The sequence below is a fragment of the Paraburkholderia sp. Cy-641 genome (assembly GCF_011752945.1).
In the GTDB taxonomy this organism is placed as follows: Bacteria; Pseudomonadota; Gammaproteobacteria; order Burkholderiales; family Burkholderiaceae; genus Paraburkholderia.
In genome coordinates this window covers 1-48219 of sequence record NZ_VWWM01000060.1, presented here as the reverse complement: position 1 = coordinate 48219, position 48219 = coordinate 1, and the positions used below count along the sequence as shown (strand labels likewise).

The 48219-nt window shown below is 60.5% G+C and carries 36 protein-coding genes and 1 pseudogene; 9 read left to right on the top strand and 28 right to left on the bottom strand.

Annotation, left to right across the window (positions count from 1 at the left end; translation table 11 throughout):
• Positions 1-1158: 1158 nt before the first annotated feature.
• The 6 genes from F3J20_RS26005 to F3J20_RS25980 form a co-directional block, all read right to left on the bottom strand.
• Positions 1159-1467 carry a hypothetical protein gene (locus F3J20_RS26005; RefSeq protein ID WP_167285050.1) on the bottom strand — a complete coding sequence of 103 codons (309 nt, stop codon included), beginning with the start codon at positions 1465-1467 and terminating at the stop codon, positions 1159-1161.
• A gap of 361 nt (positions 1468-1828) precedes the next feature.
• Positions 1829-2977, bottom strand: a complete 1149-nt coding sequence (locus tag F3J20_RS26000; RefSeq protein ID WP_167285049.1) for a DUF2399 domain-containing protein — start codon at positions 2975-2977, stop codon at positions 1829-1831.
• A gap of 29 nt (positions 2978-3006) precedes the next feature.
• A complete protein-coding gene (locus tag F3J20_RS25995) occupies positions 3007-6465 on the bottom strand; it encodes an SbcC/MukB-like Walker B domain-containing protein (protein ID WP_167285047.1) in 3459 nt (1152 codons plus the stop codon).
• Entirely contained in the window at positions 6462-7157 is a 696-nt protein-coding gene (locus F3J20_RS25990) for a DUF4194 domain-containing protein (protein ID WP_167285045.1), read from the bottom strand. The genes F3J20_RS25995 and F3J20_RS25990 overlap by 4 nt, the downstream gene beginning before the upstream one ends.
• Complete coding sequence (locus F3J20_RS25985) at positions 7157-8614, bottom strand: Wadjet anti-phage system protein JetA family protein (protein WP_167285044.1); 1458 nt, start codon at positions 8612-8614, stop codon at positions 7157-7159. Before F3J20_RS25985 ends, F3J20_RS25990 begins: the two co-directional genes overlap by 1 nt.
• A complete protein-coding gene (locus tag F3J20_RS25980; RefSeq protein ID WP_167285042.1) occupies positions 8611-9462 on the bottom strand; it encodes a WYL domain-containing protein in 852 nt (283 codons plus the stop codon). Before F3J20_RS25980 ends, F3J20_RS25985 begins: the two co-directional genes overlap by 4 nt.
• Positions 9463-9915: 453 nt before the next feature.
• Here F3J20_RS25980 and F3J20_RS25975 point away from each other — a divergent pair, with 453 nt between their 5' ends.
• Positions 9916-13959 carry a hypothetical protein gene (locus tag F3J20_RS25975; protein ID WP_167285041.1) on the top strand — a complete coding sequence of 1348 codons (4044 nt, stop codon included), beginning with the start codon at positions 9916-9918 and terminating at the stop codon, positions 13957-13959.
• A 60-nt stretch (positions 13960-14019) separates the two neighbouring features.
• On the opposite strand, the gene F3J20_RS25970 is transcribed toward F3J20_RS25975, so the two are convergent.
• The gene (locus F3J20_RS25970; protein WP_167285039.1) at positions 14020-14952 is read right to left on the bottom strand and encodes an S-4TM family putative pore-forming effector; all 933 of its coding nucleotides are present in this window, start codon (positions 14950-14952) and stop codon (positions 14020-14022) included.
• A gap of 207 nt (positions 14953-15159) precedes the next feature.
• On the opposite strand from F3J20_RS25970, the gene F3J20_RS25965 reads away from it, so the two are divergent.
• The gene (locus F3J20_RS25965; protein ID WP_345889924.1) at positions 15160-16401 is read left to right on the top strand and encodes a nucleotidyltransferase; all 1242 of its coding nucleotides are present in this window, start codon (positions 15160-15162) and stop codon (positions 16399-16401) included.
• A gap of 732 nt (positions 16402-17133) precedes the next feature.
• Here the strand turns inward: F3J20_RS25965 and F3J20_RS25955 are convergent.
• From F3J20_RS25955 to F3J20_RS25930, 6 genes are all read right to left on the bottom strand, one after another.
• On the bottom strand, positions 17134-17625 hold the full coding sequence (locus tag F3J20_RS25955) for a hypothetical protein (RefSeq protein ID WP_167285034.1): 492 nt from the start codon (positions 17623-17625) through the stop codon (positions 17134-17136).
• Positions 17626-17842: 217 nt separating this feature from the next.
• Positions 17843-18619, bottom strand: coding sequence for an IS21-like element helper ATPase IstB (istB, locus tag F3J20_RS25950; RefSeq protein ID WP_167050525.1), 777 nt, complete (start codon positions 18617-18619; stop codon positions 17843-17845).
• Positions 18609-20135 (bottom strand): IS21 family transposase, encoded by a 1527-nt coding sequence (gene istA / locus F3J20_RS25945; protein ID WP_167050523.1) that lies wholly within the window; start codon positions 20133-20135, stop codon positions 18609-18611. The genes istB and istA overlap by 11 nt, the downstream gene beginning before the upstream one ends.
• 381 nt (positions 20136-20516) lie before the next feature.
• On the bottom strand, positions 20517-21050 hold the full coding sequence (locus F3J20_RS25940) for an Lrp/AsnC family transcriptional regulator (RefSeq protein ID WP_275691485.1): 534 nt from the start codon (positions 21048-21050) through the stop codon (positions 20517-20519).
• Between the two features lie 306 nt (positions 21051-21356).
• Entirely contained in the window at positions 21357-23135 is a 1779-nt protein-coding gene (gene ilvB, locus F3J20_RS25935; RefSeq protein WP_167285054.1) for a biosynthetic-type acetolactate synthase large subunit, read from the bottom strand.
• 389 nt (positions 23136-23524) lie between these two features.
• A complete protein-coding gene (locus F3J20_RS25930) occupies positions 23525-25072 on the bottom strand; it encodes an acetolactate synthase large subunit (protein WP_167037052.1) in 1548 nt (515 codons plus the stop codon).
• 137 nt (positions 25073-25209) lie between these two features.
• Between F3J20_RS25930 and F3J20_RS25925 the strand changes: the two genes are divergently transcribed.
• The gene (locus F3J20_RS25925) at positions 25210-26178 is read left to right on the top strand and encodes a LysR family transcriptional regulator (protein WP_167037055.1); all 969 of its coding nucleotides are present in this window, start codon (positions 25210-25212) and stop codon (positions 26176-26178) included.
• 175 nt (positions 26179-26353) lie between these two features.
• Here the strand turns inward: F3J20_RS25925 and F3J20_RS25920 are convergent, their stop codons facing one another.
• Complete coding sequence (locus F3J20_RS25920; RefSeq protein ID WP_167037058.1) at positions 26354-27565, bottom strand: NAD(P)/FAD-dependent oxidoreductase; 1212 nt, start codon at positions 27563-27565, stop codon at positions 26354-26356.
• Between the two features lie 545 nt (positions 27566-28110).
• Here F3J20_RS25920 and F3J20_RS25915 point away from each other — a divergent pair.
• Positions 28111-29379 (top strand): hypothetical protein, encoded by a 1269-nt coding sequence (locus tag F3J20_RS25915; RefSeq protein WP_167037061.1) that lies wholly within the window; start codon positions 28111-28113, stop codon positions 29377-29379.
• 333 nt (positions 29380-29712) lie between these two features.
• Here the strand turns inward: F3J20_RS25915 and F3J20_RS25910 are convergent, their stop codons facing one another.
• The 5 genes from F3J20_RS25910 to F3J20_RS25890 all read right to left on the bottom strand — a co-directional run bounded on the left by F3J20_RS25910 (position 29713) and on the right by F3J20_RS25890 (position 35584).
• Entirely contained in the window at positions 29713-30630 is a 918-nt protein-coding gene (locus F3J20_RS25910) for an alpha/beta hydrolase (protein WP_240162909.1), read from the bottom strand.
• 648 nt (positions 30631-31278) lie between these two features.
• Positions 31279-31731: a hypothetical protein gene (locus tag F3J20_RS25905; protein ID WP_167285033.1), complete on the bottom strand. Its 453-nt coding sequence runs from the start codon at positions 31729-31731 to the stop codon at positions 31279-31281.
• Complete coding sequence (locus F3J20_RS25900; protein WP_167037067.1) at positions 31731-33131, bottom strand: phosphatase PAP2 family protein; 1401 nt, start codon at positions 33129-33131, stop codon at positions 31731-31733. The genes F3J20_RS25905 and F3J20_RS25900 overlap by 1 nt, the downstream gene beginning before the upstream one ends.
• Before the next feature lie 7 nt (positions 33132-33138).
• Positions 33139-34908 (bottom strand): bifunctional alpha/beta hydrolase/class I SAM-dependent methyltransferase, encoded by a 1770-nt coding sequence (locus F3J20_RS25895; RefSeq protein WP_167037070.1) that lies wholly within the window; start codon positions 34906-34908, stop codon positions 33139-33141.
• A gap of 58 nt (positions 34909-34966) precedes the next feature.
• Positions 34967-35584 (bottom strand): CDP-alcohol phosphatidyltransferase family protein, encoded by a 618-nt coding sequence (locus tag F3J20_RS25890; protein WP_167037073.1) that lies wholly within the window; start codon positions 35582-35584, stop codon positions 34967-34969.
• 352 nt (positions 35585-35936) lie between these two features.
• On the opposite strand from F3J20_RS25890, the gene F3J20_RS25885 reads away from it, so the two are divergent.
• Both F3J20_RS25885 and F3J20_RS25880 read left to right on the top strand, forming a co-directional pair.
• On the top strand, positions 35937-36566 hold the full coding sequence (locus F3J20_RS25885; protein WP_167285031.1) for a lysophospholipid acyltransferase family protein: 630 nt from the start codon (positions 35937-35939) through the stop codon (positions 36564-36566).
• A 32-nt stretch (positions 36567-36598) separates the two neighbouring features.
• Positions 36599-37528 carry a phosphatidate cytidylyltransferase gene (locus F3J20_RS25880; RefSeq protein ID WP_167037079.1) on the top strand — a complete coding sequence of 310 codons (930 nt, stop codon included), beginning with the start codon at positions 36599-36601 and terminating at the stop codon, positions 37526-37528.
• A 156-nt stretch (positions 37529-37684) separates the two neighbouring features.
• On the opposite strand, the gene F3J20_RS25875 is transcribed toward F3J20_RS25880, so the two are convergent.
• Positions 37685-38383 carry an NUDIX domain-containing protein gene (locus F3J20_RS25875; RefSeq protein ID WP_167037081.1) on the bottom strand — a complete coding sequence of 233 codons (699 nt, stop codon included), beginning with the start codon at positions 38381-38383 and terminating at the stop codon, positions 37685-37687.
• A gap of 122 nt (positions 38384-38505) precedes the next feature.
• On the opposite strand from F3J20_RS25875, the gene F3J20_RS25870 reads away from it, so the two are divergent.
• Together F3J20_RS25870 and F3J20_RS25865 are read left to right on the top strand one after the other, a co-directional pair.
• Positions 38506-39378, top strand: coding sequence for a ribose-phosphate pyrophosphokinase-like domain-containing protein (locus F3J20_RS25870; RefSeq protein ID WP_167037084.1), 873 nt, complete (start codon positions 38506-38508; stop codon positions 39376-39378).
• Between the two features lie 34 nt (positions 39379-39412).
• Positions 39413-41086 (top strand): nicotinate phosphoribosyltransferase, encoded by a 1674-nt coding sequence (locus F3J20_RS25865; protein ID WP_167285030.1) that lies wholly within the window; start codon positions 39413-39415, stop codon positions 41084-41086.
• Positions 41087-41262: 176 nt separating this feature from the next.
• On the opposite strand, the gene F3J20_RS25860 is transcribed toward F3J20_RS25865, so the two are convergent.
• The 8 genes from F3J20_RS25860 to F3J20_RS25825 form a co-directional block, all read right to left on the bottom strand.
• Positions 41263-41628, bottom strand: a complete 366-nt coding sequence (locus F3J20_RS25860) for a type II toxin-antitoxin system VapC family toxin (protein WP_167285028.1) — start codon at positions 41626-41628, stop codon at positions 41263-41265.
• Positions 41622-41840, bottom strand: coding sequence for a ribbon-helix-helix protein, CopG family (locus F3J20_RS25855; RefSeq protein ID WP_167285026.1), 219 nt, complete (start codon positions 41838-41840; stop codon positions 41622-41624). The genes F3J20_RS25860 and F3J20_RS25855 overlap by 7 nt, the downstream gene beginning before the upstream one ends.
• A gap of 149 nt (positions 41841-41989) precedes the next feature.
• On the bottom strand, positions 41990-42829 hold the full coding sequence (locus F3J20_RS25850; RefSeq protein ID WP_167037096.1) for a heavy metal-binding domain-containing protein: 840 nt from the start codon (positions 42827-42829) through the stop codon (positions 41990-41992).
• Between the two features lie 58 nt (positions 42830-42887).
• Positions 42888-43784 (bottom strand): heavy metal-binding domain-containing protein, encoded by an 897-nt coding sequence (locus tag F3J20_RS25845; RefSeq protein WP_167037099.1) that lies wholly within the window; start codon positions 43782-43784, stop codon positions 42888-42890.
• 35 nt (positions 43785-43819) lie between these two features.
• Positions 43820-44347, bottom strand: coding sequence for a hypothetical protein (locus tag F3J20_RS25840; RefSeq protein ID WP_167037102.1), 528 nt, complete (start codon positions 44345-44347; stop codon positions 43820-43822).
• A gap of 36 nt (positions 44348-44383) precedes the next feature.
• Positions 44384-45658, bottom strand: coding sequence for a toxic anion resistance protein (locus F3J20_RS25835; RefSeq protein ID WP_167285025.1), 1275 nt, complete (start codon positions 45656-45658; stop codon positions 44384-44386).
• Between the two features lie 320 nt (positions 45659-45978).
• Complete coding sequence (locus tag F3J20_RS25830; protein WP_167285023.1) at positions 45979-46581, bottom strand: EthD family reductase; 603 nt, start codon at positions 46579-46581, stop codon at positions 45979-45981.
• A gap of 27 nt (positions 46582-46608) precedes the next feature.
• Positions 46609-47313: an SDR family oxidoreductase gene (locus F3J20_RS25825; protein WP_240162908.1), complete on the bottom strand. Its 705-nt coding sequence runs from the start codon at positions 47311-47313 to the stop codon at positions 46609-46611.
• Positions 47314-47999: 686 nt separating this feature from the next.
• Between F3J20_RS25825 and F3J20_RS25820 the strand changes: the two are divergent.
• Positions 48000-48219: pseudogene (locus F3J20_RS25820) on the top strand (MFS transporter); the annotation flags it as partial.

Below are 48219 nucleotides of genomic sequence, written 5' to 3'. Positions count from 1 at the left end.
GGGCGGCTGCGCCGCCCCAACCCACAAACATAAAAAGAAACAGGACCAAAACCAATGTGAAACCGGACATTTCTATCTAGCCAGAAACCGGACATTTCAATCTGGCCTCGACAAAATTTGTGAGTCCAAAATTCAGATGTCGTGTTAGAGGATCAACGCAAAGTTGATATGAAATTCGCCCGAAATCCACCTAATGCCCTCCGAAATTGCCGCATCGGCGCCTCGCAGCCAATAAATCATGCTTTAGGTGGAGAAAACGCGCCGAGGCGATTTCATATCAAGTTATCGACGGGACAGAAGTGTGGGTGGTAATTCAGGCTGTTTGTACAGAAATCAGGGTGGAAATGACAAAAAGAGGCAGTTTCGTCTCTTTCCATATGGATTTCTGTCTATCAATGAACCTGCCGACATTTCCCCCGGCATTTCTGTACGTCAGTGCAGTGCGCCGGAGCATAAATGTGCGGTTTGCCGTCGAAAGAGCGCGGGGAACTAAATTTGGCACTTTTTGGGTGCTAAACGCCGCGAAACCCTGCGCCGCAACTTTGTGCCGAGTTTAGAGTGCTTCGGAGTTAAAGTGTGAATGCGGGTAGGTTTTCCTTCGAAATTCACAAACTTGCCCCGTCGAATCGCACATTCACAAGTTTGCTACGCGGCCGTTCTGACCCATTCGTCATTCACCGATTTGCTGCCGAGCACGGTGCTTCGGAACAAAAACGCGAATATGGGCGAGTTTTGTCAGAGATCCTACCGCGGAGTAAAGTCCGTCTTGCGGGATTTTGAGACACCGAGAACGCGTACAGGCAATCGCCACGTTAGGATGGATGCGGTACGACGACACTGGCGAGTACCGCTGTAGCTGATGCGTCCGTTGGGGAAATTCTCCCAAGCGGGCTGGCCGAAGTGTGGCGATCCGGCTGCACTTGGAATGTCACACTCAGAAAGCCCCCTTAGATAGGCGCTCTTTCGCCGTTTCTTAGGCTAATTGAATACTTTAATCTCCGTCGAGCAGGACCCCACTTAACAACAAAGCAGTGCGAGAGACTGACATGACGTTTATTGACGTGCAAACGATGAATCATTATGCGGCTGCGATTGGACCCATTTTTGGTGTCGCAAAAATTCTCCCGACAATATTAAAATTTGTGAAAAAACGAGAATTCAATAAATATCGCAATATGAAGGTAAAATTTTTTTGAACTTCAAAACCGAACGCTGCAATATCTTGAAAATTCGTCCTCGCTGGTGGCCGATACATTGAGGGATATAATTTTCGCTGCGATCTTGGTATTTTGGGGGCGCAGTAGCAATGGTCGGCGCCTTGACAATCGGGCCGCACGCTTCGCCGCTTGAGAAAGCAGCCAACATTGTCGTTTTTCTTGAATCTGTTGCCTTATTTTCTGGCTGCGTCTGGATGCTATCGAGATTGATCGAAAGATTAAACAGAGTTAGCAAACCAGCGAAATACAAGATATTTGATGAAATCGAGCTTATGAAGATCCGTTTGGATCAAGCCAGGTCAGAAGTGATCAAACGTAAAACATAAATTCACGCCACTTTCTGGATGCAAAAGCGGCGTCAAAGAGCTGACGCCGCCAGCGGCTCGCTGTGCGCGGACCCACCGTCGAGCATCGCACCTTGGAGACATGTCAGAATACACGCCGTCGCCGCTGCGCCGTGACGGCGAGGAAGTACGCTTGCTTTCAGTGTGCGAATCACACACGATTCGGCGAAACATGCCAACGGCCGTCGAGAGGATAAACCCTGCACCACCTACAGATTCAGGCACCTTTCAGGATTGGAAAGTACTTGCCCGCCAAGCTGGATGCCCTCAATCCAGAACCTCTTGCTCCGCGGTAAATTCCGACTCGGCAAGCACAACTGCCAACTCGGCCCAGCCAGCTTTGGCTGCAAACGCCCGCATGCGTCCGGCCTGGCCGCCGGCGACTGGGCGCCGCCGGTCCTCCGGGATGTCTGCCGGACTCATTCTATAAGGCTGCAACACATGCCCAGCGCGTCGGGCAGCTTCAGCGACGTTCGCCGCGATCCGGAATCCCCCCTCATCTACGTCGCCCCAGTGCAGTACCGGCGTACCAGATGGTAAATCAGCGAGCAGTCGCTCGTACATCGCGCGCCAGGCGGGCGACGGCATGCCCGCAGTGTAGATGAGCAGCACATTATCGTCAGCCCGGCGCTTCGCCTCGCTGTAAAACGTCGTCTGATTTTCAATGGTCAGCACGAACGCCGGTGCACCATCAATACCCAAGACAGTCGGAGCAGGAAAGGCGCCGTACGGTGTGTCGAGCAACGCACTCACCCGCTGACGCCGCACCACGACCGCCCCCGCAAGACGAACGGGCTGGTCCTCTCGCCGCAACCCTACCTCCGCCCAGACATCCGACGGGACGCGCGGCTCTGCTTCGATATCGCCCGACAGCAGCACATCGAGCGGAGCTGTTAGCTGCTCGATCCGTTTGCTGTCGAGAAACAGTTTTGCGCTCACCTCACGTATGGGAAGATCTTCTTCGCGCACGCGCGTGTCGTGTGTCATATGAACGATCACCGCAGCGGCATCAGCCCAATCCATCGCCCTCTCCGGCCCGATTCCGCGAACCTTGTACAAGCTTTCCCATCGTGAAAAAACCGACTCGAGGACGGGAAAAGTCTCGAACCAACCCGCAAGAGATGCGCGCGCCTGGGCCGCGATCGAATGTCGGGTCGGCTGGCCAAGGAAGATCGCTAAAGCATCAACATCCAGCAAGGTGATTCGAACGATGGGACGGTCGCTGCCCAGGCCTTTTTCATATTCAAGCGCAACCGCTCCGGCATCTGCCGCCGCACGCACAGCTGCCTCGAAGGATTCGCGCTCGAGCAAATGACGGCTTTCGGAGTAAGGTTTGAGCGCACTGCCAGTCAGGGAGGCTGCTCGGGTACGCCGGCCTGCCGACACCATCTCGCCAGTGGCGAGCAGCTTCGTCAACAGCATAGTCGCTAGGGCGTCCATATTCGTTATTCCGCTGCAGTTGGTGACGCAGCCACCGAACGCTCGGCTCGAATCCTCGCGATCTCGGCTTCCAGCAATTCAGGGTGAAACTCGAGTTGGTCCGAGCGCATCAGCTCGCGCGCCTCCTCGTCTACATCGTGACCCGTCAGCATCACGACGTTGTTTTCCGGATCGCGCACGATGTCATAGTATCGATGCAGGAATGCGGTCAGAATGCCGAGATTCTCCCCCGGGCTGGCGAGGAACACCTGCAGGCCGAGGTCTTCAAAATAACGCATGGTCGCCGTAATGTTCGTCTGGTCCATCCGATGAAACGCTTCGTCGAGCAGAATAAGCCGGATGCCATTGCGGTAAACGCGACTCAGACGGTACGCAGAGGCGAGCGCGGCCCCAGCGATCACGTAGAGCGGTGCTCGATGCTCGCCGCCCGAGCCCGGACCGATTCGCTTGCTCAAGTGCCCAATCGTCTTCGTCTTTCGTGTTTCGGGATCTTCCCGCTGAATCTCGATATCGAACATGAAGAATTCGCGATAGTCATCAAGCGCCGTGCGCGCACTGCCAGCTCCAGGTGTGGACTTTTCCTCGAGCAGTGTCTTGAACTGCTCTGGAATCTCGCCAGCGCTGCCCAATAAGGTGTCATCTGGACCATACGCCGCGATATCCTTGATGAATTTGAGCAGTTTCTCGTTTTCTGAACGAGGGACGCGGACGAACTGATAGCGCTCGCCATTGGAAAACACCGGGCAGGTCTTCAGGACGCTGTTGAGGCGGTCGATCGTGTCTTCCAGCCATGCCAGATTGTTCGCCAGTGCCACGGCGACGTCGGTCCGGAAGGTTTCCTGTGATGCGCGATACGCTTCTTCCATCTCCGCCTGATGTTCAACCAATTGGGTGCCACGCAAATGGTCGACGCGAGTCTTCACCCACTCGCGAGCGAGCTGCCAGTCTCCCCCAGTACGCTCATCAAGCTGCTCCCGATAGTCGGTGAGAAACGTTCCAAGCAACGCCATGCCACGATTTATCTCGGTTTGCTGGCGAGTTTCGAGGTTCCTCGCTCGACTCCTGCAATCGTCGATCATCCGGGCGTAGTCGCCCGGCGGAAATTTATCCAGTAAGCGGTCCCATTGTTCGTCAGCGTACACGCTGTCGAACAATGGGCTCTGGCGAGCTTGATTGAGCTTGATCCTGAGCTCGTCGGCGGCAGCCTCCGCCCTCTTTGCCGCTAGCTCGAGGTGCTCAACGTTCAGCCCTGCAGCGCCCTCCTTACGCAACAATTCCGTCTGGGCATTGCGCAACTTCCCTTCCTCAGTTTCCCATAGCCTGACACGCTCGCAGAGCGCCAGATAATCTTCGTCCGACAGCTTGCGCAACTGTGCGGCATACTCGTCTGCCCGGGTCTGGGACTCGATGGCACTGGCGTAACCATCCCGGATGTCCTTGATGGCGCGGGACTCGGGTGGAATCTCTCGCAGCATACGCTCGAACGCATCGAGCGATGACCGCTCGCCGGTCTTGCGGGCAAGATCAGTACGGCACTCGCGCAAAGCTAGTTCGATTCCTGCCTTTTGCTCTTCGCCACGAACGCCCAGCCGACGCTCCTGAAGTGGGGCAAGCCGTTCCATCGTTCCCTTGCCTGTGAGCATGCCATCGGTTGTGAGCGTCCGTCCGCCACGCATTGCTTCGTCGCTCGTACTCACGCACTGAATGTCCCGGAACAGATTGCGGACGAACGCTACCGCGACCGGCAGATCACCTTCGATTAACTCAGCGACGGTGCCTGCTCCCACGGACTTTGGCGCCGAGAAACGGCTCGACATGACAATCTTCGCACCGTATACCGCGCCGCGTCCTGACATTCGGCGATACAGTTCGAACGCTTTTTTCTCATGCCGCTCTTCGACAATGAGCGCCTCCAGATTGGACAGGCCAAGATACGATTCCACCACCCGTTCCCAATCTGGATCGGTGACCCGAATGACATCACAAACGGGGGTGGAGTCAATGCCATGTTCGCGGAGTTCCGAGCGTAGTCGACGAACCTTGTCGGAGAGTTGGACATGCCCTTCTTTCGCACGCTCAAGGTCTGCTTCCAGCCCTGACTTCAGGCTATTGAGTTCGTCGATCTCGGCGGACAAGTGGCGCCCGCTCTGAATCAGCGCATCCCATGCGGCATGTGCAACCTGCAGCGCCGACTTCAAACGTGCGGCAATCGACTCAATGTCCATGCCCAGTGCAATCTGGCCGCTCATACCGACGAGTGCATCACATTCGCGCTGGAGCGCGGGGGCGAGCGATCCGAGATGCGCGGACCGCGATGCGTTCCGAAAGACCTTCGCGATTTCAGCGAGCAAACCCGAAAGGTAACCGAGGCGCTCTCGAGAGGCTGCCTCGTTCGTCTGGACGGCACTTTGCAGCACGCCATGGTGCTGATGCGCGGTGTGTCCGTCTCGCTGCTCGACCGCCGCCAATCGTGCCCTCACCGCCTCCTCAACCGCGCGCTGCTGCTCGGCGAGTTCTTCCTGGAGGATTTCGAGCGCATCCTGCGCTTCGCGCGCCTTCGTTCTGGCCTGGTTGGCGACATCCTGGGCCTGTTCGGTCTCCACATCCTGCCGAAGGACCTGCCATGTCTGAGCCTGCCGTTCTTGTTCCGCTGCCTTGTCGAGATGCCCGAGAACCTGCGCACCCGCGTCAATTTGCGCCGAAACCTTCTCCACCAGGATTTTCAGTTTTAGGAAAGTATCGGTGATCTCACGAAATCGCTTGATATTGGTCGGACGCGCCTCCAGGACTTCGTCCCGAACGATTTGGTCGACAGGTTTATCAAAACGCATACGCAGCGCAAACCGGAAGGCGCGCTGAAATGCCTCGTGGTCAGGGATACCACCGTCGCCGCGCAAACGTGTAAGCACAGCGCGAACATAGCTCTTCGAGGTGGAATATAGAACCTCGTCGTCGCTGGCGGCCTTCGCTCGTCGAATCAGATCCGCCCGGAACGTCTTCCAGTCTCTTGGGCGCCGCTCGCCTCCTTCCAGCGACAAATGGTCACCCAAGCTCAGTTCGATCCCCGGCACGAGATAAAGGCCCCGAACCTCGTGCTCTTCCGTGTCGCTCGACGCGTAGATACACACGCCCATCGATACCGACGTGCGCGCCTCGTCGTCCCGCCATACGAGCGTGATGTATGTCGTCGCATGATCACGCACCCGCTGCTCAGCCGTTTCTCCGTATTGCCCGAGGCAATAGCTCCGAATAGACCGCGTCGTCTTGTTGCTCTCGTCGGCTTGCGCGTTCAATGCGGCGAGGCGCTGGTTCGCTCCCAACATGGCGATCTGCACCGCGTCCACCAGCGAGCTTTTACCGCTGCCGTTCGGTCCGAAGATACCTGAGATGTCGGCTATTTCAATGGTCTTCGCATCGAACATGAAAAATTGCACGACATGAACAGCATGTAATGAAATAGTCATTCTTCGATTCCCTCTTCGTCGGCGTCACCATCGGCAATATCATCTTCGTGGCCCACTACGGAGGCGTCTGCCCATTGAGCCGTGTCGCCTGATGGTTTAGACCATGCTGCAAGCCGCGCCAGCGCGGTCTCCCCGAGCAACTGAACGATGGCGGGCCGAATCGCCAACGCGCCTGGATGGCCGACGGTACCCATCGTGCCTCCGTCATGTTCCGGGTCGGCCAGATGCCGTGCAATGCCCCATCGCTGCAACATCTTGACTGCCGCATCGAACTCGCCTTTCGCGGGAAGCTCGCGTTGCGTCATAAGGGTGTACCGCTGAGCAAGCTCGACGATATCGCAGACGACTTCACCGTCATCCGTCAGGTCACCACGCCGGGCCGCGTCATCATAGATGGCCCGCAGAACCAGCGCGAGTAGCGTCTGGTTGGTTGTGGCGACCGTGCTCCGGCCGTTGCGCGGTACCGCGCACGCATATCGGAGTTGCCGGTTGACTTCGACGTCGACGCCCACGATATCCAGCGCACGCCGAAAGTCGCGCTCGTAGTGCTCCACCAGGTTGTAGTCGGACCGTGCGCGCATGTCCGAGTGATACAAAACCTGCTCTGCCACAAGGCGGTACGCGGCGCTCTCGAAATCGGATACCCCGTACATCCCGCGCGAGCCAGCCGCAATGTCATCCCAGAACGCCATCAGACTTTTCTCCTAGTTCGAATGACAGAGAACGGTTGGCCACTGATATATTCGTGTGCTCGCTCTTCGGCATCGCTGAACGCCACTCGGAAACCGCGTGCCATGGAGGTCGCCGTAGCATAGAGGTGTCGAGAGTTCGAACTCATCGACAGGGCCAACGCCGAGAGCGTCTGCCAGGCACGCAGGGCCTCGATGCTCTCGATGGGAATCTCCTCGCTTTCCAGGTGGTCCGAGCCATCAAGCCATGTGAGCACCCATGCCGCCAATTTGGGGGAAGTCACCGTGCGCGCGTTTCGGGCGCGCACTAGTAGCTCGGCGCGAGCGAGATCCGCGTAGCTGGGTGAGCGCGTGCGTAAAGCGTCCGCCGGAGCACGAACAATAGGACGACGAGGTTCGGCAAGCGCCGTCGGTGAAATGAGATACCCAGGCGCCAGGGCGGTTCGGTGACTATTGGCGGAACTCTGCGTGATCTGCTGGATTGTGGTCTGGATGACCTCGTCCAACGGGCGCAGCGAGCGAATGCGATAGTCGAGATAGACGAGAGCCCGCTTGTTAGCGCGCCGGATTTCATCGTCCAAGCGGTCCAGATACTCGTCGATGCGCGATAGCTCATGAAGACGATCCACGTCACGTTCGAACATCCGCGTGGCGCGCAGCACATTGCCCTCGGCACGGCGGGTCTGGTACCACGCAATCAATGCGTCGCGACATGTCTCGTTGACACACATCGCATCGACCTGGGCGAGTATCTGACTGCGCCGGGCGAGCGGGTGATCCTGCGTACGCAGTTGCCGGTAGTCGCCGATGAAAACCTCCTCGATGTACTCGCTGAAAAACATCCGGACATATTCGCGGGTTGGCACATCGGTGCCCAGACGATCCATCAAGTCGCGAATGCTGGTGCCAGTGTTGCGAACATGCTCGAGTAGGTTGCGAGTGGTTTCCGCGGCCTCCATCAGCGAAGACCCTTCCCCGCTTTCGATGGCCTGCTTTAGATGCATTTCCACCGTGCGAATCTTGCCCGCTACGAACACCGGCCCTGCTTCCGCAAAAGCGACCAGTTGAGAAAGGAAGTGATTGACGGCGGGCGCCATCAGCAGGCGCTTTTCGAATGCCTGTCGGCCTACCTTGAGCCATCCCGCGTCGACCAGGACCTGCAGCACCATGTTTGCGCGGATATTCAGATCTGTGACCGGCGCCGTGCCCTCGTCGTCGCGCCAATCGTCCATTTCCGCGAGTGCTTCCTCGATGTCCGCCGTGATCTCCCGGGCGGGGAACCCGTCCATTGGCGGAAGCGGAGCATCGGGCCCGAACCGCTTCCTGTGCAACAGGCATAGCAGCGTCCAATACCGTTGCCGATTGGTAGCCGCAAGCGGGGCAAAGAGACGGTCCGGCAGTCGCTGAAAGAGCTGCGACGCTGCGGCACCGGCCAGAATGTCGAGATTGGCAGTGCTCATGGAAATAGCCAAGGTCGCACCTGGTCGAGGTTATCGACCGCAAGTTGATACTCGGGCGCGCTATCCCGGCGCACGTCGACCGCAACTCTGAGATCCTGCAGGTAGTACGACACCAGACACCCCCTGCAATGGTCCACGCGACTCGATGCGCCACCGAAATACTCGTTTCGGATCAGCAATGCCTGCGCCTCGGACAGGGCAGGATGTCCAATCAAACGGACCGGTACCACCGTGCTCCAGGCGTTGTCTGCGTCGCTGCCATGCGTCGCGCCTCGTTCTAACATCTGAGCCCGTGCAATCCGTCCGAGCGCAAAATCCCGAAATGTCTGCGTGTTTTCACACCACGCCCGAACATGCCATCTGCGGCCTGCGCGAATCAATCCATGTGGCGCAATCACCCGCTCGTGAGGCTGCGGATTGCGCATGGAGCAATACGTAATTTCGACGACGCGACGCCCTTCGATCGCGGAACGCAGCGTCGCAAATACCTTCGGTTCAGGTGCGGATAGCTCCGGATAGGTTGCCCAGGCAATGCCGTCGTCACGTCTGCCTGGATCGTCAAGCGTTAGCCCAGTCAACGCCAAGTAGCGGGTAAGCAACGCCGCACGCACGCCCGACGATGCCATGTCCCGCTCCGTGTCCCGATACGCCGCGAACGTGGCGCGATAACGGCGCGCTCTCGTATCCCAGTCGACCCATTGCGGAAATGTGTCGCGAAACTCCCGCACCCACTGACTCGCGCGCGTCTCCCCGAGATTAAAGAGGTGCTTCAGGCGGGAGCGGCTGAGTTCGCCCTCCCACAGCAGAAGCAATCGCAACGCATCAATCCTTTCGAACGGCGATTCCATGAACGGTGCACCAAGCTCATCATACAAAAAATTGTATCATACATTTTCCTGCATGATGCTTGCCGATACAAGGACGCAGAAGCAACTGCCCTAATGGCGCGCATGACTGCCTACCCAGTCGATGATCTGCTGCTCATCAGGCCAAATCATCGTGGCGGTGACACCACTATCGTCCCTGGTGCCGAACAGGCAGAAACGGGTGCCCGCCAGTACCAAATCGCGAACGGAGCCTCGTCGCGTAGGCGCTCAAGCACAAATCACCCAGTCGGGAGAACGGTCCGTTTTCCTATGGCGCGCTATCAGCCAAAGAGGTAATCTCCCTCGACTAATTTCAGACAAAGCCTACGAGGCCGGTTCATCCGGGGGCTCCGCGGCGCCCGGACAAGTCAATTCGCCGAACCTGGAGCTGTATCGATCCCCGCCCGAACCGATCACGATGTTGACTGCGCGACCATGAACGACCGCAAGATTCTCCAGCTTTCTCCTAAGGTGAAGCCCGATGACCCGAGGGCCGAGGCGGACTTCTCATCCCTTAGCGAGGTTCCCAACATCGTGCTGCTTGGCGACCCGGGCGCTGGCAAAACCCATCTTTTCAGGTCGGCAGCGCAGGCCACCGGTGGTCACTACATGACAGTCCGGAGCTTTCTGAACGCGCGGTCTGACTGGAGTGCGGATACCGTTTTTATAGATGCGCTTGATGAGCGGCGCGCGGGCCGCGGTGACGACGAAGTGGTCGACGCGATTGTCCGGCGGCTGTTCGCCTGCGCGCCTGCCAGGGTTCGCATCTCGTGCCGCGCCCAGGACTGGCTCGCAGACTCCGACCTTGAGGCGTTCAGGCAATATTTTGACGACCATGGCGGGGTGATTGTTGTCAGCCTGTTCCCCCTTTCGGCACAGGAACAGCGGGCCGTACTCGCTGAGCACGGTATGGACATGTGGGGGATTGAGGGGTTCCTCGCCGAGGTCGACGAACACGGACTGGCCGAGTTCAAACGCAACCCGCAGGACCTCAAGATGCTGGCGACCGCCGTCACGAACGGTGTATGGCCAGCCACGCGTGCGGATCTGTTCGAGCAGTCGACCCGGCTATGGCTCGCCGAGCACAATTCCGAGCACGCGCGCCGTGATCAGTTTCCGGTTGAAACGATCCGGCAGACAGCGGGCGCGCTTTGCGCACTCCGCCTCATCAGCGATGTCGAGGGTTTCGCCCTCGATCCCGCAAGCCGCGATGCAAGTCATCCGGACGCGACTGAAATTCCGTTCCTCGATGTGCAGATCATCAACGCGACCCTGCGACGCCGCGTCTTCACGGCGATCCCGGGGCTTGGCGCGGTCGACTACGCGCACCGCACCACCGCCGAATTTCTCGCGGCTGAATGGCTTGCTGCCCGGCTGAATGATGGCTTGTCGTTCCGGCGGCTGGGTGCGCTGCTGGGACACGACGGCCGCCCCGTCTCACAGTTCCGTGGCCTGCATGCCTGGCTGACCGTTCGCGCTCCCCGGTTCGCCGAACAGCTTGTTGCCTCAGACCCTTACGGCGCCCTGTCATACGGCGATCCGGCCTCCCTCTCGCCCTCACTCCGACTCCGTCTGCTGGGAGCACTGGCGGCGCTGGCTGCAGACGATCCGTGGTTTCTGTCAGGAGACGGCCGGCCGCCAAGTGAGCGCCTGAGTGGTATGACCGGTGCGGAGATGACCGACGAATTTCGTTCGATTCTTCGTGCTCCAGACAACCCGGTACGTCCGCTCGTGCTGGAGGCACTGGCTGCCGGCACCCCGGATGTCACCCTGACGGACGATATCGCTGCTGTCATGATTGACAACCGGGCCATGCCGTTCGAGCGAGAAAATGCGCTAGCGGCGCTTCTGAAATGCGGTCAGGAAGGCGAAGCCGCAGTTCTCGGCGCATACACGCGCGATCTGAGCTGGGGCGCATCTGACCTGCAACTACGTGCTGAAGTTATCGCGCTCGCCTATGGCCGGCTCTTTCACGCAATTGATGTGGTTGCGCTGCTGGAAGCGATTGAACGCACCGACGAGTCTCTGCGCGGGCGGCTTTATCTCTGGCATCTTGCGGACGCCGTTCCGCTGCAGGATATACCTGCGATTCTCGGCATGCGGACACCTGCCGAACTGGACGCAACAGACGCATTGCGACAGAACGAGTCACCCGTGTCGCACGCTCTGAGCCTCATGCTCATCAGGCTGCTCAAAAGTGGGCATCCGGTTCCGCCTGACAGCCTCTGGAACTGGCTAGATGGATTGCGCGACCACCGGGCCTCACTCACGGCATATTCGGGCCTGGCGAAAGCCCTGTCGGCGAGGAAGCCAGACGTCCTGAACGCTGTAGCGGACGGGCTGCGCACGCTCCCAGCCGATACCAATGTCTTTCTACTCCTGCAACGGCTCCAGAGGATGACGGCCGGCACAGTCGAGCATATCGATTTTCTCGACACGGCCGTGCGCGTCCTTCGCACTGGCGCTCCCGAAGACACCGGCCTGCCGGTCGCATACGAGCTCGCGCTGTGGATGTTGTACACGCGAACGCAGGAGCGGCCCGGATTCCTCGAATACCTCTTTGACTACGGCGAGCAGAAGAACCTGCAGGCAAGAAGAGATTCAATGCTCGTTTCTGAAATTCTCGACTGGAGACGGAACGACGCCCGACGCAGCCGTGAGCGGCGCCAGCAGGCTGATATTGAGCGGGCGAATCTCATCGCGCAGTTTGGGCGGCACGAAGCGGCCATCCGGTCCGGTTTGGCGTCGGGTTGGATCGCTTGGGTTGCCAACGTTTATCTCGGCAGATATCACGACATCGACCACAACCTCTCACCTCACGGCCGACTCGCTACTTTCATCGGCGACACATTCGCTGATTCGGCCATCGCCGGACTTCTCGCTGCACTTGAACGCACGAACATTCCTGATGTCGCAGCCATCGGTAACGCTTCGCTGAGCGCGAGTATACCGACTTGGTGGCTGGCTCTCGTCGCGGGACTCGACGCTCACTGGGGCCTGGAAGCCAGCTTCGAAGGACTGCCGGAGCCACTTCTTGCTGCCGCGCTGGCAGTGGATCTCGTCTCCCCAACAAGTGAGCGGGACGGCAATACATCGCGCCGCAAAACGTTCGAATGGAAAGCCGCACTCATTTCGACGAAACGGGCGCTTGCGCACGACACCTATCTCGAGGTTGCGAGGCTGGGCATGGCCGCCCGGCACGAACACGTAGAAGGGCTTGGCGAACTGCTTTCCATGGACGCATTCGCGTGGTGCCGGACCTCCGTGACCATGGAGGTGCTCTCCAACTATCCAGATCTGCCTGCTCACTTCCTCGAGCGGCTGATGGAAGTCGTGCTCACCGACGCGACGACGCACGCCGGATTCACCGCACTCGCCAGGGCGCGTCTGTCAGAGGGGGCATTGCCGCCACGTGCCTTTCCTCACTGGCAGGTCACGGCGTTCCTGCTGCAACCGGCCCTGCTGGAATCGGAATTTATCGCGCGAGCATCAACAGATGTCGGTCTCGTCTGGACGCTGCGGGACTATCTGTCCGGCCATGTCACCCAGCCGCGCCGTGAAAACCGCATGCTTCCCCTCCCCGTTCTGACTCGCCTTCTCGTCATGGCCGCCGGTCACTTTCCCAATGCTGCCCATCCGGAGGGCGGCAGTCACGGCGATCGCAATCTGTGGGACGGAGCGGAATTCGTCAGGCGGCTCATTAATCAAATCGCGCTGGACATCACCGCGGACGCCACGGCTGCTCTCGGCCGCCTTTCGACCGACGCCTCGCTCGGCACATATCGCGATCATCTGTTACACGCCGCAGCCGAGCAACGGGCACGCAGGCGCGATGCCGAGTACCAGCAGCCGAACTGGGCGGAGACGGTAAGCGCCCTCTCCAATGGTGCGCCTGCCAGCGCCGCAGATTTTCATGCGCTGCTTGTGGATACGATGCAGGACGTTGGTGACCGGATCGCAAACGCCAACAACAATATCTACAAGCGCTTCTGGAACGAGAACGGCTATGGCAAGATCACCGAACCGAAACCTGAGGAAAGTGGCCGCGATGTCCTGATTGATCTGCTGCGCGAACGGCTCAACCCGAAAGGGATCACGGTTGAGCCCGAGGGGCACATGGTCCACGGCAAACGGGCCGACATCGTGGCGATATGGCGCAACCTCAGGATTCCCGTGGAGCTCAAACGGAACTATCACGCCGATGTCTGGACCGCCCCGGTGTCGCAGCTCGACCGGCTGTACACCCGCGACCCGGGGTCAGCCGGGTACGGAATGTACGCGGTGTTCTGGTACGGCAACCTGAAGCACAGGCCCGCACCCGCGCATCCCAAGGGGGCTACCCGCGCTGAATCAGCATCCGCGATGCTGGATCAGATCACCGAACTGGTCCCGCAGGAGCGGCGTTGGCAGATTGCCGTGGCAGTCATCGACGTAAGCAGCCAATTGTATGCGGCAGAACCGTCACAGGTGCGGCCGTAGGCGCGAGCTTCGGTCCAGCGCGACATGTCCCGGCGCGTCCTGGTCCACACGAGGCGGCCACTACGAAGCGTCTGGGAGATGTTGCGTTTTGCGCTGCGATGCGCTTGCCCTGAACTCATCAACCGAATGCTCGACACCGCCTGCCATCTGTTGCTCGAGCCCACTTCTCAGCCGGCTATACAGCCAATTGAAGACGAGCGGACTGGACACCCGATGGCTGAAAATCGCGTCCTGCAGCTCTCGTGAGCTCATCGTCAGCACATTGTCACCCTCGCCCGCCAGCACGCTTTCCCAAAGTTTCTCAACGTGCGCCTTCAGACGCTCCACAAGGGCGCTGGCATCCAGCTGGCGGTTGCGTTCGCGCACGCCCCAGAGTACCAAGGGCATCACGGGCACGGCACCCGACAGGACGAACGAGGACATGGACGGGTTCTGGACTACCGCGATGGCGAAAGCCGCAACCACGACCACAACCATCGCAATGGTGACAATCGTGCAATATCGCCGCCGCAGCCTCAGATCGTATCGAAGATTCGAGCGCTGACATGCAAGACGGGCTGCTGGCACTGGCAGTCGCGAAACGCTGGGCGCGTACCAGTCGCGCATCGCGCCGCCGTCGCCCGGTGGGCACGTTTGCCGATATGCAGCGATGTCTTCCGCGTCGATGGGCGAGCCGGAGAGGAATCTGTTCCACGGCAACTCGAGGACGGAACAGTCAAAGTGTTCCTGCAGCCGTGCGCCCTCCTTCATCTGCCGCTTGATCCACCGGTCGACAAATGCGGCATCCGTGCAGCCGACGATCAGCGACGCGAGCGCCACATACGGTTTCAGGCTCTGTGCCCAGATTGCGACGATCACACCCAGCACCGGCATGAAAAGCGACACGATGACGAGGATGCCCTGCACTACCTTGACGCGATCGTAGACGCGCCGGCGCTCCCACGCCACCGCGAGCATCTGCTTTTCATTCTGCCGCCTGGCTATCTCATTCACCGCGCTCGCTTCCTCTCGTGTAGCGGCGTTCCCGGGCGACGCCGCGTTTCACATGGTAACAAATTCCAGCATGCAAATTGTGCCGATACCACTATACTTGGTAAAATTACGGCAGCACATCCCTAAATGTAGTTGCACTTAGTCAAAATTTATTGAAGTTTACAGTCGATTTTGTCCCCATAGAGGTCAGCAATGCTTCGAGACCAAGTGAGTATCCGGCGCCGGCACAACCTGTCGTCTGATGCGTCCACACGCTTCTTCGCATTGGTCGACGCGATGGCAGAACATCAGACGCCGACCACGACGCAGCTCGACGCATTGACGTCATCATATGAGAGCACCGCAGAGTTTCTCTCGGCGCGCGAAGAATTCGCGGAGACGCTGATCCAGATTCATCCACACGGGTCCCGGCAACTTGGAACGTTGACCAAGCCGATTGACGACTCGCGCAACGGGTTTGATGTCGACCTGATCGCCCGCTTCAGTGAAGCTGCCTGGTCCAGATATTCCGACTACGAGGGCCCTGCACGCCTGCTGAACCAGATTCAGACCGCGCTGGCAGACTACGCCCGGGCACATCAACTGGAATTGCAGCGCCACGACCGATGCGTTACGCTGCATTACGCTGGCGGTATGTGCGCAGACATTGCACCTGTCATAGACAGTCCCCGCGTCTCCATCCGCTATGGCGAGACCCATGGCCTGATTCCCGACAGGGGCTTGAAGAGCTTTGAGTCGACCAATCCGCGCGGCTACACGCGCTTTTTCAACGAGGCGGCTGCCATTTCTCCCAGATTCCCCTTGATGGAGAAAATGACCGCCGCGATGGATTCGATGCGCAAGGCGGATATCGTCCCGCTGCCGAACGCACGGGATGTCTTTGACCGCTTGCTGTGCCGGTTCGTGCAGGTCATCAAGCTGCATCGCAACTTCCGGTTCGGGCCGCAGTCCGGGACGGTTGATCTGCGGCCGAGCTCGGTATTCATCACGACGCTTGCCGCGCAGGCATACGCAATTCAGGCGCCGCAGGCGCACGCATCGCCACTGGATCTGCTGCTTGATGTGGTCGAAACAATGCCGAGACTGTTCGCACGCATCCCGGTTGGCGCGAGCCTCGAAGAATGGCGGTTGCCCAATCCGGCGGCTCCGCAGAGTAACCTGGCGGCCGAGATGAACCTCCCGCTGCGGCAGATCGCTTTCGACCGCTGGATGGAGCAGCTCATGCAGGACATCGAAGCGGTCATCGACGCCATTGAGGCGCGCGCCGGCATGAACGAAGTCGTCAGCGCGGTTGAAAACGGCTTCGGCGCAAGGTCTGCCCGCAGAGTTCGCGATGCCCTGTTCGCAGAGCAGCAAGCGACACGGGAGGCCGGAAAAGCGCGACTGTTCACCGGGGCGCCAGCGCCCCTAGTGATCCCGTCGCGGCAGCACAGATTCTTCGGTAGGTAATGGCACCGCCGCCGCCGCGTAGTCCGACGCTTGCCCAGCGAGAACTCGAGCTTCGTCGTCTGCATCTGCCAGAATCAAAAACCTTCTGGCGACCCAGCCGGGACCTCTGTTTTTCGTTCGCCATTGGACCGTCCGCGTACTCGCCGCTTTACCGGTGCCTACTGGTCTTGCCTCGCAGCGGCGTCTGGCCATCACTGTACGTGATCAAACCCGACCTGGTCGCTGTGGCCCATGGGAAACGGCCACCCCATATCTACAGCCACGAGAATGGTCGAACAGAACTCTGCCTGTGGTATCCAAAAGGCCGAGAATGGAATCATGCGATGAAGCTTGCCGACACCTACATCGCGTGGACCGCCGAATGGTTGTGGTATTTCGAAGACTGGCTTATCACGGGTGAATGGGCAGGCGGCGGCGAACACCCCGAATAGATGACCTATGACCTTGACCGCTACGGTATGTGAAATGCCGTTATCAATATCAACCTCCAAGCTCTCTATTGGGAGGAGTAAACAACGAGCCGGTCTTCAGCAGGAATCGCGAGAAAAAAATAGCTAGATAGCAAAATTGCCGTCGGTCCGGTCGCACGTCGGAACTCAGGACGAGAATCGCAGGTTAGTCTTCGCACGTTCGACGCTTTAGGGCCTCTTGGCTATGCCTGACATATCCAAAGAACTAAATCTCGGCGCTGGCCTACCGCCGAACACCTGTATGCCTGAATCCGCACAACGTTCAAGCGTCGCCCGTCTCATATGCCAGTCTGACGTCACCAATCTGATTGACACACGCTTCGAGCACCGTCATTGACGCCTTCATCAGGTTCAAATCGCGATTGGCGTCGTCATGGTCAAAATACTTGCCTCCGTGAAACAGGTTGTTGCGAACCCGGCGCATGAGAACCAATGCGGACTCAATTTCAGTTCTTCGCCCAGCCGCAGACGCGATATCTTCAAAGCATGCCCGCTCGCCTCGCACAATCTGTTTGCGCGGCGGCCTGTCCAGCAGATATTTAACTGCTTTGGCTAACTCGGGATCCGCCCACGGATCGAGCGCGGCTGCGACCTCGCTGCCAAACTTGTCCCACGCAGGATACGCAGATCCACCTTCATTGCCAGCAGCAAATCTGGTGGCTTTAAGAGAGAATTCCGCGCGTGCGAATTTTGCCCAAAATGAGATGGCAATCTCACGAGGAATTCTGAGCTCGTCCCACTTTTCATCCAGCACCGGAGCCTCCGTGTCGAGACAATCGAAATTTAGGTCAAGTACCCCTACCTCAGACATGCTATTGCCACTAAACTGGTGATGAAGGCATCATGAGAATTCACTCACCTAGAAAGACCTAAGGGTCTAGCAATAGTGGAAACCCGCTGTTGATTTGCACGGAATCCTGACCCACGATTTGCATTGAATTCTGACCCACCCGTTGGACCAGCTTTTCGTGTTATTCAGTGGGTATTTGGGTCTTCTTTCTCTCCTTCTTTGGCTGTGTCGTGCTGTTTCTGAAACGATAGCTATCGTTACCTGTTTCCACAATGTGGCAGTGGTGCGTGAGCCGGTCAAGCAGCGCGGTCGTCATCTTTGCATCGCCGAACACACTGGCCCATTCTGCGAAGCTCAGATTGGTGGTGATGATGACACTGGTTCGTTCGTAGAGCTTGCTGAGCAGATGAAACAGCAGCGCACCGCCGGTCTGGCTGAACGGCAGATAGCCGAGTTCGTCGAGCACCACGAGATCGGCGTACACGAGTCGCGTTGCGAGTTGTCCGGGCTTGCCCACGAGCTTCTCCTGTTCGAGCGCATTGACCAGTTCGATGGTGGAGAAGAAGCGCACGCGACGACGATGATGTTCGAGAGCCTGCACACCGATTGCAGTTGCCAGATGCGTCTTTCCCGTACCGGGTCCACCCACCAGAACGATGTTGTGTGCCGAGTCGATAAATTCGCACTGGTACAACTGGCGCACCAGCGCTTCATTGGCGTCGCTGCAACTGAAGTCAAAGCCGCCGATGTCGCGATACGCCGGGAAGCGTGCCGCCTTCATCTGATACGCGAGTGAACGCACCTCGCGCTCTGCGATTTCCGCCTTGAGCAATCCTGCCAGCACCAGAGAAGCCGACTTGTAGGCCGGTGAGTCCTGCGCGGCGAGCTCGCCTAACGCCTGAGCCATACCGTGCAGCTTGAGCGACTTGAGCATCTGCATCATGACGTCAGGCTGCATGGTTGTCCTCCCGACCCCTTAGTCGGTCGTAGCGGCCGACGTTGGCTTGCGGTTCAACGGTCAGTGCAAAGGCCTGCGGCGTCTGCAGCGGCGGCACAGGCGGGCTGTCGAGCAGCCGGCTCAGGATGTTCAGCACCGTCTGCTTGTTGGGTGCGCCGGCTTCGAACGCGAGCTCGACGGCTGCGAGCACCATCTGTTCGTCGTGCAACAGGACCAGCGCCAGAATCTCGACCATCTCCCGATCGCCGCCGGGACGCTTCAGCAACACGCCCTGCAGCTTGCGGAATCCGGCTGGAAACTCGGCGAAGGGTGCGCCATTGCGAAGCGCTCCGGGTTTGCGCTGCAGGACTGCCAGATAGTGACGCCAGTCGTAGATGGTCTCGCCATGGTCGTGGCTGCGGTTGATACACCGCTCGTGCTCGGCAATCACCTGACCTTCGGCAACGAACACGAGCTTTGCGGCGTAGACGCGCAAGCTGATGGGGCGGTTGGCGAACGACGCCGGCACGCTGTAGCGGTTGCGCTCGAAGTTCACGAGGCAGGTTGGCGAGACGCGTTTGGTGTGTTCGACGAAGCCATCGAATGGCTGGCCGACCGGCATCAGGTGTGGCCGCTCGGCAGACCACGCGTCCCAGATCGTCATGTCCTGCTCCGGGTGCCGCGTCTGCTGCCATAGCAGCACGCACTGGTCAGCCAGCCAGTCGTTTAACGCGGCCAGCGAACCGAACGTCGGCACCTTCTGCCAGAGCCGGTGACGGCTGTCCTGGACGTTCTTCTCGATCTGCCCCTTCTCCCAGCCGGAGGCGACGTTGCAGAACTCGGCGTCAAACAGGTAGTGGCTCACCATCGCGCTGAACCGCGCGTTGACCTCGCGCACCTTGCCGGGACGTACCCTGTCGACGGCGGTCTTCATGTTGTCGTAGATGCCGCGGCGTGGAATGCCGCCCCAGGCGACGAACGCGTGATGATGCGCGTCGAACAGCATCTCATGGGTCTGCAGGAGATAGGCACGCAGGAAGAAGGCACGGCTGTGACTGAGCTTGAGCTGCGCGACCTGCAGCTTGGTGCGCTCGCCATTGATGATGGCCCAGTCCTCGCTCCAGTCGAACTGGAACGCTTCGCCGGCGGCAAACCGGAGCGGAACGAAGGTTCCGCGTCCGGTCGTCTTGGCCTGCTCGTGCTGTTCCTGTCGCCAGCGCCGGGCAAACGCCGCGACACGGTCGTAAGAGCCGGTGAAACCCAGTGCGCACAGGTCTGCGTGGATTTGCTTCAGGGTTCTGCGCTGTTTGCGGGGCCGGTTTGCCTCCGTCTTGAGCCAGCCTGCGAGCTTCGCAGCGAACCCATCGAGTTTGCTGGGGCTGTGGCGTTCGGGATAGGCCGGCAGGACCGTGCCAGCCCGTATGTAACGCCTGACCGTGTTTCTCGACACGCCCAGTCGTTTGGCAATCTCGCGCAACGAGACATGATCGCGAAAGTGCCAGCGTCGGATGATGCTCAATATAGCCACGTCGATCACTCCGTTCCCCCGCCCGTTGCCGAGCAGGTCAGTGTTCTACGTGGGTCAAGATTCGATGCAAATTACTGCCGAGGGTGGGTCAGGATTCCGTGCAAATCAACACTACGTACCCACACTTGCGTGCGAGTCGGAGAATGTCAGGCTGAAGCGGCCCTGTTTCGAAGTTGCATGATGGACTGCCGTGCCGTGCCATAGTCGCGTGCCAATTGCGAGACCGATTCGCCCGCTATTTTTTCAACCATCCGTGTGAATCTCAACCCGCCTTGAACACGGAAATCCTGCCCTCCCCCCGTGCGGACTTAAGGATCGTATTCCCACTGCCATAGTCTATCAAACGATACTGCAACGCTTTCCGGCTCCGCTGCAGATCTCAAGAAAAGACTAGAAACTCTGGTGGTTCGATACCGGCAATGCGGTCGAATACATGACCTGCTTTAAGGCAAAGCTCGACCGAATGTTTCGAATATTAGGTAGCCGCGATATCTCATCGATGATCAAGCGCTCCAATGCCTGAGTGTCCCGGACCAGCACACGCAGGAGGTAGTCCGCGTCTCCGGACATCAAGTAGCATTCCATCACGTTTGGTATCGCAACTACCGCCCGTTCGAATTCATCGAGCCCGTCACGACGCTGATTTTCCAGGCTTAAATGAATGAAGACATTCACATTCAGTCCCAGACTCGCGGGATCGAGCAGCGTCACACGCTGCCGGATTACGCCATGACGCTCTAGCGCTCGAACACGAGTCAGACACGGCGACGGCGAGAGGTTCACGCGGGCAGCTAACTCGACGTTAGTCAAACGTGCGTCGCGCTGTAGTTCCGCCAGAATCTTCTGATCAATTGCATCAAGTTGCATATGCACCCTATGAGACACCATTCGGACGAAAACTGGCCGGCATTCGGCGAAGTTCATTGCGCATCCAGGCAGCACGTCCGTCTGCTTGCGAGTTTCAGCTGCGTTCGGCAAGGACTGCAAGAACGTGTCAGCGCCGCAAGGAGTGACTTTCCACTCACCTGCGTATTTCATTCTAGTGTTTGGCGTTGTCCAAACTTGCAGACGATTTAACAGAACTCCGAAGGAGTGAGCTATTCGGCTCAGGCATACCTAAGGCACACATTACCGAGGGAGCAAAGAGAAGCGCGACAGTCCTAAATCCGCCGCGTCCGGGGAAATGCGTGATCGGCGCACTGCAACTGGCGATCGACGTACTTTTCAACGCTATCGACTGGCCGGGATGCGTCTGTCGTGTACCACGTCACCCGACTCCATGAGCATATCCGACAATCCCGCTCCCGCTGGCACCATCGGCCATACGTTCTCGGTCGGATCCGTAATGAAGTCCATAAAGACGGTTCGGTCCTTCATAGCCATCGATTCACGCAAAACCGGTTCGACGTCGCTCGGCCGCTCGACCCGGAATCCGACATGGCCGTAAGCGCGCGCAAGCGCTACAAAGTCAGGAAGCGCGTCAAGATACGATTGCGCGTACCGTCCCTCGTAGTACACGTGCTGGAGTTGCTTTACCATTCCAAGGTAACCGTTGTTCAAAGAGGCTACCTTTACGTTCAAACCATATTGCTTGCAGGTCGACAGCTCCTGGATGCACATCTGTATCGATCCATCTCCCGTTACGGCCACAACATCGCTCTCCGGGAAGGCTCGCTTCACACCCATCGCATAAGGGAGACCAACTCCCATGGTTCCAAGCCCGCCAGAATTAATCCAGCGTCTGGACTTGTCGAAGCCGTAAAGCTGCGCGGCCCACATTTGATGCTGACCGACGTCCGAGCACAGAAACGCGTCGCCTCCGGTGACTTCCCAAAGTTTCTCTATAACGTACTGCGGTTTGATAATCTTCGGGCCCTGTTCAAAGGCAAGACAACGCCTCGAACGCCACGTCTCCACCTGTTTCCACCATGAATCGCGCGACGTCCGGTTTACCGGCTGCCGGGTCAGAAGCTCATTGAGCGTGCGCAGGACACACTTCACGTCCCCGACGATTGGAACATCAACCTTGACTCGTTTGTCGATACTCGCCGGGTCGATATCCACATGAATGATCGTCCGCTCACCTTTAGCAAAGTCTTCCGTATTGCCGATGACGCGGTCGTCGAAGCGAGTTCCCAATGCGATCAGCACATCGCAATGCTCCATCGCCATGTTTGCCTCGTAGGTCCCATGCATCCCCGGCATGCCAACGTAGCGCCGGTCGGTTGCGGGGAAAACACCAAGCCCCATGAGCGTGGTCGTTACAGGCGCGTCTACGAGTTCAGAGAGTATGCGCAACTCCGCCTCGGCCTGCGCCGCGACGGCACCGCCACCTACATAGATGTACGGTCTGCGGGCAGAAGCAATGGCCTTAGCCGCCCGCCCAATTTGGGCCGCATGGCCCTCGGTAGCCGGCCTATACGAGCGAATCGAGACAGACTCGGGATAGACAAACGCCCCTTGCGCCAGCAGGATATCCTTCGGAATGTCGACCACGACGGGCCCTGGCCGTCCTGTTCTCGCGATGTAGAACGCCTTCTTCATCACCAGCGGAAGCTGATTCACATCCCGAACCAGAAAGTTATGCTTAACGATAGAACGGGTGATACCGACCGTGTCACACTCTTGGAATGCATCCTGCCCGATTGAGTCCGTAGGCACATTTGCGGAGACAACGACAATCGGGATCGAATCGAAGTAAGCGGTTGCGATTCCAGTCACCGCGTTTGTCACCCCCGGACCGGACGTGACAAGCGCAACCCCGACTCTCCCGGTTGCGCGAGAGAAACCATCCGCGGCATGAACCGCTGCCTGCTCGTGCCTAACAAGCAGATGGTCGATCCCGGTCGTCTCCTCGAGCGCATCATAGATCGGCAGCACCGCGCCTCCGGGGTATCCCCACACTGTATCTACCCCCTCAGCGACTAGCGCTCGAACGACCATTTTCGCGCCCGAAATGACGACGCTCTCCTCCCCTTCCGGCTTGCTTGCCTCTTCGATAAACTCCATTTCTGCTGATGCGATTTTCAAGGTGTACTCCCCTACGTAAACGACGTCACTTGAGCGTTGCTGGTCGAACAGGTTTCTCCTGAGTCGAGCGAGCAGTCGACCGGATCTGCACAGTCGCAAGCGACTGCCTCCGAAGGCCGAAGCGGCCACGAAATATCCGGAAGTTCTGGTAATCCTAGCGCAGCTGCTGCGCTCAGAAATTCCGAATTTCGTCTTCCCGGACGGCATTTTCAGCACAAACCACTGCTCATTGGGTATGTGGATTAGCACTTGTGCCGCACACTCGCGCAGCCGCACATCAAGTCTGTCCTTCGATAGCGGCAAAGCCGGCCGTAACCGACACAGACATCATTAGCCTGCCGCCAGGAAGAGGGAGTGCGAGAACCGCGTTAGATCAGCGCCTCGATCAGTCGAGGACCTCGTTTCCGCATTGCGTCCGCGAATGCATCTTCAAATGCGCGGGGTGAATCTACGCTTACCGCTTCAACACCCATACCGGTTGCGAGCCTCACCCAATCCAGTGAAGGGTTTTGCAAATCAAACATCGAAGCTGCAAGCGCCCCCTCGTTCGTTGCGCCCACTCGCTTGAGTTCGTTGCTGAGAATCTTGTAGCCACGGTTTGCGTAAATGACCGTAGTAACGTCGACCTTCTCCCGCGCCTGCGTCCAAAGCGACTGGAGGATGTACATCGCGCTGCCGTCGCCCTGAAGCGTTACGACTTTTCGGTCAGGGCACGCTATACCCGCACCTGTCGACACGGCCATCATGCTGCCGATCGCACCGCCTGTCAGATTCAGATAGTCGTGAGGCAACGCTGACGCGGTAACGCCGTAGTGCATAAACCCGGACGACAGTGACTCGTCTGCAACGATTGCGTTTTCCGGCAGATGCTTGGCCACAGCCTGCATAATCGCCTGCGCATCAAGCACATTTGCATTCTTGACGCCGATCGGCTTACGTTCCAGCACGCGTGCTGTTTCGTTGTGCGCGCCCAAGGCATGCAGAAGCGCCTCGAGTGAGGCGGGACCATCCTCGTGGGGATGCGCGAGTACCGCAAGCTGGCATCCGGCAGGCGTCAGCCAGCTCGGCTTGTCCAGATATGCAAAGAAACTGACGGGGGGTGGCGCTCCAACGAGAATCATTTGCTCCGTACCAGCAAGAACGTCGACAACTTGCTCAGCAAAGTACGGAAGACGTTCGAGCTCAATTCGTCCGGCACCGCGCTGCAGACGCGGGAAGAACGTGTCACACATAATTCGGCATCCGGTCTGCGCCGCGATCTTGCCAAGTGCTCGAAGCCCGCGATCCTGAAGAGCCTCGCCTCTGGTCAGTATTACTGTCTTCTTTCCGTTACGAAGCAGACGCGCAGCATGATCCACTGCGTTTTGAGTTGCCAATTGTCGAACCGGAGCAGGCAACGGCGGAGCGACGAAATCCGCTTCTTCCCACGCAGTATCAGCCGGAAGAATCAGCGTCGCAATTTGCCCCGCTCCTGAGCGCGCAGCGTGAACCGCGCGCGCGGCGTCGGCACCGGCCGTGCGCGAACTCGATGACGAATGTACCCAGTGGGAGACCGGCCTCGCGAAACCGATCACGTCTGATGACAGCGGCGCGTCATAACGGGCATGGGTCGCTGCATGGTCGCCGACGATATTGACGATCGGAGTCGACGCCTTACGCGCGTTGTGCAAGTTTGCCAGGCCATTTGCAAGACCGGGACCGAGATGCAGAAGCGTGCACGCCGGTTTTCCGGCCATGCGGCCGTATCCATCCGCAGCGCCTGTCACCACGCCCTCGTACAGACCAAGTACAGGATGCATGCCCTCCACTGCGTCGAGAGCTGCCACGAAGTGCATCTCAGAAGTGCCAGGATTAGCAAAGCAAACATCCACTCCGCTGGCAATGAGCGAACGCAAAAGACTTTCAGCACCATTCATATCTACTTACCCCTTGATTATCCTCGGATCTGACGGCCTACGCTGGGCGACGAAAGTGTCGCGGCGTAGTCATGGCCGGATCGTATCGACCGGGGTAAGATATAAAAATATAGTCCTACTACAATCATCTTTGTATCATGCGCAAGAATCTGGAAAACGGCGTCTTCCACGCGATGAACGCCTTTATTCGCGTGGTGCATTCCGGAAGCTTTACGGCGGCTGCAGCGCAACTGGATGTTACGACGCCGCAAATCTCGCGACTGGTTACCGAACTCGAATCGCGGCTTCAGACCAAGCTCCTGCAACGCACTACTCGCAAGCTGGTGCTTACCAGTGCGGGTGAAAAGTACTTCAAACAGGCAGAGCTGATCATGGAACTCCTGGCCGAGGCCGAGCAGATGGCTGCGGGCGCTGCGGCTCAGCCGGCGGGGCGCCTGCGCGTTCTATGCATGGCAAGCTTCGGAAATCGATATGTTGTACCGTTGGTGACGAAGTACTCCGCGCGACACCCGCTGGTGTCGATTGAATACAGTACTTCGCAGTACATGCCGGACCTGCTCTCGGAAGGTATCGACGTTAGCGTCTATCTTTCCCAGCATCTGCCCGACTCGGGCTTGATCGCCCAGCGCCTCGGCACGATCTCTGCGGTCCTGTGCGCCTCTCCAAAGTATCTGGCGACTCATGGGGTGCCCGAACATCCGCGAGACCTCGTCAATCACGCGTGCCTGCGCCTGGTCAATCCATCGCTCACCACTCACTGGAAGCTTATCAATGGAAGCGAATCATTCACCATTGATCCTGTTGGACCGATTATTGGTGATCTCCCAGAGCCCGTTGTTCACGCTGCCATTCACGGCCTCGGGATCGCTTTGCTCATGAGCCACAACATCGTGGATGCGCTGCGCAGAGGCACATTGGTACACGTTCTTCCTCAGTGGAAATCGCCTGAGATTGGAATCTATCTACTCTTTCCATCGAGAAAGTTCGTCGACGCAAAGACCCGGGAGTGGGCAGAACTTCTGAAAACCGAAATTCCGATCCTGCTTGAAAAGGATGCCGAACATATGAGCCAGGTGATGCAGTCAAACGGAACCCGTACTCAGTAATTTTTCTCCGACGTTCTATTTTTCTGGAGAACTTCTCCACAGAATTGCGATTTCGCTCTCTATTTCTCCGAGAGTCGCTCACACAAGGCACCAACCCAGACCCGTGCCGCCTTACTGAGGCACAGAGAAAAAAGCGATCCACACCCGGATCGCTTTTTTCATGCCGGATGAGCCGTTATGCCACGACAATGCGGCGGGGATCAGCGAGGGCAAGCGCCTCTGCACGATCCGCGCTGGGCGGGTAGATCCACTCCGTATTGATCTTGGTCTTCAGGGCTTTGGCTTCGGCGCCAACCAGTTTGACCTCACGTTCCCAGCCCTCGGTGTACACCGCTCCCCATGGGCCCAGGTCCAGGCACGTCACGTACTTGGGCTGGCTATACGGAATCGATGGCTCGCCAAGCAGATCGGCCGCTACGTTGTGGCCGGCGGAGCGACCCAGATTCATGGCGTGCTGGCAGGACATCTTCGCGTAATTGCCGTCGTCGTCCGTGGCGGCATAGGCGCAGTCGCCGGTGGCAAACACCCCGTCCAGGCCCTTGACCTTCAGGTTGCGGTCCACGTGCAGGCGACCGAAGTTGTCGCGTTCGGCGGGGATTTGCTGAGTCAGTTCGCTGGCTCGCGCTCCGGCGGTCCAGATCACCGTGCCGGCATCGATGCGTTCGCCGTTTTCCAGCGTGACGCCCGTGGCGTCGACAGCCGCAACACTCGAGCCCAACTTCCACGTCACGCCCAGTTCGGTCAACGCCTCAATGATTACCGGACGCGGACCGGGGCCCAGATCGGGACCGACTTCGGCGTTGCGCTCGACCATGATTACCGTGACCGCCTCATCCGCGCCCAAGACTTCACGCAGACGCGCGGGCATTTCCGCCGCGGTCTCGATTCCCGTGAAACCGGCCCCAGCCACCACGACCGTATTGCGAGCCACGCTGGCCGGACGCTCGGCCAGACTGTGCAAGTGGGTTTCAAGCACAGCCGCGTCGGCGATCTGATCGACGTTGAAGGCATGTTCTTTCAGGCCGGAAATGGGCGGGCAGAATAGACGGCTGCCGGCGGCTAGCACGAGGCGGTCATAACGGATGGTGTGATGCGAAGTGTCGGCCCCCACGCCGATGACGTTGACCTCTTGCCTGGCAACGTCGATGTTCTGCACTTTGCCCTGAACGAACTGGACGCCGACGGCTTTGAAAATCTCTTGCAGCGGCGCCTTCATTCCCAGCGGATTTTGCTCATACAGACGCGGGCGGACATGAAGTTCAGGCTCGGGCGCGACCAGCGTGATCTCTACGTCGGTACGTCCGACCTGATCGAGCAAGCGGGCCGAAGCCAGCGCGCTCCACATACCGGCGAAGCCGGCTCCAATAACAAGAATGCGTTGCGACATCTGTCGTGCTCCTGAGAAGAGTCTGCGGTGCGGGTGACCGAGAACCCGCATGGCACAAAGGTCCCAGCCATCAGGACGACATGTTCATTACCATGCCGTTAACTTAGACTATATCAGTCGCAGTTAAGGCATGCAACTGCCCGTGATCGGCTTGCCAGGGCTTCCGCGCGAAGCCCCTTACAAATAGAGAGCAGACGATCCCGCTCTCACTGAACAGGTACAAAAATGTCTTTCACCTCAATTACATCAAATTTTAGGTGAATAACCTTCAGATGCCGTTCAAACGTCCGCGAAATTCCCCCCCGGAGCCTGTCGGCAATTCGGCCTGGACGACAGTCGCATAAGACTCCGCGAGCCGGCAATGACGGACCCACTTTGCGTTGATCCTCTCCGGTTCGGGTCAGCTAGAAATATCGGGTTCCGTGAAGGTTGAGCGCCGGATAGCCTGCTTCGTCTATCAAACACAAAGTTCGTCTGGTGCACGACCGCGTTACGCCGGATCACTAGAGTGTCGTTGTGCAATGCATCGGGATCGGGATACAGCCATGAAAAGCGTGCTAACGAGATTCATCGCCTCCACCAGCGGGAGCACCCCGCCATCGGACGGCGTTCAGGAGAATCAGGACGCAGTCCGAAACAGAGTGAAAGACCGTTCCATGTCCGGGCCGCTGGCAAGTCTCTCCGGTCTTCGCAATCTGCCGACAGGTAATACGAAGACGGCTAATCGAACCAGGCTGGTGGGTGCAGACCAGGCGACGCAAAGTCCGAACCTGCCGGTGGAGTTGCTTCGTGAAATCGTCGAGAACGGTGACTCCGCAACACGAGACGCGATACGCTTTGCCAACCGTCGACTCAATGATATTGCCGAGGTTTATACCGACAGCCGCAGAATCACAGACCGCGAGCACCTCAGAAACGTTCGGGATGCGATGAACAATGGGCGTTATCCGCATACCACACACCTCGATGCGAGTGGCCTGGATATTCAGCCACCGGTGTGGACCAAGCTCAAGCCGTTTTCCAAACTTGGGACGCTACCGGCGTTCGGCATGGCCGAGAAGCTCGACGTGCAGGAAAATTCTGCTCTCGGCAGTATCGGGCTCAGGCAACTGTTGGGCAAGGGTAAAAAGATTCGCGAACTGAATGCATCCGGCACTCGCTCAGGCGACGCTGGAGCAATGAAGATTGCGAAGCTCCCTCTGTTGCAGAAGCTGATGTTTTGCAACGAAAACCTTACCCTGACCGGCGTAAAAGCGCTCGCTGCCGCCCCACAGCTGGTGGAACTCGATCTTAGCGATAGTCACGGTATCGATGACGACTGCGCGGCAGCGCTGGCCGAGAATAAGAATCTGCGAGAGTTGCTGTTGAACGGTTGCAGCATCAGTAATCTCGGCGTACAGGAACTGATGAAGAACCGTGCATTGCGAAAACTCGGCCTTGCGGAGAGCGAGCTCGACGAAAATGGATTTGCCATGCTGGCGGAGCATCCCTCGCTGGAGGAGCTTGATGTCAGCAATTCGCTGGAATCCAGCGACGCCTGTGCGATCGCGCTATCGCTCAACCCACGACTGAAAGTACTGGCGATGAGTCACGCGAATATTCAGGCCGACGGCGCCATCGCGCTGTCAGGAATGTCGGGGCTGAGCAAGGTCACCCTTTCGTCCAATATGATCGACGATCGTGGAGCACGTGCGCTGGCAGCGAACACGCAACTTCGCTACATCGATCTGCGGAACAATCCGAAAATCAGCGAGAAGGCGAAGCGCGAGATTAATGAGCAAGCCGAGACATCGGGGCGGACGATTCTGTTCTGAGTGTGGGCTGGTTCTGGTTGCGACAGGCACGATTAGAGATTTACCGTGTGCGTGTGATAAACACGGCCGCGCAGCACGACACCCTGCCAATGAATTGCTCAAAGGACGGCGCGGTGTCGCGCACCTCCGGCATCACGATGAGACACGGCCGGAATCCGCAAAAAAACTCCGCCGGATTCCGGCCCAACACTTTGACTTCAAGGTGAAGTTATTGGCCAAATCGATGCCCTTCCGCGCGTCAATATGACGCTGGTGGGACTAGCGCTGAGAGCAATAGCGATGCCTTGACCCGCCGAACCCCAGGCTGATGAGTTCGGCAAAAGGCCCATTCAACTAGACATGCTTGCAAAACCAGTCGATCTGCCTGGCAACGCTGCTTTCGAAGTGTTGCCCATCGTACATGTCGTAGTGGCCGGCAGTTTGCTCGACGTGAAGCTGCTTCGTGGTCGCCGCAACTGCGTCAAAAAGCTCGATACCGTGATTCGGCGGATTCACACCATCTTCGCCGGCGATAACAACTAGCACCGGACATGTAACGCGCACGGCATAGTCCTTTGGCTTGTAGTTCAATATCTCACGAACGGTCAGGAAGGGAATCTTGATATCCATTGCTGGATAGTTCTTCCGGTTCTCCTCGAAAAATGTTTTCGATTGCGGGTCTGTGAGTACTTTCGTAATCGGGACAAACATTTCCCTGCCGGTGCTCTGTTTCTTCTCGTGCATCCGTTCGAGCGTCGCAACGAATGCCTGCTTTTCGGCTTCGGTCATATTGCGAGTCGTCGCTTGTTCGCCGTCAGCAAAGCCAAGCTGACTAACAACGGCCTTGATGGACGGATCACTTGCGGCTGCGGCAAGCACATGGCCGCCGCCGAGCGACGTCCCCCACAGCCCGACGCGCTCGGCGTCGACATAAGGCAGTTCCCTGACAAACGCGATAACAGTACGGATATCCTCAATCTGCATCGCCGGGATAAGCCGGCCCTGTTCTCCCCCACTCGCGCCAAAGCCGCGATAGTCGAACGTAACAGCCGCATAGCCGGCGCGGGCAAAAGCTTCGGCAAATTTTGGAAGCAGCAACTCCTGGATGCCGCAAAACCCATGACACAAGATGACGACGGGTGCGGGAGTCTGCGTGTCGGGCCGACGTACGGTCACTGCAATGTCGTTAGCCGCTCGATATGAAGTAGTTTCCATATAACCTGGAAGTAGATAATGAAATAGACCAAAGCCGGAATCGTTCATGTCCGTCATGTGCGATCACATGCGAATTTCGCATTGTCGCACGTTGCCGATATAACAGCATTGACGATGACCAGATCACATTCCGCACATGTCATTTCGTGGCGGTTTTCGGGCAATTGAAATAGGAAACATGCACGCACGGTCGTCGACAAACGTGACGTCTATAAAGCCGGAGCATTCGAGTTATTCGCGGGTTAGAGCATGCGTACGGAAAGTACTCCATTCAGCATCGATCGCCGATGAAAGAAGTAATACCGGTTGCGGCATCAGGTAGACCGGCCCCTGATCTGTGCGGCGCTTGACCCTGAGCATGCCCCCAACGAGCAACGGCACATCGCCGTTTCGAACGTCTGGCTCAAGGATGGAAACCTCTCCCTGGCAAAGTCCGACATGCGTCGTCCCTGGCCAGCAGTGCGGTCCCGCGCATCAATGCTCATGTCCGAATCCGACCAGAATACGCACGCCTTTGCTTTAAAGTTCAGGCATGCGCCTCGGCCCAGACACCTGCTACCAGACGATGCTCTCGCGAGACCGCCGTTTCGACGGCTGGTTGACACGATCACGCGACGATGCACAGTTTGTCTCGTTGCAACCACGTACGAAACCGGCCGCGACCCAAGCATCGCACGCGCGTACTCGTGCCGGATTGCCTGCGAATCAGAATCCCTTTGCAACAAGAGCAACACCAACCGCAAGCCACTGTATGCCAGCCACAACCACACTCGCCCGCAGCAGCCCGACCGCGCCTTGCACCCGCTCTCCCAGCAAACGGCCTGCCTTCGCCGGAGCGATCCAGCCAAGTTCCAGCATGGCGTGATCCAATCCGCTCAGGATCGCGTCGAGGTCCGCGTCCGGCACCGCGGTTTGCTCTGCCAACGCCGCGAACAACCGGCGGTCGATCCCGATACGTATCGCGTACCACAGCGCCGCGATCCCCGACCCCGTGCTGACAACGGCCAGCAGCACGCGCACCGTCGCCGCCGGCGGCCATCCCGATGCGACCCACCAGCCCGCACCCGCCGCGCACAGCGCCGCCGCGACCGCCCACACGCCCGCATCGAGCGCGCCACGCGCGGCGGCAATCCGGAACGCCGAGGACAGGTCGCGCATCACGCCGCCCCCATCGCGCGCCGGAGATCGATCCAGTCCTGCAGCACGGCCACCCCGTCGTCCGACCATACGGCATGCGAATGAACGGCGCGCACCGCCACCAGCGCGTCGCGAGCATCGTGCAAACCGCGCCGCAGCGCGAGCCATGCAGCCGCGCACAGCACACTGCGGCCATAGCCGAGCGCGCAGCAGACAAGCACGTCGCGGCCTTCGCCATGCAGCCTTTCGAGCGCCGCGACTGCCTGCTGCAATTGCCGCGCGGTCGGGGCGACGAGATCGAGTTGCGGCGCGGCCGCATACGCGAGCGATGCGTCGGCCGCGACCCAGCCCGGCATCTCGGCCGTCAAATCGACGAGTCCTGTCAAGCCGCGCCGCCGCGCCTCGCGCGTCGTCGGCGTTCGGCCGATCGACACACGCTCGTCGATCCGCACCGGGGCCGGTTGCCGGAATGTCCACAGCCGCGAATTGACGAACGCGCCGGCAATCGTCGGCGCCAGCAGCCAGCGGATGAAAACCGGGAAACGCCCCCGCGCGTCCTTCTGGAACGCACCCGGCGCGCCGCGCCAATAAATCCATGCGACACAGGCGAGCGCCAGCGCAACCCACCCCGCGACCAAGGCCCAGCCCGGCGCACGCGGCACACAGACCATCGCAATCACAGCGACGAGGATTGCCGCAAGCGCATAGCGGCGCGCGAGCTTGCGGCTCGCCCTGTGCCGCCGGACCTCGGCCTCGGGCAGCCGGCCTGCGGCATCGCGCAGAGGAAACAGGAACAGCGCGAGGCAGCCGACGGCCGCACCGGTCGGCACGTCGATCGCGTGATGCTGATAGGTCGTCAGCACCGACACGCCGATCGCCAGGAACCACAGATGTAGCGCGCAACGCGCAAGCCTGCCGCGCAGATGCCTGGCGTAGACGGCCCACAGCACGACAAGCAGACCGATATGCAACGACGGCGCCTGGTTGTACGGCTTGTCGAAGCCCATCAGCAGCGTGAACAGCGCGCCGGCCAGGCCGCCCGCGTCGGGCCGCTCGAAACCGAAGCGCAACGGCCACGCGATAAAGCACGCGACGGAGATCAGTTGCACGGTCAGCAGCCGCTTGACGTGATCGAACAGATCGTCGCGGCGTGTCCAGAAGAAGAACGACAGCGCATACAGCAGGTCGATCGACCAGTACGGCACGATCGTCCAGGGTACGAATGGAATCGCGTGTTCCCAGCCGAACGCGAAGGTCGGCACCGACGCGCGGCGCGCGGCCAGCCAGTTCGCGAAACCGTACGTGGAAAAGAACACCGCGCCCATCGCCGCCAGCCAGCCGAGGCGCAACGCGAATGACGCGTCGCGCGGGCGGCTGGCTTGCGCGACGAGACCGCTTGCGTCGCCGCCGAGTTCGCTCATGATGCACTCATGGCGCATCGACCCGCTGCGCGAGGCTCACCGTGAAAATGCCCATCGCGTCGATTCGCTGGTCGAGCTTGCGGAAGCCCGCACGCGCGACCAGTTCGTCCATCTCGGCCTGCGAGCGGCGGCGCATGACCCACGTCGCCTCGCCACGGTGATTGTTCAATACGCGCGCGATGAATTCGAGCTGCGGATGCCACGGCTGCCCCGTATAGACGAGATAGCCGCCTGGCGGCACGGCCCGCGCCAGCCCGCGCAGCGAGCGCTCGATCATCTCGTTCGCGCCGAACAGCTCGTAGAGGCCCGACACGATCGCTAGCGTCGGGCGCGGCTCGAGCGCCGCGAGCGATGCCTCGTCGAATGCGTCGCCCGGTTCGAAACGCGCGATCGGAGCGAGGCCGCGCTGCGCGATCAGCGCGCGGCCGGCCTCGACATTCGGCGGACTGTAGTCGCGCAGCAGAATGCCGTCGGGCAGCGCGCCGTCACGTTCGGCGGCCATGGCGATCGCATCGAGCACATAACGCCCGTGTCCGGCCGCGATGTCGACGATCCGTACCGGCGTGCCATTGCCGCGTAGGCGGCCGATCGCCGCGCCGATCAGTTCCTGCAGATGCACCTTGCGCTGCCGGATACCGGCCCAGCCCGGCGAATCGAGGTACGTGCGGTCGATCAGCGCGCCGACGCCGAGCCGCCCTTGCGCGCGGTTGCGATACACGTAGTCGAGCGTCGAGCCCGAATCGAAACCGAGCCGCAGACCGAGCGCGATGCCGTCCGACAACGCGCCGCCGACCTTCAGCCCCATGCGCGTGATGGCCCAGTACGCGCGGGAGAGCGGATTCGCGGGCGGCTGGCCGAGCGCCACGTATTCGTCGTGGAATGCGCCGCGCCGGTCGGCGTCGGCGAGCGACACGCGCGGGCCCGGCGCATCGAACTCGCGCAACATGAACGCGCGTAGCGGCGAGAGCGCCTGCGCGCGATCGCGCTCGCCGAGCGTGTCGTGATAGAAGCCCGGCAGCACGATGCGTTCTTTGCACGCCGAGCCGAGCCGCTCGAAGAAACGGTCCTGCGGATCGCGATGCACGACCCAGTCGGCGCCGGAAATCAGCAGTTGCGTCGGCACGGTGATCGCCGCTGCATCGGCGACGATCCGCTTCGCGGTGTCGTGCAGATCGAGCAGCATGTTGACCGCGATCGGCCGCGTAATCAGCGGATCGGCCGTATAGCTCGCGATCCGCTCAGGATCGTGCGTGAGGAATTTCGGCTTCACGTAGCTGTTCACGTAGAACAGTCCGCGCAGCCTGTACATCAGCCGCAGACCCGGCCGTGCGAACGGCACGTAAAGCTTGATGCGAAACGCCGGCGACGCGACAGCGAGGCAGCGGATCGGCGGTGCATAGTCGTGCACCCATGTGGCCGCGAGCACGGCGCCGACGCTCTGGCCGATCACGGCCATGTCCTCGACGGCAATGCCGTACGTGTCGCGGATATGCTCGACAAACGCTTGCAGGTCGCGCACCGACGCGGCCGCGCTCGGGCTGTAGCCGCGCGCGCCGGGCGAGCGGCCGTGACCGCGTGCATCCCAGGCAAAAAAGGCGAAATCCGCCAGATCGAGTTCGTCGACGAGATGCGCGACGCGCGCCGAATGTTCGTGGCCGCGGTGCAGCAGGACGATTGCGCCGCGACAGCGCGGGCCCGTTGCGGGCCAGTGACGATAGAACAGCGTCGTGCCGTCATGAGTGGTGAAGTTGGCCTCGCGGGCAGTACGTGCGCTCATCCGCTCTCTCGTTTCGTTATTCGAATCATGTCGTGCCCCCGTTCCGGTGTCCGCGACGTCAGCCACTCAGTCGGCCGCCCACTTCGACAACCCCCGCCCGTACGCGCCGCACCGCCGTTGCGATCGACAGCACGATCAGCAGACGCCACAGCCACGCACCGACGACACCGATCGGCAAACCGACACCGAACCACAGTGCGAACGCGCCGAGCGCGAGCGCGCGGTCGCTCTTGCCGAACGGACCGTCATAGCGGCGGCTCGCGCCAACGAGCGGACCGGCGAGCCCCGCGCTTTCGACGATGACCGCCGTCAGCGCGAATAACCAGACGTCCGCGGGCGCGAATGCCGGGATCGCGAGAAAAGGCAGCACGAGCGCGACGTCGGACACGATATCGCCGAGTTCGTTAAGGTACGCACCGAGCGTGCTCTTCTGCCCGTGCTCGCGAGCGAGCATCCCGTCTATCGCATTGAGCGCCATGCGCGCGAACAGCCATAGCGGAATCAGCAGGAACAGCGCGCGGGCGAAGACGCCGAGCCCGGCAATCGCCCCGACTACAATCGAGCCGCCGGCCGCGAACAGCGTGACCTGATTGGCGGTGACGCCCCGTTCGGCGAGCGAGTCCGCGAACGGACGCAGACAGTTCTGGAATTTGGGCTTGAGTGCGTAAAGGCTCATTGGTTTTAATTCGCGGCTTTAATTGGCACGACATAATCGGAATCTGGCGCTTTTCGCGGAAACACCCGATAATCCGCTGGCCCGACCGCGTGATTCATTCGAACTGCAAACAAGCATTCATGCGCTGATGCAATGAGCCCTTATCATGCCATCGACCCGTGCATTCGCCAATCCGCCCTATGCGCGAGTCGATTCGAATCATTTTCGCAGAGCCACGACAGGCCGCCACTCATTTGAAGAAAATTAAACCCCCGCCATTTCCCCTATTGCGCCGCATCGGCATGCCGGGATGCCGCCGGCCGCGTGGAGACCGCGGCTTCGGCCACGCACATGAACAGGGGATGCGCCGCCTATGAACATCCTGAACGTGTGGCAGCGCGATTTCCTGCTGACCCTCGTGCGACTCGTCGCAGGTGCCTATCCGGTCTGGTATCAGGCACCGCCGTCGCCAACCCAGACAATCTATTTCTCGAACCATACGAGCCACATCGATACGCTTGCGATCCTCGCCGCGCTGCCGCGCGAGGTGCGCGCCGTCGTGCGGCCGGTCGCCGCGCGCGACTACTGGGACAGCGGTACGCTCAAGCGCCACATCGCGCAGAAGCTGCTGAACGTCGTGCTGATCGACCGTCACCGCGAATCGGGCGGCGACCCGCTCGATCCTGTACGCGACGCGCTCGCACAGGGGCACTCGATCATCATCTTCCCCGAGGGCACCCGCAGTGCCGACGCACTGCCGCAGCCGTTCAGGAGCGGACTGTTCCATCTCGCGAGGCAATTCCCGCATGTGGCACTTGCGCCCGTCTATCTCGAGAACCTGCAGCGCATCATGCCGAAAGGCGCGATCTGGCCTGTACCGCTGATCTGCAAGGTGCATTTCGGCGCCCGCGAGGCGCTGGCCGCTGAGGAAGACAAGGCCTCTTTCCTCGCCCGCATGCGCGACGCGATCGTCGCGCTCGCGCCGCATCGGCCGGCCGGCTGAGCGCCCTTCTCCTCTTCATCCGGACTTTGAGCATGCGAACACTTTTCTGGGAACTGGTCGCGGGCGTGACAGGGCTGCTCGCCATCGCGACCTTGATCGGCGCGATACTCGGCGCGCGCGCCGGCGGCACGAGCGACACTATCGTCAACCTCAATCAGCGCATCCGCGCATGGTGGGCGATGATCGCGGTGATGGTGGTCGCGATCGGCCTCGGCAACAACGTCACCTACTTCGTGTTCGCGCTGCTGTCATACCTGACGCTGCGCGAATTCATCACGCTCACGCCGACGACCGCGAGCGACCACACGACGCTGTGCATCGCGTTCTTCGTCGCGATCCCGGTGCAGTATCTGCTGCTCGCGATCAACTGGTATGGGATGTATTCGATTTTCGTGCCGGTGCATCTGTTCTTCGCGATGTCGCTCGTCTCGGCGCTCACGCAGGACACGAGCGAATTCCTGAGCCGCAACGCGAAGATCAACTGGGCGCTGATGGTTTGCGTGTACGGCCTGAGCCACGCGCCCGCCGTGCTGATCCTCGACATTCCGCATTACGCGGGAGAGAACGCGCTGCTGCTGTTCTACTTCCTGCTCGTCGTGCAGATCAGCGACGTGCTGCAATACGTGGTCGGCAAGCTGTTCGGACGGCGCAAGATCGCACCACAGCTGTCACCCTCGAAGACGGTCGAAGGCTTCATCGGCGGCGGCCTGCTCGCCACGCTGTGCGGCGCGGTGCTGTATCGCGTGACGCCGTTCAGCTTCGGCGCGGCGTTCGGCATCTCGCTCGCGATCGTGATCTCGGGCTTCGTCGGCGGGCTCGTGCTGTCGGCCGTCAAGCGCTCGCTCGGCACGAAGGACTGGGGCTCGATGATCGCCGGCCACGGCGGTATGCTCGATCGCGTCGATTCGATCTGCTTCGCCGCGCCGGTGTTCTTTCATCTCGTACGCTATGCCTACGCGTGACAGGCTGGGCAAGGCACTTTACCCGGCTTCCCGGAACGTCCGCCCGATGACCTCGCGTTACCCGGCCGAATGGCAGCGCTGGAAATAATCGTCGAGGCGGGAACGGTTCCGCTCCCGCCTCGACGCGGCAGTTGCACTGCGCGCAGCGGACGCGGCCTACCACCCCGCGCGTTTGAACAGACCCAGTTGGTCGACCCGAAACAGCCGCGCCGGCCGCTGGTTGCCGAGCTGGTAATCGTCGGTCGCGATCAGCACGCCCGCGTCGTCGACCGCTTCGCCGGGCTGCACGTCGCCGACCTTGATCCCGAGTCGCGAACGGAATGTCGCCCGCGTTACCGTCTCGCCGAACACCGCTTCGTAGGTATGCTGCAGCTGGGTCAGCGTGAATTTCTCCGGCAACAGCCAGCATGGCAGCGTCGAATAGCTCGACTTGTTGCGCACGCGCAGCACGGCGGCGCGGATCTGCTCCGCATGGTCGAAGGCCAGCGCGGGAAGCCGGTCCACCGGATAGAGCCCGAACACGCCCGATTCAGCCCCCGTCAGACTCTCCAGCGGCACGAGCGCGACGTAGCTGATCGCGACCGACCACCCGCGCGGGTCCCGTCCCGGGCCGGCGAACGTCTGAAGCTGCTCGATGTAGCGCGGTTCAAGCTGCGTTTTCTCGCGCAGCATGCGATACACCGCGTCTTCGAGCGAACCGTCCTCGTTCGTGTGGATATAGCCGCCCGGCAGCGCCAACGCCCCGCGGCACGGTTGCTGGCGGCGCTCGTGCAGCGCCACCAGCAATCCCTCTTCCGACAACGTCAGCAGCACCACATCGACGCTCACGTCCGGTTTTTCGTAGCCCTTTTTCATGCCCTACCCCTTGCCCTGTCCAACCTGAAAAAAGTTTAGCAAACATAGTTGCAGAAAGCGACTATGTCGGTCTATACTTCGCAGCAAGTTAGTCGCACTTTCCAACTATGTAAGAGGCAGCGATGTTGAACATCACCGCGGTGACCACGATGCAGCACGACGCCGAGTCGTCGCTGAAGGCGCGTAATCCGGTCGGCCTGAAAGTTCTGAAATTCCCGGGCGGAGAAATGCATGTCACGGTCCAGACCGGCGTGCCGGCCGGGCAGCTCGAACTCAACGCGCATCTTCCGGATGCCGCCGCCGTCATGACGCTGCTGATGACCACCGACGCGCTGCGCCGGGCCTATCCGGACACGCCGCTCGATCTGCACCTGCCCTACGTGCCGTACGCGCGCCAGGATCGCGTGGCGAATCCCGGTGAATCGCTCAGCGCCAAGGTGTTCTGCGACCTGATCAACGCCCAGCACTATCGCCGGGTCGTCATCCAGGACCCGCACAGCGACGTGACGGCCGCGCTGCTGGACCGGGTCGTGATCGACGATCCGTTGCCGGCCTTGCGCCGTGTCGTCGAACAGGTTCTCAGGAGTCGTTCGAGCCTCGCGCTGGTCGCGCCAGACGCGGGTGCCCGCAAGCGCGTGCTGAAGCTGGCTTCACAACTCAATTCGCAGCTCGACCCGCAACTCGACCTGCCCGTCGTGTTCGCCGACAAGGTCCGCGACACCCGCACGGGCGCCATCACCGGAACCGCGATTCAGGGCGACCTGCCCGAATGCGCGCTGCTGGTGATCGACGACATCTGCGACGGCGGCCGCACCTTCACCGAACTTGCGCAGGCGCTCGATGCAAAGCAGGCCCGCAGTGCCGCGCGCAACCCGCTGTACCTGTACGTGACGCACGGCATCTTCAGCAAGGGCCTCGACGCGCTGCTGGAGCACTACGCCGCCGTCTTCACCCGCAATAACTGGACGGACGACGCCCGCGCCGTCCTGGCCTGAACCCGCACGCCATCACCCCGACCGGAGAACGATCATGAACGGACTGATTCCCTTCAATCTCGCCGACTTCTACAAGACGGGCCATCCGTCGATGTACCCGGCAGCCACGACGAAGCTCGTCGCGAACTTCACGCCGCGCTCGGCGAAGTACGCCCCCGTGCTCGAACAGTTCTACGACAACAAGGTGGTGTGGTTCGGTCTCCAGGGCTTCATCAAGGAGTTCTTTCTCGGCGTGTTCCAGCGCGAGTTCTTCGAGGCGCCGAAGGACGCGGCCATTCGCCGGTACAAGCGCCGCATGGACACCGCGCTCGGCCAGGATGCGGTGCCGGTCGAGCGCCTCGGCGCGCTGCACGATCTCGGCTATCTGCCGCTCGAACTGCGCGCGCTGCCCGAGGGCGTGCGCGTGAACATCAAGGTGCCGCCGGTGATCTTCGTCAACACGCATCCGGCGTTTCCGTGGGTCTCGACTTACTTCGAGACGCTGTTCAGTGCCGAGATCTGGAAACCGTCGACAGTCGCGACCATCGCCTTCGAATTCCGCAAGCTGCTGAGCCACTTCGCGAAGCTGACCGGAGCGCCGGAAGACTTCGTGGACTGGCAGGGCCACGACTTCTCGATGCGCGGCATGAGCGGCGTGCACGACGCCATGCGCTGCGGCGTCGGCCACCTGCTGTCGTTCACGGGCACCGACACGATCCCGGCCATCGACTATGCCGAAGACTACTACGGCGCCGACGCGGACAAGGAGCTGGTGGGCGGTTCGATCCCGGCTTCCGAGCACAGCGTCATGACGCTGCGGATTCTGGCCACGCTCAAGCGCCTGCAACGCGATCCGGCACATGCCGGACTCGACGAAAAAGCGCTGCGCCCGTTGGCCGAACGCGAGGTCATCCGCGAATTCGTCACACAGGACTATCCGGCCGGCATGGTCTCGCTGGTGAGCGATTCGTTCGACTACTGGAACGTCATGACGGTTATCGCGAAGGAGCTGAAGGAAGCGATTCTCGCCCGCCAACCGAATGCGCTCGGCCAGAGCCGCGTGGTGTTTCGCCCGGACTCCGGCGATCCGGTGCGGATCCTGGCAGGCTATCGCGACAACGAACTCGCGCGCGATGCCGACGGCGCATTCCGCAAAGCCGGCGACCGTTACATCGTGGCGGCCAACGGTCTGCACATCACGGAAGCCGAGCGCAAGGGATCGGTCGAATGCCTGTGGGACATCTACGGCGGCACGTCGACGCACAGCGGCTACCGGATGCTCAACGACAAGGTCGGCCTGATCTACGGCGACTCGATCTCGCTGACGCGCGCCTGGGACATTCTGACCCGCCTGGCCGAGAAGGGCTTCGCGTCGAGCAACGTGGTATTCGGCATCGGCTCCTACACCTACAACATGCTGTCGCGAGACACGTTCGGCTGGGCCATGAAAGCGATCTACGCCGAAGTCGGCGACGAACAGGTCGACATCTACAAGGACCCGGCCACCGACGACGGCACGAAGAAGTCGGCTCGCGGCCTGTTGCGCGTCGAGAAGGAAGGCGACGACTACGTGCTGTACGAACAGCAGACGCCCGAGCAGTTCGCCACCGGCGCGCTGACACCGGTCTTCCGGAACGGGCAACTGCTGGTGACGACCACGCTCGCCGACATCCGCGCGCGTCTCAAGGCGTCATGGACATGCGCGGAAGCGGCAGACGCGGCAGCGTAACCGTGTGACCATCTGGCGCCCGCTCTCGCGGCGGGCGCCAATAGATGCGCGGGCAAAGACTGCGCAGACGGCGTCATGACGGATAGGTGTCCAACACCCTCGAACACCCGGCTCACAGCATTGACGAGTTCATTTCAGCGCGTGTCCGGAGATGCAGAGGCAAATCCCGTTTTCCTTTAAATCTTGTATGGGACACGTACGCCAGGTTCGTCAGCAGGAAAATCCTTGGTATTGCGAGAAACCAGCAGCATTGCATTCACCTGGGCCGAGGCCCATACAATTGCATCGGGCAGTCGAATCCGCCTCTGTTTACGAATCTCGACCGCCCGATTTGCGATGGCTGCGTCGAGCGCAATGACATCGAACGAGCCAAGCCATGCACGAATAGCCGCTTCATCGTCCGGTGTTGCACCAACCAGGACTTCCATCCAGGTGATCGTGCTAATCGCACGATACTCATAGCGCGCGAGTTCTTTCTTCGCCGCACCTACGCCGTTGAGGTAGTCGATCAGAACGTTTGTGTCGAAAAGTGCCCTTACCATTCTGAGCGCAGTTCCTGCTGGTATTCCAGACCATCGATTTTCCTGCTTTTCCACAGACCAAAAACGTCAGCCCCGACAGCGCGCTTGTGCTGCGTGATATAGGCCTCAATCGCGTCGCGAATGACGGCGGCGCGAGGACGTTGCTCAGCGGCCACAAGCACCGCTAACTCTTCGACCTGCGCATCGGGCAAGTCGATCAGGATTCGGCTCATTACCCCCTCCGATTATTGATATACATATCATATATCAATTGAGCCTTCGCAGCAAGCGGCTACCGAACCTCTCACCGGCACGGCAATGCCGAACACGCCGACGTACGCGGCCGCGTAAAACACAGCCACGCCCTGCCGGCAAAATTGCCCTAATCGTTGACCGACAGCACCAGTGTCGGCGCCGGAATGTCCTTGGGCGCGATTTCCTCGTTGAGCGGCACGACGGCCGTGCCGATCGCGAAGAACTCGATCACATGGCTTTCCCAACGATACGACTTCTCCTGCACAATCGTGCCGACAACGCCTTCGGCCTTCGCGTCCTGCGCTTCCTTCTGCATACGCTCGATGGCGAGTTCGCGCGCGCTGTAAAGCGCCTGGGTGAACTGTTCGAGTTCGACGTTGCGCCCGGCCTGGCGGAACGCCTGCAACACGCCCCGGTGCGCAACGTGATACACGCACGAGCCCATGACCATTTCGACCGGGCGATAGCCTGCGCCAAGCAGCGTATAGAAGTCCTGGCCGGACAGATCGGACGTGAACGGCCCGCCGTCGTGCGCCTTGAAGCCCTTCGTGTCGTGGTTGTGAACCACGCCCGTGCCGATCGCGATGAATTCGAGAAGATTTTCGTCCCATTCGACATGCTTGATTTCGAGCCGCACGCCGACAATGCCGTCCGCGTCCATCTCGCGCGCTTCCTCGCGCATGCGCGACATCGCGAGCTCGCGGGCGTGGTACATCGCCTGCGACAGGACCGTCATTTCCTGGTTCTGATTCCACGACGAATACTGGATGCCGACGTGGTAGATGCAGCTACCGACACACAGGCCGATAGGCTCGAAACCCGCCTTGCGCACGAGAAGAAATTCGTTAACCGAAAGGTCGGACGTGAAGACGCCGGACGGATGCGCGGCAGTGCGAAGGCCCTGCAGGCGCTCCCTCACGCTCGAGGGAAGTTGGTGGCTATAGTCGGCGACCGTGGTATTCGACATGCGCTGGCTCCTTGGTAAGGAAGACGGTGTGAAGGCGATCCGGGGCGATCCGGGACAATCAGATGCCGTCGTTGAACGAGTTGTGATGCACCGACGTCGTGCGGATCAGATCCGGGCGGTCGCTCAGGTCGAGCACCCATTCGACCGGGTGAGGGATCGTGCCGGCCGGCTCGCCGTCCACGACCGTTCCCATGACGATGTGACGCCCGAGGTAGTTGTAGCGGGTCGGGTTCTCGTACTCGCGCCGGAAGATCTGGCTGAAATTCAGTTGCGCGAGCACGCCGCGCCCCTGCCGCGCCGTGTCTTCGCGCAGGTCGCGGTGGGCATCGCGGCGGATGCGTTCCCAGAAAGACGTGGTTTGGCTCATCACGGCGTTGCGCCAGGACTGGTCGGATCGCCAGTCGAGGTTGTCGTTGCTCCATGCAAAGCGTGCGCCGACGGCAAGGCCAACGGGCACGATGCCCGCTTCGAGCAGTTGCACGAACTCGAGCGCGGGCACGGTCGAGAGGATCGGCGCGGGACTCGCCGGCAGGCCCGCGATCCGCACCGCCGTGCCGACGAGCGAGTAGTCCATGCTGCTCTCGATCGCAAGATCGAGAGAGACCATCTTCACGTCGATGACGGCGTTCGCGCCGAGCGCGGCGGCCTCGGCCTGAAGCCGATGCTGGGCGGTATTCCAGCCCTGCTTGTGCCCCTCGGTCCACGAATAGCCGTAATGCATCCAGCAGGTGGCCGCGATCGGCGCGATCATCCGGACGCCATGCGAGCGGGCCAGTGCGAGTTCGGGCGCCGTCAGCGTGGAGATCCACGGCAGCGTGCCCGCCCGGGCCTGTTCGAGACGCTCGTGCAGCAGGTTCGGCACACCTTGCGCGTCGAAGAAGGGCCGATCGTCGGGAGGTGCCTGCGTTGGGGAATTGCTGCTACCACCGCCGAACAACGAAGACCAGATTCCCATGAATAGCCTCGGTAGAAAATGGGGTAGCCGATGCGTCAGAGCGAGCGCAGCAGGTCGGCAATGCCTCGCGCCTTTTCCGTGCGCTCGTGTACCTTGGCGAGCAGGCCGGAGATCCACGTGTGCGCCTGCACCTGTCGGGTCGAAAGCGTGATGCCGCGCACGCGCTTTTCGACTTCGGTCACGATCTGCTGATTGCCGGAAAGGCGCATGCGGTAGGTTTCGTCCTCGAACGCTACGGCGAGTCCGACGACTTCCTCGGTTTTGCGGAAGAGTCCGCGACGCACGATGTCGAGCGTCGCGTGCTGCGGCAAAGCCTCGCTGACGATGCGCGCGAACCGGGACAGGAAGCCCGCGCCGTCGGCTTCGGCCCGGCGCAGCCAGGCCGCGTCGAGATCGAACGAAGTCAGGTCCGGCGCAACGGCGGCGGCAGGTGCCGCGGAGATCGCCGTGCCAGCGCCTGGCGCCGTGTCGGCCAGGCTGCGCGTGATCGCGCCGAGGTCGAGCGGTTGCGTGGCCGGGTCGATCCCGGCGCCGTCCTGGGAATCCGGGGGCTGCGCGGTCATTCGCGATGTTCCTGTAGAGAGTGGGGGCCGAGGCGATCAGGCGCCGCGGACCGGCCTCGCGAGTGCGGCTTGCTGCACGCCGCGCATGCCGGATACGAGGCGATCGCGCACGCGCACGAGTTCCTGCTCGCGCTTGCGGTCTTCATCGGCGGCATCCTGTTCGATCTTGAGCACTTCCTGCATGGTCGAAATCGTTTGCTCGGCGAGCGCGGACAGCGCCTCGAGGTTGCGATTGTCGCCCTGCAAGCTGCGGGCCGCGGAAATGGCGGCGTCGTGCGCGGCACGACCGGCGATCTCCGTGATCCGGCGATTCGCTTCGTCCAGCTTTTCCTTTTCCTGCCCACCGCGCTGCACGTCCGCCTCGACAGCCGCTTGCGAAGCGACCGCCATCAGACGCGGCAGGGTCAGCAGGATACCGCTGTTCAGTTGCGAGACGCGTGTCACTGCCGCCTTGCGATTCGAGGCGATCAGCGGAATCAGGGTCGCGGCCGACACCATGGCTTCACGCATGTCGGCCGTCTGGGCCCGGAAATTCGCGAGCGTATTGCGACGATCCATCGCGATCGCCGCGTCGCCCGACGTGTTCGAGCGCAGCGCGATCTGGCGCAGTTCCTCGGCTTCCTGCACGCCGCGATCCAGTGCGATCTGCGCGGCGGCAATGGCGATCGTCAGATTGCCCACGCCCTGGCGCACAGTCTGACTCTGATCGTCGAGCAGTTGCACGGTGGTCATCAGGTCGGCTTTCGCCTTGCGTGCCCGCGCTTCCTCGGCGTCCATCAGCGTCAGGAATTTCTTGCGGTTCTCCGCGAAGGACTGGACCGCATCGTGCGCGAGCTTGCCGAGGCCCATCACCCGGCCGAGCAAGCCGGTGGCTTTCGGCGCGATCTTGTGCGCTTCGGCCTGGAGTTCGTCGATACGCAGGATCTTGATGCCGTCGATCACGGCCGCGGCGATCTGGCCGACTTCGCCCGCATTGCCGACCGTGGTATCGGCGAGCAGTTGCCGGGAGACCTGGGCAATCGGCTGCAGCGTATGCTCGATGAAAGTCAGCGTCGAGGTCGTGTCCTCGAAACGGATCGAATCGGCAAGCTGGTGTGCGCGGGTTTGCAGTTCGGCCGGCAGGGTGCTCAGTTCGACGAGACGCTCGAAAGCCGGCATGGGCGCCGCGATTTCGGTCGACTCCGCAGTGTCGACAGGGAGACGGGATGAATCCGAACCGGATGCCGGATTCCCGGCCTCATCCGGTGTCGCGAGTGAGGCGAACGCGCTCAGATCGAGCGGCTGGGTGGTCGGCTGCTGAGGATCGCTCATGGCGAAAGTTCCTTTTGCACTGAGGCGTGGGGTCGGGATTCGCAATACCCGGCATGGTCGGTCGGCGCAGGGCGACTGTTCGCTCTGCGCCGCGCCACTGCTGCCGGCATTGCCTGCCCTGCTTCGTCTGTGCCGAACAATACACCGATTCGCCAGACTAAAGCCACTCGATGTACTCAGGAACGCGCAACCCTCATCGGTTGGGGAATAACGCCTGCTTTCTGCTTGTAAGTTGCTGACTCGCTGACATAGCGGAAATCTGCCCCGCGACAGATCGACCGCCGATAGGAAATCGCTTCTGGCACAGCCCGTTCGCCCGGTCAGACGAAGCGTAGCGTTCGCACGCGGCAAACGCTCAAACGCGCGTCAACCGAAGCCGCGCATGAGGCAAGCCTATGCCCGGCCTTCCGCGCACTCTCCGCATTGTCGAACTGGAGATGGAAAAATGCGCTAACCGGCTGGGGCGGTTCCATGCCGGGCTTGGCGATCAGATCGGCCACATCGTCGCGGATCAGCACGGCCCGTTGTTGCAGCACCTGGCATCGTGCTTCGATCGCATCCAGCGCCGCCGCACCGCCGACGGCCGCAACGATCAGCTTGCCGCCCGCGCTCTCGCGTAACGGCGAAGCCTTCCTGATCGCATACCCCGAACCGTGGCCGAGAAAGTTCGGCTCGTCTTCCACCATCGGTCGCGCGGCGGCACTGGCAAAGGCTGCCGCCATATCTTCCGGACGGTCCCACAGCAGCTCCACGAAACCGTCCACCTCGATCGCCGAACCGCCCGGGACCGTGAAGTCTTCCTCTACGTGATTCTGGATATAGCCGCGCACTTTCGGCAATCGAGCCACGGGCGCCGCGTGACGTTCCCAGTTTCGCGAGAAGCGTTCCCGGTTATCGCCAGTGCGCCGGACCAGCACCGACATGCGTTTGAACATGACGACGGCTTCCGGTCAGGCAATCGAGGCGCCGCCATCGAGCGTCACGATGGTGCCCGTCGCATAAGGCGTGCAGGCAAGCAGCAAAAGCTGGCGTGCAATATCGTCCGGTTGCGCGTGGCACCCTGCCGGATACGACGCGGCAACCTTCTCGAACATGGCGGCGCGAGCGCTTTCCGTCATTGCACTCCACATTTCCGTTGCCACGACGGCCGGCGACACAGCGTTCACTCTCACGGGCTTGAGTTCCAGCGCCAGACCCTGAACCAGGCTTTCCAGCGCTCCATTTATCGCCCCCATGAGTGCTCGTCCCGCCGCCGGGCGAGTGGCAAGAAAGCCGGCAATCACGCCGAGCGACCCGCCCGCGTGAATCCGCGCATGACGCGCGACACGATAGAAGCCCCAGAACTTCGAGTTCATCGCGGCATAGGCGGACTCCATCGGCAACTCGCGAACGGCGGCCATCGATACTTCCGACCCGGTGACGATAACGTGGTGCCAGGCTTCCTCGTTGTCGAAGAACGCGGCGACTGCCTCGTCGGCGGTGAGATCGAGCTCGCGGCTTTGAGTGCCCTCGCCGATTTTTTGCGCGGCCGCGGCAAGCTTTTCCGGCGAACGCGACGCGATGGTAACCCGCGCGCCGAGCGATCTGGCCAGCTTCGCCGTGGCGAAGCCAATACCCGACGAGCCGCCGATGACCAAAACGCGCTGCTCAGACATATCGAACATGATTGGCGATCCTATGTGTTTTGAAGTGATGCCCTTACTCCGCGAATGTCGAAGCCACGACCCATCCTCTCGCTCGACGATTCGGTGTCGGACAGACTATACGGAAGTTACTTCCAGATTGGAAGAATATTCAAAAACTACAGAAAAGGGTTTTCCCTATCACGATCTCGCCGGGCCGGCTGGCCAGCCACTCAACCGGCAGAGATTCAGGTTTTCGCCCGCCGTGACGGATGAGGCAGTAGTCCGTTGATAACTTTACAAATTTCTGAACGCGGACAGATCGGCCAGACAAGCTCGCTACTGGGAAAACCCTGGTCGTTTTTTTACGAAAGTAACTTCCAATTTGGAAGTTACTTCCACATAATCTACCCCGAGGCTTGACGAGTGAACAAGGGGTTTTGTCGCAGGCGCGCCGATCCGGAATGGAGGCGCTTGCGGCACGCCGGCTCGCTGACGCAGCGCCATGTGGCAACCGCTCTGGCAGCACGCCGGACGATATGAGCGTCTCGCCGCCGGATCAACCGGCCTTGCAACGCATCGCTCGCGTACCCGGACAGTGACGACGCAGCGATCCTCAAGTGTGGGTAAACCGGCTGGGCGACACCGCCATATCGCGTTGTGATCGTGACAAGCGCATCCAGGACGTCTGCGCTTTCATTACTGGAGACAAACAAGGCATGAAGACAGAGACAACACTTTCCACCGCCGCGAATCCGGCACGACGATCGCGAGCCCGCTTCGCGATTCTCGCGCTGCTCGCGATCGGCACCGTCATCAACTACCTCGATCGCACGGTGCTCGGCATCGCCGCGCCGAGCCTCACGAAGGAACTTGGCCTGTCGGCCGGCGTGATGGGCATCGTGTTCTCCGCTTTCTCGTGGACCTACACGCTCTCGC

Coding starts and splice junctions, on each gene's coding strand:
- F3J20_RS25865 (WP_167285030.1), top strand. CDS start 39,413: ATGAACGGACTGATTCCCTTCAATCTCGCCGACTTCTACAAGACGGGC.
- F3J20_RS25850 (WP_167037096.1), bottom strand. CDS start 42,829: ATGTCGAATACCACGGTCGCCGACTATAGCCACCAACTTCCCTCGAGC.
- F3J20_RS25905 (WP_167285033.1), bottom strand. CDS start 31,731: ATGCGCGACCTGTCCTCGGCGTTCCGGATTGCCGCCGCGCGTGGCGCG.
- F3J20_RS25910 (WP_240162909.1), bottom strand. CDS start 30,630: ATGACGGACATGAACGATTCCGGCTTTGGTCTATTTCATTATCTACTT.
- F3J20_RS25980 (WP_167285042.1), bottom strand. CDS start 9,462: ATGGAATCGCCGTTCGAAAGGATTGATGCGTTGCGATTGCTTCTGCTG.
- F3J20_RS25835 (WP_167285025.1), bottom strand. CDS start 45,658: ATGAGCGATCCTCAGCAGCCGACCACCCAGCCGCTCGATCTGAGCGCG.
- F3J20_RS25845 (WP_167037099.1), bottom strand. CDS start 43,784: ATGGGAATCTGGTCTTCGTTGTTCGGCGGTGGTAGCAGCAATTCCCCA.
- F3J20_RS25855 (WP_167285026.1), bottom strand. CDS start 41,840: ATGAGCCGAATCCTGATCGACTTGCCCGATGCGCAGGTCGAAGAGTTA.
- ilvB (WP_167285054.1), bottom strand. CDS start 23,135: ATGGAGTTTATCGAAGAGGCAAGCAAGCCGGAAGGGGAGGAGAGCGTC.
- F3J20_RS25880 (WP_167037079.1), top strand. CDS start 36,599: ATGCGAACACTTTTCTGGGAACTGGTCGCGGGCGTGACAGGGCTGCTC.
- F3J20_RS25890 (WP_167037073.1), bottom strand. CDS start 35,584: ATGAGCCTTTACGCACTCAAGCCCAAATTCCAGAACTGTCTGCGTCCG.
- F3J20_RS25985 (WP_167285044.1), bottom strand. CDS start 8,614: ATGAGCACTGCCAATCTCGACATTCTGGCCGGTGCCGCAGCGTCGCAG.
- F3J20_RS25975 (WP_167285041.1), top strand. CDS start 9,916: ATGAACGACCGCAAGATTCTCCAGCTTTCTCCTAAGGTGAAGCCCGAT.
- istB (WP_167050525.1), bottom strand. CDS start 18,619: ATGCAGCCTGACGTCATGATGCAGATGCTCAAGTCGCTCAAGCTGCAC.
- F3J20_RS25990 (WP_167285045.1), bottom strand. CDS start 7,157: ATGGCGTTCTGGGATGACATTGCGGCTGGCTCGCGCGGGATGTACGGG.
- F3J20_RS25830 (WP_167285023.1), bottom strand. CDS start 46,581: ATGTCGGTGCTGGTCCGGCGCACTGGCGATAACCGGGAACGCTTCTCG.
- F3J20_RS25840 (WP_167037102.1), bottom strand. CDS start 44,347: ATGACCGCGCAGCCCCCGGATTCCCAGGACGGCGCCGGGATCGACCCG.
- F3J20_RS25860 (WP_167285028.1), bottom strand. CDS start 41,628: ATGGTAAGGGCACTTTTCGACACAAACGTTCTGATCGACTACCTCAAC.
- F3J20_RS25875 (WP_167037081.1), bottom strand. CDS start 38,383: ATGAAAAAGGGCTACGAAAAACCGGACGTGAGCGTCGATGTGGTGCTG.
- F3J20_RS25915 (WP_167037061.1), top strand. CDS start 28,111: ATGAAAAGCGTGCTAACGAGATTCATCGCCTCCACCAGCGGGAGCACC.
- F3J20_RS25895 (WP_167037070.1), bottom strand. CDS start 34,908: ATGAGCGCACGTACTGCCCGCGAGGCCAACTTCACCACTCATGACGGC.
- F3J20_RS25940 (WP_275691485.1), bottom strand. CDS start 21,050: ATGAACTTCGCCGAATGCCGGCCAGTTTTCGTCCGAATGGTGTCTCAT.
- F3J20_RS25930 (WP_167037052.1), bottom strand. CDS start 25,072: ATGAATGGTGCTGAAAGTCTTTTGCGTTCGCTCATTGCCAGCGGAGTG.
- F3J20_RS25920 (WP_167037058.1), bottom strand. CDS start 27,565: ATGTCGCAACGCATTCTTGTTATTGGAGCCGGCTTCGCCGGTATGTGG.
- F3J20_RS25900 (WP_167037067.1), bottom strand. CDS start 33,131: ATGAGCGAACTCGGCGGCGACGCAAGCGGTCTCGTCGCGCAAGCCAGC.
- F3J20_RS25885 (WP_167285031.1), top strand. CDS start 35,937: ATGAACATCCTGAACGTGTGGCAGCGCGATTTCCTGCTGACCCTCGTG.
- F3J20_RS25995 (WP_167285047.1), bottom strand. CDS start 6,465: ATGACTATTTCATTACATGCTGTTCATGTCGTGCAATTTTTCATGTTC.
- F3J20_RS25925 (WP_167037055.1), top strand. CDS start 25,210: ATGCGCAAGAATCTGGAAAACGGCGTCTTCCACGCGATGAACGCCTTT.
- F3J20_RS25825 (WP_240162908.1), bottom strand. CDS start 47,313: ATGTCTGAGCAGCGCGTTTTGGTCATCGGCGGCTCGTCGGGTATTGGC.
- F3J20_RS25870 (WP_167037084.1), top strand. CDS start 38,506: ATGTTGAACATCACCGCGGTGACCACGATGCAGCACGACGCCGAGTCG.